A 56745-nucleotide genomic window follows, 5' to 3' on the forward strand; every position below is an offset into this window, starting at 1 on the left:
GACGGGCGCCGTCCATCCGTCCGGCCTCCAGGATGTCCTTCGGTACCTCCTTGAAGAAGGTGTAGAGCATCCAGATGACGATCGGCAGGTTCATCAGCGTGTAGACGACGATCAGCCCCCAGCGGCTGTCGATGGCGCCGAAGTCGCGGAACAGCAGATAGACCGGGATCAGGACGCCGACCGCCGGCATCATCTTGGTCGACAGCATCCAGAGCAGCAGGTCCTTGGTCCGCTTGCCCGGGAAGAAGGCCATGGCATAGGCGGCCGGCACGGCGACCACCAGGGCGAGCAGGGTGGCCCCCAGCGAGATCACGACGCTGTTCGTCGCGAAGTGGACGTAGTCCGCGCGCTCGCGCACGGCCGCGTAGTTCTCCAGCGTCGGCGTGAAGAACAGGGAGGGCGGCGTCTGCACGGCCTCGACCTCGGTCTTGAAGCTGGTCAGGACCATCCAGAAGACCGGGAAGAAGATCAGCCCGGCGGCGATCCAGCCGACGGCGGTGAGGACGAGCCTTTCGCGGATCCCGGGATTCATGGCGGCGCCCCCTCAGTCTGCGATGTTCCTGGCGATGGACCGGACAAGGAAGACCGCCACGATGTTGGCGAGCACCACCGCGATCACGCCGCCGGCCGAGGCGCCGCCGATGTCGTACTCGCGAAGCGCGCGCAGGTAGATCAGGAAGGCGAGATTGGTCGAGGCCAGGCCCGGCCCGCCGGAGGTCGTCACGTAGATCTCGGCGAAGACCGACAGCAGGAAGATCGTCTCGATCATGATGACGACGCTGATCGCCCGGCCGAGATGCGGCAGGATGATGAAGAAGAACATCGAGACCGGCCCCGCGCCGTCCATGCGCGCGGCCTCCTTCTGCTCGTTGTCCAGCGACTGGATCGCGGTCAGCAGGATCAGCAGCGCGAAGGGCAGCCACTGCCAGGCGACGATCACGACGATCGAGGCCAGGGGGAAGCTGCCGAAGAAATCGACCGGCGGCAGGCCCAGCAGCCGCGCGAAGAACGCGAAGAGCCCGTTGACCGGGTGCATCAGCATGTTCTTCCAGATCAGCGCGCTGACGGTCGGCATCACGAAGAAGGGCGCGATCGCCAGCAGCCGCGCGACGCTTCTTCCATAGAAGGGCTGGTCGAACAGGACCGCGAGCAGCGTTCCGAGGCCCACGGTGATCACGAGCACCCAGAAGACCAGGAGCAGCGTGTTCCCCATGGCCGTCCAGAGCGAGGGATCGGTGAGCAGGTAGGTGTAGTTCTCGATGCCGGCGAAGCCGCCCGAGGTCGGGTCCAGCAGGTTGTAGTACTGGAACGAGAACCACAGCGTCATTGCCAACGGCACGATCATCCACAGGAACAGCAGGATGACCGACGGCGCCACCAGCGGAGCCGTGCTGACGTCGCGCCGGCTGCGGCCGCCGGGGGCGTCCTGGACCGCCGGGGCGGCGCTGCTTTCCATGGGGGTGGTGGCCATGGGCGTGCTCGCGGCTGGGGTGGGCCGCCCGCGCGGGCCCGGCCCGGAGGCGGGCCCGCGCGGGGCGTCGAGGCTGCCGGAAGCTCAGGTCACTTCGGGTAGCCCGCCTGCTTCATGGTCCGCGCGGTCGAGCGCTGTGCCGAATCCAGCGCCTGGTCGACGGTCATCTGCCCGGCCAGGGCCGCCGCGATCTGCTGGCCGACCACCGTCCCGATCCCCTGGAACTCGGGAATGGCGACGTACTGGATCCCCACATAGGGGACGGGGTCCTTGGTCGGCTTCGTGATGTCGGCATTCGCGATGGACTCGTGGACGACCTTCGCGAAGGGCGCCGCCTTCACGTATTCGGGGTTCGCATAGGTCGAGCTGCGCGTTCCCGGAGGGGCCGATACCCAACCCACCTCGCTGCCGACGAGCGCGATGTAGTCCTTGGAGGTCGCCCATTTCACGAAGGACTTGGCGGCCTCGGCCTTGGTCGAGGAGCTCGGGATGCCGAGCGCCCAGGCCCAGAACCAGCCGGACCCGTTGGCGGTGACCTGGGTCGGGGCGGCCGCGAAGGCCGTCTTCTCGGCGACCTGGCTCTCCTTGGGATTGAAGATGTAGCCCGCGGCCGAGGTGGCGTCGACCCACATGGCGCAGCGGCCGGTGGCGAAGAGCGCGCGGTTCTCGTTGTGGCCGTTCGCGGTGGCGCCGGGCGGTCCGTAGTCCCTGAGGTTCTTGACGTAATAGGCGATCGCCTTCTTCCAGGGCTCGGAGGTGAGCTGCGGCTCCCACTTCTCGTCGAACCAGCGCCCGCCGAAGGCGTTCACCATGGGCCCGACGAAGGCCATGTTCTCGCCCCAGCCCGGCTTGCCGCGCTGGCAGAAGCCGTAGATCTCCTTGGACTTGTCCGTGAGCTTCGCCGCGAATTCCGCGATCTGGTCGTAGGTCGGGCGCTCGGGCATCCGGAGCCCCGCGGCATCGAACAGGTCCTTGCGGTAATAGGTGAATGAGCTCTCCGCGTAGAAGGGCACGGCGTAGAGCTTGCCGTTGTGGGACAGGCCGTTCTTCACCGTCGGGATCAGGTCGGCGTAGTCGTAGTCCTGGCCGAGCTCGTCGAGGGGAAGGAGCCAGTTCTGGCGGCCCCAGATCGGCGTCTCGTAGGACCCGATGGTGATGATGTCGAACTGGCCGCCCCGGGTGGCGATGTCGGTGGTGGCGCGCTGGCGGAGCACGTTCTCCTCGAGCACGACCCAGTTGAGCTTGTGCCCGGTGGCCTGCTCCCAGCGCGGGGAGAGGCGCTGCATGATGATCATGTCGGCGTTGTTCACCGTCGCGATCGTCAGCGTCTCGGCATGCGCCAGAGCGCCGAAGCCGAGCATGGCCGCCGGCAATGCGCACAGGAAGCGCGTGATGGTCATGGCTGGACATCCCTCCCCAGGGCCGGTTGGTGGCAGGCGGTTCTTCTTCCGCTCTTTGCCCTGAGCGTCCGCCGCCCCAACAATCCTGTCAAGTTCCCGCAAGCCGGTTACATCCACTCCATTCCGAAAGGGTGAATGACAACCCAATTGAATGGAAAGTTATCTTTGGTTTTTATTTGTGATGGAACGATACCTGCCTGATCCTCCACTGTCCGGACGCCTGAAAATGGGTTGCTTCGGGGCCCGGCCTGTCGAATGCTTCGAATCCCGGCCGGGATCGCCCGGCCTTCAGGAGGAGGTTGGTCATGTCCCGGGAGCAAGCCGGCCCCGTTCCGCTCGCCAACGCCAGTCTCCCCCTGATCGCGCCCGGCGTCGCGGTCCCCGCCTACGACCGCGCAGGGCTCCGGCCGGGGATCGTCCATATCGGCGTCGGCGCGTTCCACCGCGCGCACCAGGCGCTCTATCTCGACAAGCTGCTGAACCTCGGCGAGGCGCGGGACTTCGCGATTTGCGGGGTCGGTCTTCTCGAAGGCGATGCCCGCATGCGCGACGCGCTCGTCCCGCAGGACGGGCTCTACGTGCTGGTGGAGCGCGCCTCCTCGGCCGACCACGCGCGCGTCGTCGGCTCCATCGCGGAATACCTGCACGCGCCGAGCGCGCGCGAGGCGGTGATCGAGCGCATGGCCGCGCCCGAATGCCGGATTGTCTCGCTCACCGTGACCGAGGGTGGGTATTGCTTCAACCAGGGCACCGGCGCCTTCGACCCGGACCATCCCGACGTCGTCCACGACCTCCAGCACCCCGAGTCGCCCATCGGGCTCTACGGGTATCTCGCGGCGGCGCTGCGCCGCCGGCGCGAGCGCGGGCTGGCCCCCTTCACCGTGCTGTCCTGCGACAACATCGAGCACAACGGCACCGTGGCGCGCACCATGCTGACCGAGTTCGCGGTGCGCCTGGATCCGCGGCTCGCCGACTGGATCGCCGCCGAGGGCGCCTTTCCCAACTGCATGGTCGACCGCATCACGCCCGCGACGACCGAGGCCGACCGCTCGCTGGTCGCCGGGCGCTTCGGCATCGCGGATGCCTGGCCAGTGGTATGCGAGCCCTTCACCCAGTGGGTGATCGAGGACGATTTCCCGCTCGGCCGCCCGGCCTGGGAGCGGGTCGGCGCGCTCTTCACCCGCGATGTGAAGCCCTACGAGAAGATGAAGCTGAGGCTCCTAAACGCCTCGCATATCGGCATCGGCTATCTCGGCAACCTCGCCGGATACGCCTATGTCCACGAGGTCATGGCCGATCCCGTGTTCGAGCGCTTCATCCGCGCCTTCATGGAGGAGGTGACGCCGCTGGTCGGCACCGTGCCCGGCATCGATCTCGACGAATACAAGGAGACGCTGGTCGAGCGCTTCTCGAACACCGCCGTCAAGGACACCACCGACCGGCTGTGCCAGCACGGCTCGGCCCGGGTGCCGAAATTCGTGGTGCCCTCGGCGGTCGAGCTCGACGCGCGGGGCATGGCTGCCCCCTGCACGGCCCTGGTGGTCGCGGGCTATCTCCGCTACCTCCAGGGCGATGCCGAGCGCGGCGGCGGCACCCTGCCGCTGCTGGATCCGCTGGGTGGGCGCCTGCGCACCCTGGCGCGGCAGGGCGGCGCCGATCCTCGTCTCCTGCTGGAGACCTGCCCCGAGGTCTTCGGGACCGAGCTTCCTCGCGCGTTCGGCTTCGTCGCATCGCTGGCCGACGCGCTGCGCCAGCTCTACGCCGACGGGGCCAGGGCGACCATAGCGCGCCGGCTCGACGCCTGAGCGATCCGCTGAGGGTCAGCCGGCCTTTGGGCCTTGCACGGGGGCGGGCAAGCCAAAGCCGCGCCGCGTTTCGAGGGCCGCACCGCCGACGAGATGGCGCAGGCCCTCCGCGAAGCCATCGACCGCGACCCGCGCATCTGCGCCGAGTTCTGAAGCCGCCTCAGCGCGCCAGCACCTCGGCGGCCTGTTTGGTCTTGGCGACCGCCGCCACGACCTGCTGCACCGATGCGGCGATCTCGCCGGTGCTGGCGGTGATGCTCGCCACGGCCGTCGAGGCGCCCTGCATGCGCTCCGACATCTCTCCGGTGACGGCGCTCTGCTCCTCGACGGCGCCGGCCGTGGTCGCGACCGCCTCGCGCACGGTGCCGATGGCGTCCCGGATGCCCGCCAGCGCTCCCACAACGTCGGAGGAGACCGCCTGCACGCCGTCGATCTCCGTCGAGATCTGGTCGGTGGCGCGGGCTGCCTGGTTGGCGAGATTCTTCACCTCGTTGGCGACCACCGCGAATCCGCGCCCCGCCTCGCCCGCGCGCGCGGCCTCGATGGTGGCGTTCAGCGCCAGCAGGTTGATCTGGCCGGCGATGCTGCGGATCAGTTCCACGATGCCCCCCATCTGACGGGCCGTCTCGACCAGGCGCTGCGTCGCGCGGTCGGCCGCGCCAGCCTGCTCCCGGGCATCGTCCGCGGCCGAGCGCGAGCGCGCCATGCTCGCTGCGATCTCCCGGCTCGATGCGGCCAGCTCCTCGGCGGCGGCAGCCACCGTCTGCACGCTGCCCAAGGTGTCTGCGGCAGCGTGCGCCGCTGCGTCCGCCTGGTCGCTCGAGCGCGCCAGGGCGCCGCCGATCTCGCCGAAGTTCTCGTCGATCAGCCGCTTGAGCTCGGCAAGCATGCGGATCTGGCGCGTGATGTCGGTGGCGTACTTGACGACCTTGAACGGCCGGCCGCTGGCATCGAGGATCGGGTTGTACGAGGCCTCGATCCAGATCTCGCGCCCGCCCTTGCCCAGGCGCCTGAACTGGCCCGCCTGGTATTCGCCCCGGCGCAGGCGTTCCCAGAAGCCCGCATACTCCGCGCTCCGGGCGAAATCGGGCTCCACGAACAGGCTGTGGTGCCTGCCCCGGATCTCATCCAGGGAATAGCCCATCGCCGTCAGGAAGTTGGCGTTGGCGTTCAGGACCGTGCCGTCCAGCGCGAACTCGATCACCGCCTGCGCCTTGCCGATGGATTCGACCTGGCCCCGGAAATCGGCCTCCTCGGCCTTCCGCCGGGTGATGTCGGTGGCGTATTTGACGATCTTGTACGGCCGTCCGCTGGCATCGAGGATCGGGTTGTAGGAAGCCTCGATCCAGATCTCGCGCCCGCCCTTGCCCAGGCGCCTGAACTGCGCCGCCTGGTATTCGCCCCGGCGCAGCCGCTCCCAGAACGCAGCGTATTCGGGGCTGGCCGCCGTGCCGGGCTCCACGAACAGGCTGTGGTGCCTGCCCCGGATCTCGTCCAGGGAATAGCCCATCGCCGCCAGGAAATTGGCGTTGGCGGTCAGGATGGTTCCGTCGAGCGCGAACTCGATCACCGCCTGGGATCTGTTCAGCGCCTCCAGCGTGGCTTCGGTCTCGGACCGGCCCTTGGACAGGATAAAACCGAGCAAGTCGAGATCCTCCGCTTTGACGCCGCTTCGGGCCCGTCCGGAAGACCGAAATGCCCGACAGCCCTCGGGGCTGCGGGACGGCGGACGACCGATACGGCATTGCACGCATTTGATATGTATCGGGCAGACGCCCTGTAAAGGGTTCGGCAGGATGATTTTGTTTCCCCTATACGCGAGAATACTGCTCGCGAACAAAGCGAATATGACCTTAGTTTGAAAAACACGAGGAGATAGATCTGAAGTTGCGTACCCATAACAGTCGGTCGACTTCCGATCGCCGTAGTATCGCAGTCGGGATCTTGGCCGAGGCTGATGGCTGGCAAAACGGATGGCCGCGGACGGAACCGCTTGACCGCAGAGTCGCACCATGTAACGATATTATTGGAAATAACGTACCATTGAGGCGGCGATGTCACTCTCCCTGCCAGTCGCGGTTGTCGGCGCCGGCCCGGTCGGCCTTGCCGCCGCCGCGCACCTTCTGAACCGTGGCATCGAGCCCCTGGTGCTGGAGGCCGGGGCGGAGCCCGCCTCCAACCTGCGGCAATGGGGTCATGTGCGCCTGTTCTCGCCCTGGCGGTACGACATCGACGCCGTGGCGGCGTCGCTTCTGCGCACCGCCGGCTGGGAGGCGCCGCCTGACGACGCGCTGCCGACCGGTGCCGAGCTGGTCGCCCGCTACCTGGCCCCTCTGGCGGCCCTGCCCGCGCTCACGTCCCGCATCCGCCTGCGCCATCGCGTGCAGGCGATCACGCGCCTTGGCTTCGACAAGGTCCTGACGGCGGGGCGCGAGGCCGCTCCCTTCGTGCTGCGGGTCGGGACCCCCGGCGGCGACACCGAGATCCTGGCGCGCGCGGTGATCGACGCCTCCGGCACCTGGGGGCAGCCGAACCCGATCGGGGCCGGCGGCATCCCGGCCCTGGGCGAGGCGGCCCTGGCCGGGACGGCTGCGGCCGCGGCCTCGGGAGAGCGTGGCGGCCCGATCGCCTACGGCATCCCCGACGTACTCGGCGCCGAGCGCGAGACCTATGCCGGACGCGCCACGCTGGTGGTGGGGGCCGGTCACTCGGCGGCCAACGTGCTGCTCGACCTGGCGGCGCTGGCCCGCCAGGCGCCGGGGACGCGGCTGCTCTGGGCCGTGCGCGGGAAGGACCTGTCGCGGGTGATCGGCGGCGGCGCCGCGGACGGGCTGCCGGCACGCGCCGCCCTGGGCGCGTCGCTCGGCGCCCTGCGGGATTCCGGAACGCTGGAGCTGGCGACGGAATTCCGCATCGAAACCGTGAGCACGGATGCCGCGGGCCGGATGAAGGTGCGCGCGGCCGACGGACGGGTGCTGGAGGGGATCGAGCGGATCGTCGGCGCCACCGGCCAGCGACCGGATCTCGCCATCACGCGCGAGCTGCGGCTGCGCCTGGATCCCTGGCTGGAATGCGCCGAGGCGCTGGGTCCGCTGATCGACCCGAACCTGCACAGTTGCGGAACGGTGCGGCCGCATGGCGCGCGCGAGCTGTCCCACCCTGAGGCGGGCTTCTTCACCGCCGGCGTGAAGAGCTACGGGCGGGCGCCCACCTTCCTGCTGGCGACGGGCTACGAGCAGGTGCGCTCCATCGCGGCGCTGCTTGCCGGCGACGTCGCGGCCGCTCGGGAGGTCCGGCTGGAGCTGCCGGAAACCGGCGTGTGCAGCACGGACCGCGCGTCCCCTGCCGCGGCGCCCAAGGCAGGTGGCTGCTGCCCGCCGAGGCCGGAATCCGGAGGGTGCTGCGGGTGAGCACGGCGGATTCGGCCGCGCCGGGTGCGGAAAATCGCCCAGGTCCGCTGGCGCGCGAGGGGATCTTCATCGGCGGGCTCGGAATTGGGCAGATCATCTCCTGGGGATCGCTGTACTACAGCTTTCCCCTGATCGCGGAGCCCATGGGCCACGAGCTCGGCTTCGACAAGTCCGAGGCCTATGGGGCCGTCACCTTCGGCCTGCTCGCGGCAAGCCTGGCGGCCTATCCTGTCGGCGCTGCCATCGATGCCGGCCGCGGGCGGCTGGTGATGGCGCTGGGCTCGACACTGGCTGGCCTGTTCCTGCTGGGCTGGTCGCAGGTGAACGGGCTGGCGGCGCTCTATCTCGTCTTCGCGGGTATCGGGCTCGTCCAGGCCATGACCCTCTACGACCCCGTCTTCGCGGTGATCGCCAGGCGGTTCGGGGTCGAGGCGCGGCGCGGCATCACCGCGGTGACGCTGTGGGGCGGCTTCGCCAGCACCGTCTTCGTGCCGCTGATCCAGGCCATGCTCGACCCCTTCGGCTGGCGCGGCACGCTGGCGGCCATGGCCGCCATGAACCTCCTGGCCTGCACGGGTCTGCACCTGGGGCTGATCCGCGGGCGCGAGCACCCCGCGGCGATGGCAGGCACGCGTACGGCAGCCCCCGGCCCGCCGCCCCGCGCGGTGCGCCGCGCCCTGGCCATGCCGGCCTTCTGGGCGCTGGCCCTGTCGCTGACGCTCTACGCGCTGGTCACCACGGCGGTCGGCTTCCACGTCTACCCGTTGCTGCTGGAGCGCGGCTACGCGACGGCCACGGTGGTTGGGGCGATCGCGATCATCGGCCCGGCACAAGTCGCGGGGCGTGTCGCGATCTGGGTGCTCGCCCGTGGCCGGTCGGTCCGCGCCATCGGCATCGCCACCACGCTTGCCATGCCGGTCTCGCTGGCGCTGCTGATCCTGCTGCCGCCGAGCTTCGCCTCGCTCGCGGCCTTCGCCGTGGTCTACGGCGGCGCCAACGGGATCATGACCATCGTGAGGGGACTGGCGGTGCCCGAGATGATCGGGCGCGAGGCCTATGGCGCCGTCAACGGGGCGCTCGGCGTTCCGATCACCGCCGCCAAGGCCGCGGCCCCGGCCGCGGCCGCCGTGCTGTGGTCCGCCGCGGGCTCCTACGACGCCGTCCTGCTTGCCCTGCTGGCCGGGGCGGCGCTGATGGCGGCGGCATTCGCTGCTGCGGCCGCGATCAGCCTGAGGGCCGAGGGACGCGCGTCGGCGCCCCTCGCTGCCCCGCCGGGCTGAGGCCCTCCGTCAGGTCCCAGCCTTCAGGTCCCGCAGAAGGTTCGCAGGACGCGCTGATCGGGCTCCGGCGGATCTGCATAGGCCGCGAAGGCCGGCTGGTCGTCATAGGGCGCGGAGAGCACGGCCAGGAGCTCCTCGAAGGGGACGTAGTCCTGCCGGTCCACGGCCGCCCGGATGACCGCCTCGACCCGGTGGTTGCGCGGGATGAAGGCGGGGTTCACGCGGCGCATGGCTTCGCGCCGGGTTGCGGCATCCTGCGACTCGCCCGCGAGCCTCTGTCGCCACCGTGCCGCCCAGTCGTCATAGGCGGCGGGATCCTCGAACAGGGCCCGCACCGCGCCATCTCCCTCCGGACCGTCCACCCCGGGGCCCGCCGCGTCGGCGAGACGCCGGAAGGTCAGCGTGAAGTCCGCCTTGCCCGCCGCCATGCGGTCGAGCAGGTCCTGGATCAGGTCGGGATCGTCCTCCCGCGCCTCGAAGAGGCCGATCTTGCGCCGCAGGCCGGCCAGGAAGGCCGCGTTGAAGCGCTCGCCGAAGCCCGCCAGCGCCTCGCGCGCGATGGCGACGGCCGCCTCCTCCTCGCCGGCCAGCAGCGGCAGCAGGCATTCCGCGAGCCGCGTCAGGTTCCACCGGGCGATGGCCGGCTGGTTCGCGTAGGCATACCGCCCCTGGGCGTCGATCGAGCTGAAGACCGTAGCGGCGTCGTAAGCGTCCATGAAGGCGCAGGGACCGTAGTCGATGGTCTCGCCCGAGACCGACATGTTGTCCGTGTTCATGACGCCGTGGATGAAGCCGACCAGCATCCACCGGGCGACGAGATCCGCCTGGCGGGCGATCACGCCTTCCAGGAAGGCGCGGTAGGGCTCGGCCGCGGCCGCAGCCTCGGGATCGTGCCGCGCCATGGCGTGGTCGGCGAGGGCGCGCACCGCGTCCACGTCGCCGCGCGCCGCGAAGTACTGGAAGGTGCCGATCCGGATGTGGCTGGACGCTATTCGCGTCAGGACGGCGCCGGGCAGCGGCGTCTCGCGCAGCACCTCCTCGCCGGTGGTCACCGCCGCGAGGGCCCGCGTGGTCGGGATGCCAAGCGCGGCCATGGCCTCGCTGACGACGTATTCGCGCAGCACCGGGCCCAGCGCGGCGCGGCCGTCGCCACGGCGCGAGAACGGCGTCGGGCCCGAGCCCTTGAGCTGGATGTCCCGGCGCCGGCCGTCCAGGCCGACGACCTCGCCCAGCAGGATGGCCCGGCCGTCGCCGAGCTGCGGGACGAAGCCGCCGAACTGGTGCCCGGCATAGGCCATGGCGATGGGCTCCGCGCCCTCGGGCACGCGCCGGCCGGCAAGGAACTCGACCCCCTCGGGCGTGGACAGCGCATCGGGGTCGAGCCCCAGCTCCGTCGCCAGGGCGCGGTTCAGCTTGATCAGCGCCGGCGCGGCCACGGGCGTGGGCAGCACCCGCGCGTAGAAGGCCTCGGGCAGCCGGGCATAGGAATTGTCGAAGCGGAACTGCGCCGTCATAGGCCGCGCTCTCCTCGGGACGGAGTGGTCTGGACGGGCGCGGGACGCCGCGGAGCGACGGCTCCGCTTCCCATCCAGGCCCCACCATATGGCGGCGCAAGGGGTCCGGTTCCAGCCGGCGCGAAAGGCTGCCGCAAGGGAATGTTCGAATGGTCAGGCGGCGCGCGGTCAGGCGGCGCTGAGGCCCTTGGCGTCGGCGCAGCATTCCTTGGCAAGGAAGCCCAATGTCTGGTCCATCACCGCGTAGTCGGCCCGGCAGATCAGCGTGGTCGCTCGCCGCTCCTGCGTCACGAGGCCGGTCAGCACGAGCTTGCGCAGGTGGTGGGACAGGGTCGACAAGGGGATGCCCAGCCGCTCCTGGATGTCGCCCACGGCCATGCCCTCCCCGCCCGCGCGCACCAGCAGGCGGTAGACGGCGAGGCGTGTCGCATGACCCAGCGCCTCGAGGCGCGCAGCGGCTTGGTCGAGATCCATGGCGGGGACTATGCCACGACGGGACGGCTTCGCCAAAGGATGCACTTGGTCAGGCCTCCGCGCAGCGCCATAGCCCGCCGCGGTCAGCCTGGCGCCACCAGCCCGGCGCCATCAGCCCGGCGCCATCACCGACGCGACGGCGCCGTCCTCGGGCCGGGGCGGCGCCTCGCCGGCTTCGGCCGCCTGCTGCTGCTGATGCCACATCGCGGCGTAGCGGCCACCCATCGCCAGCAGCTCGCCGTGGCTGCCGCGCTCGGCCACCCGGCCCTGCTCCAGCACCAGGATCTCGTCCGCGTCGATCACGGTCGAGAGGCGGTGCGCGATCACGAGCGTGGTGCGGCCCCGGCTGACCTCGCGCAGGCTGCTCTGGATCTCGCGCTCGGTGCGGGTGTCGAGGGCCGAGGTGGCCTCGTCGAAGAGCAGGATCGCCGGCGCCTTCAGGATCGCGCGGGCGATCGCCACGCGCTGCTTCTCGCCGCCTGAGAGTTTCAGCCCGCGCTCGCCCACCGTGGTCTGGTAGCCGTCGGGCAGCGCCATCACGAAGTCGTGGATATGGGCGAGGCGCGCGGCCTGCTCGACCTCGGCCGGGCTGGCCGAGGGCCGTCCGTAGGCGATGTTGTAGTAGATCGTATCGTTGAACAGAACGGTGTCCTGCGGGACGATGCCGATGGCCCCGCGCAGGCTCTTCTGCGTGACGTCGCGGATGTCCTGGCCGTCGATCAGGATGCGCCCGCCGCTGACGTCGTAGAAGCGGAACAGCAGCCGGCTGACGGTGGACTTGCCGGCGCCAGAAGGGCCGACGATGGCGACCGTCCTGCCCGCCGGCACGGTGAAGGACACGCCCTTCAGGATCGGCCGGCGCGGATCGTAGCCGAAGGCGACGTCCTCGAAGGCGACCGTGCCGCCCGCCGTCGCCAGGTCGGCGGCGCCCGGCCGGTCCGCGACCTCGCGATCGACGCCCATCAGCTCGAACATCTTCTCCATGTCGATCAGCGCCTGCTTGATCTCGCGGTACACGAAGCCGAAGAAGTTCAGCGGCTGGTAGAGCTGCAGCAGATAGGTGTTCACCAGCACGAAGTCGCCGACCGTCATGGTGCCGTTGGCGATCCCGCGCGCGGCCATCCACATCACGGCGGTCAGGCCGGCCGCGATGATCGCGGCTTGGCCTATGTTCAGCAGCGAGAGTGAGACCTGGCTCTTCACCGCCGCGGTCTCGTAGGACTGCAGGGCGGAGTCGTAGCGCCGGGCCTCGTGCTCCTCGTTGCCGAAATACTTCACGGTCTCGAAGTTCAGCAGGCTGTCGATCGCCTTGGTGTTGGCGCGGTTGTCCTGCTCGTTCATCTCGCGCCGGAACTTCAGGCGCCATTCCGTGATCGCCAGCGTGTAGGCGATGTAGGCCACCACCGTCACGAAGGTCGCCAGGGCGAACCAGACGTCGAAGAGCCCCCAGAGGATCCCGCAGACCAGCAGGATCTCCAGCAGGGTCGGCAGGATGTTGAAGAGCATGAAGCTCAGCAGCGTCTGGATCGCCCGCGTGCCCCGCTCGATCGAGCGCGAGAGGCCGCCGGTCTGCCGCTCCAGGTGGAAGCGCAGCGACAGCGCGTGCAGGTGCCGGAAGACGTTCAGCGCGACCGAGCGGATCGCGCGCTGTGCGACCTTGGCGAAGATCGCGTCGCGCAGCTCCCCGAAGCCCAGCGCCGTGACGCGCGCGAGCCCATAGGCGAGGATCACGCCGAGCGGCACCGCGACGACCAGCCCTGCGCCGCCCGAGAGCGCGTCCACCGCGTGCTTGTACAGGACCGGCACGTAGACGTTGGCGAGCTTGGCGACGACCAGGCAGGCGAGCGCCACCACGACCCGGGAGCGCAACCCCCACTGTCCCGCGGGCCAGAGATAGGGCAGCAGCGCGCGGACTGCCCGCCCCTCGCCGAATTGCGGCAGGGCGTCGGGTCTCGGGGTGCCGGCGGCGGAATCGGCCATGGGAAAGGGTCCGGAGAGGCGGGAAGAACCCCAAGCATGTAGGGTGCGCGGGGACCGGGCGCCAGCCTGCACGGGCCGCCATTCCTGGCCGCCAGCGACCGCCGGGTCACGTCCTGCGCCCGGGCACCGCCCGGCTGGCCAGGCAGGAACCGACGGATTTCCGCCGGTGCGCTGGCCTGTCGGCGAGGGAGCGCACGCGGCGGCCGTGACGGGTCGGGCGCGGCTCGGAGGGGACCGCCTTCCAAGCGGCAGTCCCCTGCTTGATGGTCATGGTGATGGTCAGAGGCGGCCTTCCGCGAGCAGCTCGCGGGTGCGCTTCAACGTGGACAGCAGGGCGGCTTTGTAGCCGCTGTCGCTGTCGAACTGCGCCTGCTCCGCCTGCTCCTCGGCACCGTTCGGCTCTTTGCCGCGAAGACCGAGATAGCAATAGAAGCGGAGTTGGAGCGCGCCGGCCTCATCCTCGTACAGCTCGTTGATGATCGCGCCTTCGCGCGGGCCGGTGGCCTGGAAGAAGGTGACCTTGCTCTCGGGCTCCAAGGTGATGATCTCGCGGAGGCCCGCACCCGCGATCGTGGCCTCGCGCACGAAATGGGTCGCGCTCTCCTCGACGACGTCGCAGCGGGTGCAGAGGCCCGGCGGGAGGAACAGGCGGGCGTCACGGGCCTTGAGCACCAGGCCGGCCCAGGCCTGTGCGCGGGTCAGCTTGGCCTGACCTTCCGGGTTCACGGGAACGGTGGCGGTCGAATAGATCATGATGACGTTCCTTCCTGAGAGGGTTGAGTGTCGCCCGGCCATCAGGCCGAGGTCGCGATCTCGGCGGCGAAGTCGCGGTAGGAGCGCAGGGGGCGCCCCAGGAGCGTGGTGAGACGTTCGACGTCGCCCTCTTCGGGGAGCATGCCCTCGGTGAGGAAGCGCTCGCTCATCAGGCGCATGTCGAAGGCCATCCAGCCCGGCATGAACTGCCGGAGGCTCTGCTCGAACCCGGCGGTGTCGTCGCCCCGATAGGCTATCGGACGGCCCAGGACCTCGGTCCAGATCGCGGCGACGTCCTTGCCGGTCAGCGTGTCCGGCCCGACGAGATTGATCCGGTCGAGCGGAAGCGGCACCGCCGACTGCTCGCGGCGAATGAGCTCGATGGCCGCGACCTCGGCGATGTCGTGCGTGTCGACCATTGCCAGGCCCTTGCTGCCGATCGGCATCGGATAGACGCCGTATCCAGTCACCACGTCCTTGATCGTGCGGTCGTTGCCGATGAAGTAGGCGGGACGCAGGATGGTGGCGTTGAGGCCCATCTGCTCGATCATGCGCTCGACCGCGAATTTGCCCGCGAAGTGCGGCACGTTCACGTAGACGTCGCTGTGGATCACCGACAGGTAGACGATCCGCTTGATGCCGGCCTCGCGGGCAAGATTGAGCGCGATCAGGGCCTGGGTGAATTCGTCAGGCACCACGGCGTTGAGCAGGAAGAGTGAGGAGACGCCCGAAAAGGCGCTTCGCAGCGAGTCGACGTCAAGCAGGTCGCCCTCGGCGACGGCGACGCCCGCCGGGAAGCTGGCCTTGGCGGGATCGCGGACGAGGGCGCGCACGTCGGCGCCGCGCTTCACGAGCTGTTCGACGACGTCGCGGCCAACGGTGCCGGTTGCGCCGGTAACGAGGATGGTCATGGGGATCACTCCGGTTGAGGTCGAAAGACATCCCGAAAATCAGTGATCCACATTCGTGCCGATAGACCTTACATTTGGACATACCGTCTCACCGGTGGAACGGATGGATCTGCTCGCTCTCGCCGATTTCAATCTCGTCGCCCAGCACGGGGGTTTCGGACGAGCCGCACGCGCGACGGGACGCCCGAAGGCAACCCTGTCCCGCCGGGTCGCGGAACTGGAAGCGGCCCTCGACCTGCGCCTGTTTGAGCGCGGCGCGCGCGCGCTGAAGCTTACCGAGGAAGGACGTGCGCTCTTCGAGCGGGCGGGCCGGCTGCTCGCCGAACTCGAAGAAACCGCAGCGACGATCGCCTCGGGCGGTGAAAGGCCGCGAGGCAGGTTGCGGATCAGCGCCCCGCTGCTTTTCTCCCAGACCGCGATGGGGAAGATCGCCGCCGGGTTCGCCTTGAAATATCCGGAGGTGCGGCTTGAGGTCTCGACGGAGGACCGTGCCGTCGACATGATCGAGGAAGGGTTCGACCTGGTGATCCGGGTCAATCCGGATCCCGACGAGAGACTGGTCGGACGAGCCTTCCTGCGCGATCGGCTCGTGGTCGTGGCAAGCCCTGGCCTCGCCCGGCCGGCCGGAGACCTCCCTGCCCCGGCCGTCGTGCGCGCGACGGGCGATCCACTGGCCTGGAACATCAGGACGCCCGCTGGCCGGGCAACGATTGCGATCGAGCCGGTCCTCGCTCTGTCGTCGCTCATCATGGTCCGGGATGCGGTGCGTGCGGGCGTCGGCGCCGGCCGTCTCCCCGTGTCGCTCGTGAGCCACGATCTGGCCGACGGCACGCTGGTGCACTGGGGGGATATCGACAGACCCGACATCGCCTTGTGGACGCTCTATCCATCCAGGCGGCTGCTAAGCGCCCGGGTGTCGGCGTTCCTCGACCATCTGAGAGAGGCCTTTCCCATGGGAACGCCCGACGAGCTGGCCGCCTATATCGGCAAGTGACGCCAAGAAACCGCTCTGGCCAGGCTCGGGTCCCCCCCGCCTGGGCGCTCCATCTGACGGATGGCAGGCGCCAGGCTGCTCGCTGCCTTCCGCCCAAGCGCATCATGCCGACCATCCCGGGCCGCGCTGACCAGCCCAGGATCCCCGACCGGCCGCGAGGCCCATCAGCAGAGGGAGGCGGTCCGAGGCTTGGCAGGGAAGCTGAAGCGGTTCCGGCGCGTTGCCACCCGTCGCGACAAGCTTGCCGCCTGCTGTCCTGCCTTCACCCCACTCGCCTCGGTCATGGCCTGGCGACGCAGCCTTGGCGACCGCGGCCTAGTCCTGCCGCAGCAGCGCCTTCATCGCACGGGCCAGCGCCTCGGCGGTCTCGGGCCTCTCGGCCATGCGCCGCAGCCTGTCGCGCAGCGCCGCCACCTCGCGGGAGCGCAGGGCGGCCTCGCGCGCCGCGTCCTCGACGCTCGTCGGCGCGGGGGCGGCGTTCCGGGAGGAAGCCCGCCGGGAGGGATCGGGCCGGGAGGGAATGGAGGGGCGCTTCACCGCGGAGCCACCGGGGACCTGGATGCCGCCGCAAGCCTGGCCGCGGCGGCACCCACGTCAGTATCACGCCACTGAAGGTCCTGCCAGCCTACCGCCGCACCGAGACCTCGTGCGGTCCCATCGCCTGGTAGACCGCGGTCTCGAAACCGTAGAAGGCAGCCAGCGTCTTCGCGTCCACGAAGGGCAGGACCTGCGTCATGAAGATGCCGCCGATCTCGTTCCTGCGGTCGATCCAGAAGAAGGTGTTGTAGAGGCCCGCCCAGGCGAGGCTGCCGGCAGGGCGGCCGGTCGGGGCCGTCGCCTCGTTGATCATGAAGCCGAGGCTCCAGGTCTTGGGCAGGCCCGGGAAGAACTCGGCATCCTCGGAGCGCGACGGGTTGGTCGTCCCGAGCCTGGACACCCGGATGTTGCCCATCGCGTTGCGGGACATCAGCTCAACCGTCTGGGGCCGCAAGAGCTGGTTGTCGTTGCCCCTGCCGCCGTTCAGGATCATCCGCACGAAGCGGGCGTAGTCCCCGACGGTGGAGTGGAGCCCCCCACCGCCGAGCTCGGGCACCGGCCGCGTCTGGCCGTTCCAGGCGATCTCGGTCAGCCTGCCATCCGGACCGCGCTGGTGGGTGGCCGCGCGCCTCGCCTCCATGTCCGGCGTCAGCCTGTAGCCGGTGCTCTCCATGCCGAGCGGCCAGAAGATGTTCTCCTGCATGTAGGTCCCGAGCGTCTTGCCGCTGGCGGTCTCCACGAGCTTCCCGATCCAGTCGGTGGAGATGCCATACTCCCACCGCTCGCCCGGATCGAACATGAGCGGCGGGTACCAGGCGGCCTCCTGCCCGGAGGCGAGCTCGGGGAACCTCCGCTGCTTCATGAAGCGGTCGAGCTCGGGATCCCAGAGGTTGTACGCAAAGCCCGAGCTGTGGGTCATCAGGTGGCGCAGCGTGATCTCGCGCCGGGCGGGCCGCAGCCTGGGCTCGCCGTTGGCGTCCCAGCCCTCCAGGACCTGGAGCCGCGCAGCGCCGGGGATCCAGCGGGAGATCGGACTGTCCAGATCAAGTCGGCCCTGCTCGACGAGCTGCATCGCGGCCGTGGACGTGACCGGCTTCGTCATGGAGGCGATGTTGAAGACCGTGTCGGGCGTCATGGCGACGCCCTTGCCGAGCGCGCGCTCCCCGAAGGCCCCCACATACCGGATCTGGCTCCGGTCGGTGACCGCGGCCACGACGCCGGGAATGTCGCCCCGCCGGACCGGTGTGCCGAGCGCGCCGTCCAGCGCGTCCCGCAGCAGCCTTCCATTGCCGTCCTGCGCCTGGGCCGTGCGCCCCAAGGTTATGCGCCCCAGGGCCGTTCCGGCGAGCAACCCCAGCCCGGTGATCCTCAGGACATCTCTGCGATCCAAGGTCATGTGAGCACCTCTGTCTTGGATGGACGTTCCGGCAGCGTGCCGCGCATCGGGTCGTGCACGGCGGCCATGGAGCGGCCGGTCCGGCAAGGCCCGGCCCGTGCGGCTCCTTCGCTCCTTCCTCCCGTGGCGTCTTTCGGCGCCGGGACCATGTTCCGGCTGCAAAAGCGCGGGAACAATCCCTATTCGGCGCGAATGGCGGCGCAATGGACAGAGATCAGCCACTTCCGCGTGCGCCATGCGCAGGCGGATTCAATCCGGCCAGCCCCGCCGATTACATAGCCGCCGAACAGGGCCCTGCAGCCAGAGGATCTGGCGTGCGCAACGGATATGAAAGCTTTCCGATATACTTTCCGGACCCAACGAGCTGTCAGCCAAAAAATCCATGTACGCATCCCGACGCTTTTAGTTGCAGCCAGAAACGCGACACTCAGCGATCCTTACAAGGTAGACAGTCAATGATTACGAGAAATCTCCTTGCAGCCGCCTTGACGATCATGATACCCGCCAACGCAATAGCAGAATACTGCTGGATGATCGGGTGCGTTGGGCGCGTCGGCTACGTGTTTCTGCCTTCTACTCAGTTTGTTTCTGACTGGAATACTGAGCGCGCCAGCATCAGCTATACCGACTGCGAGGCTCCGAACCGATGGCACGTATTCGAGGAGCCAGGTTTGCCTCTCGTGAACTCTACAGTCACATTGGCTTGGGACATGACCCCCTTGCTCGGTGCAGATGAAATACCACTCAGCGAGGAACAGCTAAGGCAATCACCGCTCTATCTTGATCCGGTAACGCGGGAATGTCGGGAGCGGGACGTCAGGTTCGAGGGAGCCTATCCCATGCAGAAAGGCGCCAAACTCCGCATCCTCGGCTACACCGCGGTCGGCCCGGACCCCGCGTTGAGCAACGTTTACGCTCTGGTCCAGGTGCTGACGGACGAATGAGGGGCGGAGTGCGAGGCCCCGTTGGCCTTCAGGCGATCCTGGTCCAGGGCGTCTCGGGCAGCTCCTCGCGGAAGGCGAAGCGGCGGAGATGGTCCATCACCACGCCTTCCAGGCGGGTCGCGGTCTCGCCGTCCGGCGCCTCGATCGTCAAGGTCAGGCCGCCGGGATCGGCCGCCATGCTGCAGGCCCGGTCGGGCGCGAAAGGCACGCGCCCGGCCTCGGGCGTGTAGACGACCTCGAACTTGTGGCCCCAGTGCTTGCAGAGCTGCACGAGGTAGCGGCTGCCATTGGCGGTGGGGACATAGGTCTGGGAGCGGATCATCACAATTGGCCCTGCTTTCCTGGAGATGGAACCCTAATGCGCGGCCCCGGTGCCACGTCCTGCGAATCCCGCAACGCAGTCGCGTAGAGCTTCGCTCGGGCTGCGACAAGCTTCGACCTTGAAGCCGCTCGCGCGAAAGCCTATGCAAACGACTCGCATTCTTATCTGGCGAGAGCGAAGGGAACATCGCATGGGCTCGGGCAAAAGCTCCACCGGCATCCAAGGCTTCACCCGCAGCGGGACGGCGCCACGGTCGCCAGCGCGGCGCCCGCGTCTCTTCGCCGCGCTGGCGGCCGCCGCGGCCATGCTCGCCGCGATGCCGGGCCTCCTGCCCTCACCCGCGGCGGCCAAGGACACGGTTTCCGTCCAGCACGCCCAGGGCACCACGGAGATCCCGGCCCGTCCCCAGCGGGTCGTAGTCTTCGACCTGTCGGCGCTGGACACGCTGGATGCCATGGGCGTCAAGGTCGCGGGCGTTCCCGGCGGCATCTTCCCGGAGTATCTCGCGCACTACAAGGACGCGTCCCATCCTAAGGTCGGCAGCCTCTTCGAGCCCGACTTCGAGGCCGTCACCGCCCTCGAGCCCGACCTGATCGTGGTCGGCAGCCGGTCCGCGCCAAAGCTGGGCGAGCTCTCGCGCATCGCCCCGACCATCGACCTGACGACGGACGCGAAGGACCAGCTCGGCAGCGTCCGCCGGAACGTGACCCTGCTTGGGCGGATCTTCGGCAAGGAGCAGGAGGCGGCCGCGCGGCTCGCGAAGCTCGACGAATCCGTCGCCGCCGTCCGGCGCGACGCCGCGGACGCCGGCAAGGCGCTGCTCGTCCTCGTCACCGGCAACAAGATCAGCGCCTACGGGCCGGGCTCGCGCTTCGGCATGCTCCACACGGTTCTGGGCGTGCCCCCGGCTGCGCCTGACCTGAAGATCTCCAACCATGGCGAGGCGATCTCGTCGGAGTTCATCCTGCGCACGAATCCGGACTGGCTGTTCGTGATCGACCGCGACGCCGCGATCGGCACGGGCGCCGCCCGGCAGGTCCTGGAGAACGAGCTGGTGGCCTCGACCAAGGCCGCGAAGAGCGGCCGGATCGTCTATCTGGACTCGGCTAGCTGGTATGTGGTGGGCGGCGGCATCACCTCGATGCAGAACGCCGTGGACCAGGTGGCGAACGTGCTCCGGCGCGCGAACTAGGCCTTGCAGAGCGGCGCCCTGACGACGTCTCCCCCGCCCGCCGTCCGCGCCGGCGGCCTCGCCCTGGCGCTGGCCGTGGGCGTGGTCGCCCTGCTGGCCATCGCAAGCGTGTTGGTCGGCGCGGGGGATCTTACGCCGGGGGCGCTTCTGGCCGGCGACGGCCAGGCGATGCAGCTCCTGCTGGCGAGCCGCATCCCGCGCACGCTTGCGATCGTGCTGGCCGGCACCGCCATGGCGGTCAGCGGCATGATCATGCAGATGCTGCTGCGCAACCGCTTCGTCGAACCCTCGACCGCCGGCACGGCGGAATCCGCGAGCCTGGGCATCCTGACGACGATCCTGGTCGCGCCGGCGATGCCGCTGGTTGGCAAGATGGCCGTCGCGGCAATCTTCGCCCTCGCGGGAACGGCGATCTTCCTTGCGATCCTGCGGCGCCTCCCGCTGCGCTCGGTCCTGATCGTACCGCTGGTCGGGCTGATGCTTGGCGGCGTGGTCGAGGCGACGACGACCTTCCTCGCCTTCCGCTACGATCTGCTGCAGTCGCTGGCGGCCTGGACGACGGGCGATTTTTCGGCGGTGCTGCGCGGCCGCTACGAGATGCTGTGGATCTGCTTCGCCTTGACGCTCGCGGCCTACGCCGCGGCCGACCGGTTCACGGTCGCCGGGCTGGGCCAGAGCTTCAGCACCAATCTGGGCCTGAACCACCGGCGGATCCTGTCGCTGGGGCTGGTGATCGTCTCCACGGTCACGGCGGTGGTGGTGGTGACGGTGGGTACGATTCCCTTCCTGGGCCTGATCGTCCCGAACCTCGTCAGCATGACGATCGGCGACAACGTGCGCCGGGCCGTGCCCTGGGTCGCGGTCAGCGGGGCCGGCCTGCTGCTGGCCTGCGACCTGATCGGCCGGCTGGTCCGCCAGCCCTATGAGATCCCCGTGGGCACGGTGATGGGCGTGGTCGGCAGCGCCGCCTTCCTCGCGCTCCTGCTGAAGCGGGGCACCCGCTTTGGCTAAGGTCGAAGGCAAGACCTCCGAAAGGGCCGCCCCCCTGGGGCAGCGGGCCGTGCTGCTGGCGCTTGTCCTGCTCGCCGCCGCGGCGACCATCGCCTTCATGACGCTGGGCGCGCGCGGGCGCTGGGACCTGGTCCTGGCGTTCCGCGGCCCGAAGCTGGGGGCGCTGATCCTGGTGGGCCTCGCGATCGCGGTCTCGACCGTTCTCTTTCAGACCGTCACCGAGAACCGCATCCTGACGCCCGCGATCATGGGCTTCGACTCGCTCTACGTCCTGATCCAGAGCGCGATCGTCTTCCTGATCGGCACGCAGGGCTTCGCCGCCATCGACCCGCGCTTCATGTTCGCGGCCCAGGCGGCGGTCATGGTGGCCTTCTCCGCCCTGCTCTATGCCGGGCTGTTCGCGACCGGGCGGCGCAACCTGCACCTGCTGGTCCTGGCCGGTGTCGTCATGGGAGGCTTCTTCCGCAGCCTGTCGACCTTTATCCAGCGCGTCATCGATCCCAACGAGTTCTCGTTCCTGCAGAACCGCTTCTTCGCGAGCTTCAACTCCATCGACACCGACCTGCTGGCGGTCGGCGCCGTCGCGGTGATCGCCGCCAGCGCCGTGGCGCTGCGCATGGCCCGTGTCCTGGACGTGCTGGCCCTGGGGCGCGAGCGCGCCATCTGCCTGGGGGTCGACCATCGCCGGGCCGTCTCGCGGATCCTGGTGCTGGTGGCGGTGCTGGTCTCCGTCTCCACGGCCCTGACGGGGCCCGTCACCTTCTTCGGCCTCTTGGTCGCGAACCTCGCCCATGTCGTGACGGGCTCGAGCCGGCATCGCGTCCTGCTGCCGGCGGCATCGCTGCTGGCCATCGTCTTCCTGGTCGGCGGGCAGACCATCGTCGAGCGGGTCTTCGCCTTCGAGACCAACCTGCGCGTGATCGTCGACTTCGTTGGAGGAATCGTGTTCCTGGCGATGCTGTTGCGGGGGAAGACGTGATCGAGGCCCGGAATCTGACGAAGCGCTACCGCGACGAGGTCGTGGTGAACGATGTCAGCCTGCGCCTTCCCGCCGGCGGGATCACCGCGATCATCGGGCCGAACGGGGCCGGCAAGTCGACCTTCCTGTCCATGATCGGCCGGCTGCTGCCGATGTCTGCGGGATCCGCGACGGTCGACGGGCTGGACGTGACGCGCACGGCCAGCGACGTGCTGGCGCGACGCATCGCCGTGCTGCGCCAGGACAACCACCTGTCGTCGCGCCTGACCGTCCGCGACCTCGTGACCTTCGGCCGCTATCCCCATTCCAAAGGCCGCCCGACGGCGGCCGATCTCGCCCATGTCGAGCGGGCCATCGGCTACATGAACCTGGAACGGCAGGCCGACCGCTTCCTGGACGAGCTCTCGGGCGGGCAGCGCCAGCGCGCCTTCGTCGCGATGGTGCTGTGCCAGGACACCGACTACGTGCTGCTGGACGAGCCGCTGAACAACCTCGACATGCCGCATGCGGTCGCGATGATGCGGCAGCTCCGCCGCGCCGCGGACGAGCTCGGGAAAACCATCGTGCTCGTGCTCCACGACGTGAACTTCGCGTCCTGCTACGCCGACCACATCGTCGCCATGCGCGAGGGCGCGGTCGCCTTCCAGGGCAGCCCGGAGCAGGTGATCCGCCCCGAGGTGATGGAGGCCATCTACGGCATCGCCATGGAGGTTCAGATCATCGGCGGCCGGCGGATCGCGATCTACTACGCCTGACGGCGCGCAGAAAGACGCGCCGCGCCCCCCCTGGAAGATCCGAGCTTCAAGGCGAACCTCGGATCTTCCAACTTGTTGAAGCCGGAGCGGATCGCGATCCGCCCCGGGGGCGCGCGGCGCTGGCCCTTACTTGCCCATTTCCTTATGGACGGCGGCCTTCGCCTCCACGAGGTTCAGCTTCTGGTAGGCGGCCTCGCCGGCCTTGCGGAAGGCCGCGAGGTCGACGTCCTCGACCACGGTCATGCCGCGCTGCTTGAGCTGGTCCTTGATGGCCACCGCGGACTCGGCGATCTTCTTCGAGGTCTCCTGGCCGGCCTTGCGGCACTCCTCGACCAGCGCCGTCTGGTACTCCTTGGGCAGCTTGTCGAAGAACTTGGCGCTGACCACCTCGAAGTTGACCAGCAGGATGTGCTTGGTCTCGTTGGCGTACTTCAGCACCTCGTAGAAGCGCCCGCCGGGGATGTTGGCGTAGACCAGCTCGACGCCGTCGATCGCCCGCTGCTGCAGGGCCGGGTACATCTCGCCGAAGGCCATGGCGACCGGCGAGGCGCCGAGCGCACGGATCGACTCCTGCCAGATCGGCGCCGGGGGCGTGCGCACGCGCTGGCCCTTCAGGTCGTCCGGGGTCTTCACGGGCTTGTTGGTGAAGAACTGGCGGAAGCCCTGCACCCAGTCGAAGCAGACGATGCGCAGGCCGTGCTTCTCGGCGAGCTCGCTCTCCCACTTCTTCATGGTCGGCGAGTCGGCGAGCTTGCTGACGTCCTCGAGGGATTCGAGGAAGTAGGGGCCATTGACCACCGCCAGGCCGGGCACGTAGGTGCCCAGGCGCGCGGCGTCGGTGTTCTGGCCGACATTGGCGCCCTGGCGCATCTGCTCGATGATGTCCTCCTCGACGCCGAGCTGGGCGCTGTGGAAGATCTGCAGCTTCAGCCCGCCGTTGGTGCGCTCCTCGACGCGCTTGGCCCAGGCCTGGAAGCCCTCGTGGAACGGCTCCGTCGGGGCGAGCACGTGGTTGAGGCGAAGCGTGAACTTCTCCTGCGCCTGCGCAGCCGTGCTGCCCAGCGCGGCCAAGCCCAGAACGGCGCAGAAGGACGCCAGCGTCTTCTTGAAGGACTTCACTTGATCGGATCCTCGGAGGTGATGGTGGGGTCTGCGATGCGGTAGGGTCGCAGGGTTCGGGGCGAGGTCGCCGATGCCGGCGCCTCGCCTTCTTCTGTGTCCGGCGGCGCCGCGGCCTCAGGCCGAGCGGATCTGCCGGAGCACGGTCTCGATGTCGTGCCGGAGCGTTTCAGCCTGCTGCGAGACCTCCGCCGAGGCGCCGAGCACCTGGGAGGCGGCCGTGCCGGTCCGGGCCGTCGCCGAGGACACCGTCTCCATGCTGGAGAACAGCGCGCTTGTGCCCGCCGCCGCCTGCTCGACGTTGCGGGCGATCTCGCGGGTTCCCGCCTCCTGCTGCTCGACCGCCGCCGCGATGCCGGCGGAGATCTCGTTCAGCGAGGCGATTGTGTTCGCGATCCGGCGGATCGCATTCGCCGCCTCGGTCGTGACGGACTGGATCGAGCCGATCTGCTGGGCGATCTGTTCGGTCGCGCTCGCCGTCTGGTTCGCGAGGTTCTTCACCTCGCTTGCCACCACCGCGAAGCCCTTGCCTGCCTCGCCGGCGCGGGCGGCCTCGATGGTGGCGTTCAGCGCCAGCAGGTTCGTCTGGCTCGCGATGTCCTGGATGAGCTGGACGACCATCCCGATCTCGGTCGCGGCGCTCTGCAGCGTCTGGACGGTCTGGTCGGTGCGCTTCGCCTCCTCGGCGGCCTGGCCGGTGAAGCGCGAGCTGTCCGCCATCTGGCGCCCGATTTCCGCGATCGAGGCCGAGAGCTCCTGCGCGGCGGCCGAGATCGTCTCGACATTCCCGCGGGTTTGGTCGGCCGTGGCCGCGGCGCCAGAGACCTCCGACTGGTTCTGCGCGGCGGACTGGGTCATCTCCCCGGCCATTCCGTGCATCTCCTCCGCGCGGGCCGAGAGCGTTCCGACGACCTGCTTGATGGTGCGCTCCAGGTCGTCGGCGAGCCCCAGCATGCTGGCGCGGCGCTCCTCGGCGGCGCGGGTGCGCTCGGCCTCGGCGCGGGCGTTCGCGCCCTCGACCTCGCGGGCAGTGTCGCGGAACACCACGAGCGCCTGCGCCATGTCGGCGATCTCGTCCCTGCCCCCGGCCTTGATGGGATGGTCGAGGTTGCCGGCGGCGATGACGCGCATGGCCTCGGCCAGCGCGACCAGGCGCGCGACGATGTGCCGGCCGACGACGAGCCAGACGATCAGGGCCGAAGCGATCACGCTGAAGACCGCAAGCCCGGTCAGCAGGGCGCGGCCCTGGCCGACCGCGGCCCCCGCGGCGCTGCCAGCGCGCGTGGCCCGCTCGCCCGCCGTCTGCACCAGCATCGCCGCGGCCTCGCTCAGGCGGGACGCCGACAGGGCGTTGGCCTCCAGCAGCGCGGCGCCGTCACGCGCGGCCTCCAGCACCGCGCGCCGGACCGCGAAGACGCCGGCATCGCCAGCGCCGTACGCCAGGAGCGCCCGCGCGCCCTCGGCAAGCGGGGCGTTGCCGGCGGCGATGGCCTCGACGCGCTTCTCGTATTCCGAACGGCTGGCCTCGAAAGCCTGCTGGAGCCCGTCCACCGCGGCGAGGCTCGAGGCCATTCCGGCTTGGTTGATCTCGCCCGCCAGCAGGTTGCTGAAGGCCGCCAGCTCGAGCAGGGTGCGCAGGGAGGCAAGGTCCCGCGTCACGTCGCCCAGCTTGTCCGAGGCCTCCATCTTCAGATCGACGGTCGAGAGCTTGAAGGCGCCTCGGGTCATGCGCAGGATGCGCTCCGTCGTGCCCTGGAGCGGCTGGTCGAGCTCGACCGCCTTCTGCACGGCATCCGCGATGCGCGCCGACAGCGCGGCCCGTTCCTGCGCGGAGGTGCCGGCCGACAGGGCCTGGCGCTTCCACTCGAACGCGTCGGTCGGCTGCATGCCGAGCTTCATCAGGCTCTCGACCTGGGCGCCGAGCTGCTCCCATTCGCTGTTCGAGAACCGCTTCGCGCCGGCGACCGCCGCGGGGATGCCGCCGCTGAACGCGCCCATCAGCCGGTTGACCGTGTCGACATCGGAGGCCTGGGGCAGGTTGCGGATCGAATCCACCATGGCCCTGAGCGCCAGCCTTGTCTCGTAGACCGCGATGAGATCGGCGCTCGCCTGCGTATCCAGGCGGTCGGCGGTGGTCGTGATCACGCTGTCGAGCTGGCCCGTCGAGTTGCCGAGCGCCGCCGTCTTCTGCTCCACCGCGGGCTCGACCATGGCCCGGAGCTTTTGATGCGCATCGTTCAGCCCGGCCAGGATGCCCGCGCCGCGCGCATCGGCCTCCAGGCCGGCCTGCACCGAGCGGTCCAGGCTCGCGAGGTTCCCGAACATCGCCTGCGCCTCGGACTTGATCCTGTCGAGGACCTGCTGCGGCGCTCCGAGCTGCTCCGCCTTGGCGATCAGCTCGTTGAGGTGGTTCTGGTTGCGCTGCAGGTCGCCCTTCAGCGTCCCGCGCCGCTCCTGCGAATCGGCCGCAGCCAGGGCCGGCGCCACGGCGACGATCCGCGCGCTTTCCGCGGCCAGCCCGTGGGCGGCCGAGAGGCTCGGAATGCTGTCGTCGATGACCTGCGTCAGCGCATCGTCGATGGTGTCGAAGGAGAGCCAGCCCACACCGGCGCCAAGCACCGCGAAGGCCGAGATCGTGCTGACCGAAAGCAGAAGCTTCCGCCCGATGCCGAATGCCGCGCCCGGAATGGCGGGACGGCCGCCGTCGATGGTGGTGCCGCTCATTGCCCCTTTGCCTTCCTTGAAGAACTTCGCCATCGGCGCGACCGCCTCCCCTGAAGACGGAACGACACCGGCATCACCCAGGCGTTGTGCGGCAAGATTTTTAAAAAATTGTCAAAGGTAAAAATGAACAGATTTACGCTCTATTATCCAATACCGAGAGCATAGCATTCGAAGATCGATTGCTTCCTTTGCGAACAGGATAGCGATCGGTGACGGCCGTGGCCCGCAGCCGCCCGTCGAGTTGGCCGAACCTTCGGCGGGCCATCCAAGGCCGAGCGTGTCGATGCACTGCGCCGCAGGGTTTGCGACGGCAGGATCGTTCCTTAATCGCAACGACCTGCCTTGCCAAACAAAGTGCGGTCGGCTAAGCCGCGGCATTCGAACATTTGGAGAACGCCGATCTTGCTCGACCACCCTGATCTAGCCGCCGGATCTCCGGTTCCGGTCCGGTACACCGAAGCCTTTCCGGCTGCGCTGCCGGACGAAACTGCCGAAATCCCCTCGCTGGTGCGTCCTGACCCGGAGAATGCCTTCGCCGTTCGGGCAAGAGCCGATGGGCCCTGCGGTATACGCGCCGGGGACGTCATCGTGGCCGATCGGTCGCTCTCGGCGAAGCCGGGAGCCCTTGTGGTGACCGATATCGGACATGCGCTCCGCGTCTCGGAGCATCCCGCCGAGGGTGTCCGCATGGGCATCGTGCGCGCGATCTTGAGGCGCAGGGGCTGAGGCTCGGCCCTTCACAGCCGACAGTTGGGGATCGACAAGGAAGCCGTGACGATCATGTGACAGGCGGCAGTGAGCAGGTTGAAGCGATGCAGCGCGCCCCCAAATTCACGTTGTCGGGCGCTGGGCGCCCGGCGTTTAGCCTCCCTGTTCAACTCCGGCCGCGCCAGTGAGGCAGCGGCCTTTTTCTTTGGTCGCTGCCGGGATCGGATCTTCCGAGCCGGACTGCAGCGCCAACCATCCGGGCTGCAAGTGCCTGGTCATTCCGAAGCAGAGGGCATCCGGGGCCGGCCTGCCGGCGACCGCGGCGGCGATCGCCAACGACGTGGCGCAGGGGCTTTCGAGCGGATTGCAGCGCGTCGTTGCAGGCCCGCCGCGCCCGCCCGCTCAGGCGCCGGGGCGCTCGAAGATCACTGAGCGGTCGATCTCCGCCAGGCTGGCCCGTCCGGTCAGGGCCATGGCGACCTCGAACTCGGTCTGCAGGATGGTCAGCATGTGCGCGACGCCCACCGCGCCGCCGACCGCAAGGGCGTGCAGGACCGGCTGCCCGACCAGCACGGCGGCGGCGCCGAGGGCGATCGCCTTGAGGATGTCCGTGCCGCGGCGGATGCCGCCATCCATCACGACGGGCGGGCGTCCGGCGGCCCTTTCGGCGACCAGCGGCAGGACGCCGATCCGGGGCTGCCGGGAAGGGTCGGCACGAAGTCGTCGGGCTCCATGCCCGCCAGGTTGGCCGCCGAGATTCCATCGGGCAGGCGGAAGCCCGCGCGCTGCTCCATGCTGCGGATCCCGTTGACCGGCGCATCGACCGTCAGCACCAGGGCCCTGTAGCCCGGCGCCAGGGCCCAAGCCTCGATCCTGTTCAGCCGGGCCCCCTGCGCGGCGCGGTAGCGAGCGAGAAACGCGGCCGAATACGGCGGTCCGTTGGCCGGGCTCGAACATGTTCAGCGCGGGATCGGCGGCGACGGGATCGCTCTCGTCGATCACCGAGGGATCGATCCAGAACCGCATGAGGCTGCATAGCCTTCCGAATCGAGTGCTTCGCAACGGCTCGAAATGACGGTATCAATTTGATTAGCCAACAAACTACCCCCTCAAGGGGGATAATGTTCCCGGACCAAACAAATGAAGTTGCGGTGTCGACAGGACGGGAGCGGTCGGTCCAGACCTACATAGCCCTCGCGGTGGACGCGATCGGCACCACCCGGTTCGAGGAGGCCTTCATGGCCGCCATCAACCATCTGGTGCTGGTCGACCACTGCACGCTGAACAGCTACAGCGAGGACGAGGGCCTGACCTCCGTCGTGGTGGCCAGCCGCATCGACACCGCGACCGCCCGGTCGGTCACCCGCGCCTATGTCGACGGAGGCTATGAGCTCGACCCGAACTTCCCGGACCTGCGCCGCTATGTCAGGACCCGGCGCGTGATCATTCGAGCGCACGATCCGCGGCGCATCCAGTCCAAGGCCTACCGGGACCGCTTCTACAGCGGCGTCGACGTCGTCGATAAGATCGCCCTGATCTGGTACGCGGACTTCAAGGCCTACAACCTGAATCTGTACCGGACCAGCGCCTCGGGCCCCTATATGCCGGCCGAGAAGGCCATCGTGATCGAATGGGGCGAGGTCATTGCCAGCATCGCACGGCAGCACTGTCAGCACTTCCTGGTCCAGAAGGACCTCTCGACCGGCAACATGCTCGCCTTTCTCGAGCGTCTCGCCACCGCCGCCAAGATTCCCCTGACCCGGCGCGAACTCGACGTCTGCTCCCGGATCGCGCTCGGATACCGCATGGAGGGAATCGCGGCCGATCTCGGCATCGGCTTCGAGAGCGCGGTCAGCTACCGGAAGGCCGCCTACCGCAAGCTCGGCATCTCCTCTCAAGGCGAATTGTTCGGCCTGTGCCTGCGAAACCTCCACCAGTTCGTCCGCAGATGACCGGCGGCTGCGGAGGCTGGCGGAAGCGGGCCTTCGCCTCGTCCGTTCCCCCTTTTCGGGGGAGCGACGCTCGACATCGGGACTGGTAGCCTCACTGATAATTTGCGGGCGAACAATCAGCCCGAGGACGGGAGGAAACTAGATGTCGAAGCCCTTCGCCTCGACGGCCGACACGGTCAAGCCGCGCCTCGAAGCCGTGCGCCTGTCGGACAATGTCTATGCCTTCGTCAGCGGCATCGACCCGACGAACGGGCTCGTGGTCGGGAAGGACTGCTGCGTGGTCGTGGACACCCGCGCGACGCCCAGGCTGGCGCGGGAACTGATCGCGGCGATCCGGGAAATCACCGACAAGCCGATCCGCTACGTGGCGCTGACCCATTACCACGCGGTCCGCACCATGGGCTTCGGCGCCTTCGACCAAGGCTGCGAGGTGATCGCGAGCGCCGGCACGCGCGAGCTGATCATGGAACGCGGCCAGGAAGACTTCGAGAGCGAGGCGCGCCGGTTCCCGCGCCTGTTCGAAGGCGTCGAGGAGATCACCGGGCTGACCTGGCCGCTGATCACCTTTCCGGAGCGCATGAGTCTCTGGCTTGGGAACACCGAGGTTCAGCTGATCAGCGCGGGCCGAGCCCACACGGCCGGCGACACGCTGGTCTGGCTGCCGCGCGAAGGTGTGTTGTGGGGCGGCGACGTGACCGACAACCACACCATCCCCTACATGGGCGACAGCTATCCCGGTTCCTGGCCGACGGTGCTGGACACGGTGCGTGCGATCCGGCCCAAGGTGCTGGTGCCGGGACGGAACGGCGTCGTCAGCGAGCCCCGGGAGATCGGCCGCGTCCTCGACGAGACCCGCTCCTATGTCGAGACGATCACCGACGCAGCCGGCGCCGCGGTGGCGGCGGGCGAGCCGCTCAAGGCCGCCGCTGCACGGATCCGCGCGGCCTTGACGCCAAGCTTCGGCGACTGGCCGCTCTTCGAGCACTGCCTGCCCTTCAACGTGGTCCGGGCCGTCGATTTCGTGTCCGGCATCCAGCATCCGCGAATCTGGACGGCCGAGCGCGATGCGGCGATGTGGAACGAGTTGCAGGGGGATTGAGATGCATTCTCCGGCCGAGCGACTGAAACGCGCCGAGGAGGCATTCTTCCGGCCCTTCGCCTGGGCCTCGGCCGCGCTGGTGCTGCCGCTGGTCGCGATCATCCTCGTCAGCGTCGTGACCTCCGCATTGCGGGTCAACACGCTTGCACGGTGGGAGACTCCGGTCCCGCTCTTCGGAACCGCGATCACGCTGAACAGCCTGATCGACCTCCAATGGTACCTCTTCGCCATCGGGGTCATGCTGGCGGCGGCTCCGGCCTGGTCCCGCGAGCAGCATGTGCGGGTGGACTTCATCTACGAGACGCTGCAGGCGCGGGCGCGGGCCGCGGTCAACCTGGTGGGCCACCTGGTCTTCGCGCTGCCGTTCCTCATCCTGTTGCTGCCGGCGACCTATCGGACGGCCATGACCTCCTACGTCCGCGGCGAGGGTTCCGCCCAGGGCGGGCTGATCCACACTTTCGTCGTCAAGGCCTTCATGCCCTTCGGCTTCTCGCTGCTGCTGGCCTTCGTGGCCGTGGACATCGTGCGGCAGGCGCTGATCGTCTTCACCCCCACGCGCAACGGTGGCGCAGGATCATGAGCGGCGAGTATCTCCTCCCCCTGGCAATGCTCGCCGCCATGCTCGGCGGCATCCTGATCGGCTATCCGGTCGCCCTCGTGCTGGGCGGGTCGGCGGCCGTGTTCCTGCTGTCCTCCGACCTGCCGGCCAGCTTCGTCAACCTCATGGCGTCGCGGATCTACGCCAATGCACTGGGCAACTGGCTGCTGGTCTGCATCCCGATGTTCGTGTTCATGGGCTTGGTCCTGGAACGCACGGGAACGGCCGTGCGCGCCCTGACCACGCTCCAGACCGCCATGGGGCGGATGCCGGGCGGCCTCGCGATCGCCGTGCTGATCGTCGGCACGCTGCTCGCGGCCGCCTCGGGCATCGTCGGGGCTTCGGTCGTGCTGCTCGGCACGCTGGCCGTGCCCCAGATGCGGGCGGCGGGTTATTCTCGGCCGCTCTCCGCAGGCATCGTCTGCGGCGCGGGGACGCTCGCGATCCTGATTCCCCCGTCGATCATGCTGGTCCTCTTTTCGGACCTTCTGAACGTCTCGGTCGGCGACCTGTTCGCGGGCGCGCTCGTGCCCGGGCTGATCCTGGCCGGCAGCTACGCCGTGCTGATCGCCGTATGGGCCTTGCTGGATCCCCGCGCCGCGCCGCGCAGCGCGTTGGGAGGCGTGAGCGCCGTTGCGATGCTCCGCGACACGCTCCCGCTTGCCCTCCTGATCTTCTGCGTGCTCGGCTCGATCCTCCTGGGCTACGCGACACCGACCGAGGCGAGCGCGCTCGGGGCGGTCGGCTCGCTCGTGATCGCGGCCTTCACCCGCACGCTGACGCCCAGGCTCCTCTACGAGACCACGCTGCAGACGGCGTATACGACCGCCATGGTCATGCTGGTCACGGTGGGCGCCACCTGCTTCAGCGCGGTCTTCCGGGGCGTCGGCGGCGAGGACATGATCCTCGATGGGCTGAAGTTCCTGCAGCTCGGCGCCTGGGGGACGTTGATGCTCCTGATGGCCGTCATCTTCGTTCTCGGCTGCTTTCTGGACTGGCTCGAGATTAGCCTGATCACCCTGCCGATCTTCGGCGCCGTCATCGGCAACCTCGACTTCGGCTTCGGCCTGTCGCAGCAGCAGACGCTGCTGTGGTTCGCGGTCCTGGTGGCGATCAATCTCCAGACCAGCTTCCTGTCGCCCCCTTTCGGCTTCTCGCTCTTCTACCTGCGGGCGGTCACGCGCGACGTCCTGTCGAACCGCGACATCTATCTCGGCATCGTCCCCTTCATCGCAATGCAGCTCGTGGTGCTGGGGCTGTTCATGATCTTTCCGGGCCTGATCGTCTGGCCCGTCAAATAGAACACCAAACAGAACAAGGGAAGGAGCACCATGAAGTTCAAACTCATCGCGGCGGCCCTGGCGTTCGCGTTCACCGTGTCGGGTGCCGCGGCGAAGGACTTGAACCTGCAGAGCGTGTTTCCCAACGGCCTGCCGGTGACGCACGACATCATGGACTTCTTCGTGAAGCGCACCGCGGCGGTCAGCGGCGGCACCCTGAACTTCAAGCCCTACGAGGCCGGCAAGCTGTCGCCGCCCTTCGAGGTCCTGGAGAACGTCGGCAACGGCTCGATCGACGCGGGCTGGTCCTATCCCGCCTATTGGGACCGCCAGATCCCGCTGGTCAACCTGCTGACGGGCGTGCCGTTCGGGCCCGGCGCCACCGAGTTCGTGACCTGGATCTACCGAGGTGGCGGGCTCGAGCTCTGGCAGGAGGCCTACGCCAAGTTCAATGTGAAGGTCTTCCCCTGCGGCACCTATGTATCCGAGGCGGGCGGCTGGTTCCGCAAGCCCATCGAGAAGCCCGAGGACTTCCAGGGGCTGAAGTTCCGGATGCCGGGGCTCGGCGGCAAGATCGTCGCCAAGCTCGGCGCGTCGCCGCAGCTGATCCCCGTCGGCGAGGTCTTCCTGGCCCTCGAGACCGGCCGGCTGGACGCGACCGAGATGGGCATTCCGGCGGTCGACACGCGCTTCGGCTTCGAGAAGGTCGCCAAGTACTACTACTTCCCGGGCTGGCACAACCCGGCGACCTTCGCCGAGCTGCTGATCAACAACGAGATCTGGGACAAGATGACGCCGGCCGAGAAGGCCAATGTGGAGACGACCTGCCTGGCCGCGAACCTGTTCGGCATCATGATGGGCGCCACCGTCCAGCACGATCCGATCGAGAAGTTCAAGGCTGCCGGCGTCAACGTCTTGCGCTTCCCCGAGCCCGTCCTCGCCGCGCTCAAGAAAGCCACGGCCGAGGTGATGGAGGAGGAGGCGAAGAAGGACCCGCTCTTCGCCCGCGGAGTGGAATCCCTCAGGAAGTTCCGGGCGGTCTACGGAGAGTACCAGACGCTCTCGACGATTCCCTGACGACGGATGCGGCGGGGCCGAAGCCCCGCCGCACCTGCGCCCTCCATCATCGATCCCGAGGTTTCGGCATGAATGGCTCTGCCATTGTGCGGTGCGACGTGCTGGTCGCAGGGTCCGGTGCCGGCGGCATGGCGGCGGCCGTCGCTGCCAGGCTGCACGGGCTCGACGTGATCGTGGCCGAGAAGGAAGCCCTGTTCGGCGGCACCACGGCCATCTCGGGCGGCGGGCTGTGGCTGCCCAACAGCTCGCTCGCCCGCGGCCTCGGCGCCGAGGACAGCCCCGAGGCGGTGCGGACCTATCTCGAGCACGAGGTCGGCAACCGGCTCGATGCCGACCTTGCCGATGCGTTCATTGCCGCTGCCCCCCGCATGGTCGATTTCTTCCAGTCGCGGACGGCGGTGCAGTTCCTCGCGGCCCCCGGTTTCCCCGACTACCATCCGACCGCGCCCGGCTCGCGGCCCGGCCGCACGCTGCGCGCGGCGCCCTACGATGCGCGCGCCCTGGGCCGCCAGATCGAGCTGCTGCGCCCGCCCCTACCCCAGATGACGGTTCTCGGCATGCTGGCCGTTTCGGGCGAGGAGGTCTTGCACTTCATGCGCGCGACCCGGTCGGCGGCTTCGGCCCTCTACGTGTCGCGCGTGGTCTCCCGCCATCTGCTCGATCTCGCGGTCAGGGGGCGTGGCACGCGCCTGACGAATGGCAACGCCCTGGCGGCCCGGCTGCTGCGGGCGGGGCTCGACGCCGGTGTGTCGCTCTGGAACTCCTCCGCGGTGGACGAGCTGATCACCGACGGCGGACGGGTCGTCGGCGCGGTCGTGCGACGGCCGGGCGGATCGGTCCGGGTCGAATGCCGGCGGGGGGTCGTCCTTGCCTGCGGCGGCTTTCCCGCCAATGACGAGATGCGGACGCGGATCTTTCCCCATCCCAGCGCCCGCGTCCGTCACTGGTGGCCGGGTCCGCCGGGCAACACGGGCGATGGGATCCGGCTCGGCGAGTCCGTCGGCGGGGCCATCCGCAACGATCACACCAACGTCGCGGCCTGGACCCCGTTCTCGCTGGTGCCGGTTGCCGGCGGCGGGGTCGCGCCCTTCCCGCATTTCGTCGACCGCGGCAAGCCCGGCATTATCGCCGTCGGCCCGGACGGACGGCGTTTCGTCAACGAATCCAATTCGTACCATGACGTGGTCGAGGCCCTGCTCGCCAGGTCCGGCGAGGGCTCCGACGTCCATGCCTTCATGATCGCCGACCGGCGGGCCATCCGCCGTTACGGTCTGGGCTTTGCCAAGCCGTTCCCGTTCCCGCTGCAACCCTATCTGCGGTCCGGCTATCTCGTCTCGGGGGCAAGCCTGCGCGAGCTGGCCGGGCGCCTGGGCATCGACGCCGATGCGCTGGAGGAGACGGTCCGACGGTTCAATGGCCATGCCCGGGACGGTGCGGACCCTGAATTCGGACGGGGGCAGAACGTCTACAACCGTTACATGGGCGATCCCTTCCACACGCCGAATCCCTGCCTCGCGCCGCTGGAGACGCCTCCCTTCTACGCGGTCCGGCTGGTTCCCGGGGAGCTCGCGACCTTCCCCGGCCTGGCCGTGGATCGCTTCGCACGGGTGGTCGACGGCCAGCGCAAGCCGATTGGCGGCCTCTATGCCGCGGGCAACGACATGGCGAGCATCATGGGCGGCGGGTATCCAGGGCCGGGGATCACGCTCGGTCCCGCAATGACCTTCGGCTACATCGCGGGCAACCACCTGGCCGGCATCGAGGAGCCGTGACGTCAGCCCGTGGGCCTGCCCGCTCAGGCGCCGGGGCGCTCGAAGATCACCGAGCGGTCGATCTCCGCGAGGTTGGCCCGTCCGGTCAGGGCCATGGCGACCTCGAACTCGGTCTGCAGGATGGTCAGCATGTGCGCGACGCACACCGCGCCGCCGACCGCAAGGGCGTGCAGGACCGGCTGCCCGACCAGCACGGCGGCGGCGCCGAGGGCGATCGCCTTGAGGATGTCCGTGCCGCGGCGGATGCCGCCATCCATCAGGACGGGCAGGCGTCCGGCGGCCCTTTCGGCGACCAGCGGCAGGACGTCGATCGAGGCCGGAAGGGTGTCGAGCGTCCGCCCGCCATGGTTCGAGACGATGATGCCGGCCGCGCCCGCCTCGACCGCGAGGTCGACGTCGTCGGGGTTCATGATGCCCTTGAGCAGAACGGGAAGGCGCGTCTGCGCGCACAGCCAGCGCACCCCGTCCCAGGTCGGGGCGCGGCGGAGCATGCCCTGGAAGACGGGGCTGCCGGGCCGGGCCGGCACGAAGCCGTCGGGCTCCATGCCCGCCAGGTTGACCGCCGAGATGCCGTCGGGCAGGCGGAAGCCGGCGCGCTGCTCCATGTTTCGGATCCCGTTGACCGGCGCATCGACCGTCAGCACCAGCGCCCTGTAGCCCGCCGCCTCGGCCCGGCGGACCATGGCCAGGGTCTCCTCGGGCCGGGGGCGGACATAGAGCTGGAACCACAGCGGGCCGCCGGCCCTCTCGGCGATGGCCTCGAGCGGGACGCTGGCCTGCGTGCTGACGGTCATCCAGGTCCGCGTCAGGGATGCGGCCTCGACCGTCGCCAGCTCGCCCTCCGGGTGGACCAGCCTGTGATAGGCCATGGGCGCCACGATGATCGGATGCTTCAGCGCCTCGCCCAGCAGCTGCGAGGCGGCGCTCGCCCGGGACAGGTCGCGCAGCGCGCGCGGCATCAGGCGCAGGCGGTCGAAGGCCTCGCGGTTGGCGCGCTGGGTGATGCCGTCCGCCCCGGCGCCCGCGATGTAGGCGCGGAGCGCGGGTTCGATCCGGGAGGCGAAGTGGCGCTCGTAGTCCGCCAGCGACACCGTGTCCGGGGGGACGATCACCGGCGGCCTTCCCGGCGCGCCAGCGCCGCGGCCTGCCGGGCCAGGTCCTGCAGCCGCGGGTCCGGATGCTCGGCCAGGGCCGCGGCCATGCTGCGGTAGAAATCCGGGAACCCGCTGTCCAGCCCCCGCCGGAACCAGGCGACGGCCTCGTCCAGCGCGCCGTCGCGGGTCGTGTCCAGGGCCAGCGTCCGGCCGTAGTTGAAGCAGCCCCAGCAGTCGCCCCCCTCGGCCGCGGCCTTGAAGAAGGCGAGCGCCGCCGCGGGATCGGGGGGCACGGCGCGCCCGCATTCGTGGAACAGCCCCAGCATGTTCAGCGCCTTCACATGGCCCCTGCGGGCGGCCGCCGCGTAGAGCCGGTAGGCCGCCTCGTCGTCGGCCGGCACGCCCTCGCCGCGGCAGTAGAGGTCGCCCAGGTTGAACAGGGCCCAGACATCGCCGAGATCGGCGGCCTTCAGGTAATAGGCGGACGCCGTCCGCGGATCGGGCGCGACGCCCCAGCCGCGCTCGTAGCAGCGCCCGATCATGTTGATGGCCCGCGCATCGCCGCTGCGCGCGGCGATGCGGAACCATTCGAGCGCCCGCGCCTGCTCCGGGCCGCCGCGGTCGAGGCAGAGCTGCCCGAGCGCGAGCTGCACGTCGATTATGTCCGGGGTGGCCCCGTCCTGCCCGGCGGAGCGCGGGCCAGGCCTGCCGGCGTCCATCACACCTCCGCCGAGCGGCGAAGAAGGTTGTGATAGTGGTTCACCAGGGAGAGAACGGCCTGGTTTCCGTCCCCGAGCTCCTGGCGCAGCGCGATGATCGCCATGTCCAGCTCGTAGAGCATGGTCCGCAGCCCGTCGTCCCGGACCAGGGACTGCGTGAAGAAGAAGGATGCCCAGCGGCTCCCGCGCGTCACCGGGCTGACCTGGTGCAGGCTGCTGGACGGATAGACCACCGCATGCCCCGCCGGCAGCTTGACCGACTTCGTCCCGTAGCTGTCCGCGACGATCAGCTCGCCGCCGTCGTACTCGTCGGGATCGTTGAGGAAGATCGTGGTGGAGACGTCGGCCCGCATGCGCATGCCGCCCGAGCCGGGGATCGTGCGGATGCTGTTGTCGACGTGGAAGCCATAGATCATGCCCTGGTCGTACCGGTTGAACATCGGCGGCAGCACGCGCAGCGGCAGGGCCGCCGAGTTGAAGGCTGGGCTGCGGGCCAGCGCGCGCAGGATCAGCGTGCCGAGCTCACGGGCGGTGTCGCTTTCCTCGGGGATCTGGAGGTTCAGCTTGGCCCGGGCGGCCTGGTCGCCCGCGGTGACGCGGCCGTCGACCCAGGGAGAGGCCTCCAGCACCGCCCGGCAATGGGCGACCTCGTCGGCGGTGAGAATGTCCGGGATCTGCAGCAGCACGGCACGCGCCCTCGTCGATGGAAACGGCCGGGCCGCCCTGGGGACGGCCCGGCCTGCGGATCAGAACCTGGCCCCCGCCGTCACCAGGAAGGTCCGCCCCGAAGCGGGGACGGCGCGGACGGCATTGAAGGCCGAGCTGTAGTTGCGGTGATCGGTCAAGTTGTAGCCGTTGAGCGCCAGCGAGAAATCCTCGAACTCGTATGACACCACGGCATCCAGCGAGTAGGTGTAGGGCACGCGCCCCGTGTTCGCGCTGTCCGCCCAGTAAGCCGATGCGTACTGGAGGCCGCCGCCGGCCAGCAGCGAGCCGGGAAGACCGGTCTCGAACTCGTAGGTCGTCCAGAGGGTCACGTTGTGGGTCGGCACGCCGGGTGCGTCGTTCCCGATGACCGCCGGGTTGGTCTCGGACTCCCTTACCTCGCCGTCGAGATAGGCGTAGCTGGTGTAGACGCTCCAGGCCTGGGTCAGCTTGCCGCTGACGCCGGCCTCGAAGCCCCGGATGCGGGTGCCCAGGCCGGCCTCGGCAAAGCCTTCGGTGACCGTACCCGTCGCCGGGTCCACGGAGTAGGTGTTGCTCTTGTCGATCTGGAACACGGCGCCGTTGACGCCCAGCCGGCCGTCGAGGAAATCGGCCTTTCCGCCGATCTCGTAGAGGTCGCTCTTCTCGGGCTCGAAACGGCGCGCGGAGTTCGGCGTCTCGGCCGTGCCGTTGGTGACCGCCGCGGCGATGTCGGTGCCGATGGGCTTGTTGGACCGGGAATAGGAGACATAGACCGAGCTCTGCTCGGTCGGCTCGTAGATCAGGCTCAGCGACGGGCTCCAGGTCCGCTCGGTGGCCTTGCCGCTGGCGACCGTGGGGTTGTCGGATTCGAATTTCGTGAGGAAGTAGTCCCAGCGCAGCCCCCCCTTAACCGAGAGCTGGTCCAGCAGCCAGACGCGGTCGGTCGCGAAGAGGCCGGTGTTGAAGACGCTGGCATCGCGCCCGCCCTCGGCGGGATAGGCGATCGAGGCGTTGGCGGGATAGGTGTGGCCGGGATTCACCACGGTCTGGTTGTTGACGCGGTTGATCCAGGTGCCGACCTGCCTCTTGTCCTTCTGGTAGTTGAGGTCGAGCCCGCCATTCGCCTTGTGACGCAGGCCGAACAGCTCGCCCTCGGCCTTGGCGCCGGCGACGTTCTGCACGCCCCATCCGTCCTGCTTGTAGGCCATGCCGCCACCGGCGCCGTAGGACAGCGGCGGGTTGCCGCCATTCAGGAAGAGGTCGGCGGCGGCACCGGTCAGCGCCGCGGGGTTGGTGGCCGCGAAGTCTCGCTCGTAATGGCTCCACCGCGCATCGTCGTAGAAGGACAGGCCGCTGCCCGCCTCGTGCGAGAAGCTCGAGGTCACGACGTGGTTCTCCGTGTCGTCGCGGTCGAGATTGCGGATGTAGGAGGTCGACCGGTCCAGCCCGAACTCCGCCGCGGGACGGAAGATGCCGTCGCGCCCACGGACCATCGGCTGGCCCATGTCGGGATCCTTCTCGCCCTTCAGGAAGGAATAGTTGAGGTGCCAGGTCGTCGGGGTGCCGAGGCCGAGGCCGAGGTCGACGGCCACGCCCTTGCGCTCCGCCTCGGCCTCGTCCCGGTCGGCGATGTCCTGGTCGTGATAGAGGCCGTTCACCCGGACGGCGGCCGAGTCGGTGATCGGCTGATTGATGTCGACCGTGGTCCGGAAGGTGGGCCCGGATCCGACGGACTGCTGAACCTCGTTCCGCGGCTGCAGCCTCGCCTTCTTGGTGCTCTGGTTGATCACGCCGCCGGTGTTTCCGACGCCGAAGCCCTCTCCCGACGGTCCCTTGATGACCTGGACGCTCTCCGTGTTGAAGACGTCATGCGTGTAGACGCCGAAATCCCTCAGACCGTCCGTGTAGATGTCGCCGCGCGCCGACAGGCCGCGGATGCGGAATTGGTCGCCCTGCTGCCCGCCGTTGCCCTCGCCGGTCGAGACGGTGATGCCGGGAACATTCCGCAGGACCTGCTCGAGCGAGGTGGCGCGCTGCTGCTCGATGATCTCTTCCGGCACGACGTTGATGACACGGGGCGTCTCCCGCACCGTCTCGGGCAGGCGGGAGATGCCGGTGGGTGCGGCGTTGACATTGCCGGACTGCTGGGCGCCGTCGACATTGACCCGAAGCTGGTCGAGGACGACCGCCTCGCCGGCCGACGCACCCGGTGCCTGCCCGGTCCCGGGGCCCGCCGTCTGCGCGTCCGCCGGCGTCGGGATCGCGGAGAAGGTCATGGCCAGGCTCGTCGTCGCGGCGGCACCCGTGATGATGGGCTTGAGGCAGGTCGAGGCGTTGGTCTGTGGCATCGAGGTCTCCCGGGAGATGCGCCGCGCCGGCGCGACAATCGGCGTGCGTATCTACCAAGGCGGGGAGACCGCCCATCAACACCGCAAGTTCAGAATAATTCTAAATTGCAGAAAGCGCCGGTTGGTCGCCGGCACCCACGTGGGGCCCGCAAAGAAGCGCGAACGCGCCGACGACCCAATGCCTGGGTACTCGCCAGCGCGGAACGCCCGGATTTCATGTTGCACCTCAACATGTTAGGCGCTGCGTAGCACGTCCTTCCGCGCTGTGCTCCGGGCGCCCCATCGCACCAAATGCCGATAGCGGCCCCTGCTATTGATAATGATTTGCAACCCTGATGCCTGTTTCGCGAATGTGTCGGCGCAGCCGCGTCGCGCGTCGCGCAGCCGGGCCTCAGCGCGAATGCCTGGTCTTCCAGAGCTTCTCGGCCCGGTCCAGTGCCTCGTCGAAGCTCGTCCCGGCGGCGCCCGGCATCGAGAAGAGCGCGAAGGCGGCAGTGCCGATGATGATCCGCTCGGCCCGGGCGTCGCGGATCCCGCCGGTCCAGACGCCCTGCCAGTACTCGATGCTGGTGCCGCGCGGCCGCGGCGTGGCCGGAGGCTCGTCGCTGCGCGCCGGAAGCACGAGATCCTCGGCCTCGCCATCCACGAGGCGGTGGACGGGGCTGGCCCGGAAGGGGGTGAACTGCGCGACGTCGCGGACGCTGCCCAGCACCGCCATGTCCCTCCAGCCCAGGATCCTCGCGGCGTCGCGATGGATCTCCCGGTGCGAGGACTTCGCCACGCCGAGCAGGCTGGTCCGGCCGCCCGCGGGCCTGAGCAGGTGGACCGCCTCGAACACGGCCGAGCGGGTCTGCGTCAGCCGGTGAAGGCCCAGGAGCCGGTAGATCTGCGGCGCCAGGGCGGCCAGGGGAACATAGGCGATGCCGTTCCCGGCCAGTGCCGACGAGACCTCCTCCGCGCTCGTGCAGACGGGAACCCCGAGGGCTCCGGCGATGACTTGGTAGCGCCCCGCGACGGCACCGGTTCCCGTGCTGCCGTGCAGTGCGACCTTGAACCCGGCCTGCGCCACCAGAAGCGCCGCGTGGAAGAACCACGGCGGATTGTGATAGTTCGGCGAGGTGTAGCAGGGCCAGTCCACATCCGCCTGCACCGTCCGGCCGAACCCGGCGGCGACATGGCCCTGCATGGCGCGCACGAAGCCCGCGAGTTCGGGCGCGGTCGCCCCGCGCACGCACATCATGCCGAGCAGCGCCCCGATCTGCACGGGATCCGCCTCGCCCGCCAGGACGAGCGCCATCGCCTCCTCGGCCTCGTCGGCGGTGAGGGGCCGCCCGTGCCCTCCCCCGGCGATCCCGAGCACGCCGATGTGGCGGGCCAGCCTCTCCTGCGCCTGCGCGCCCCTGCCGATCCGGTCCAGCTTCGCGGCCAGCTCCTGTGGCGAAGGCTCCCCTTCCAGCAGCCCGGACGGGCGGAAGGCCAGCGGCGGAGCGGCGATGCCGCTCGGCACGTTCCACCGCGGGTCGAACGGCGATTCCTGGGCAGAGCCGAGCACATGGGGCTCGAACAGCGCGTCGATCTCGGCGGCGAGGGCCTGGATCCTGGGGCGCACCGCCTCGGCGAAGGGGGTCGGGACAAGGCCGCGCCCGGACCGGATGAACAGCGGGTCCCCGAGCTCCTCCCGCAGCTGGCCGAGGAGCCGGCTGAGCGCCGGGGTCTGGAGACCGAGCTGCCTGGCGGCCAGGGTGACGTTCCGCTTCGCGAGCAGCGCGTCGAAGGCGATGACCAGGCGTCCCCGCGTCAGCTTGTCGCTCATCCTCCGCGATTCCCGCGCAGCCGCGCCTGCCAAGGCGTCGAGGCCTGCCATACTGCCCATGATACATCCCCGGCTGGATAGCGGTCGCGGAGGGTGATCCTGCATCGTTATCGACAGTGAGATGCAATCGCAACACCCGCGGGCAACCAGGGGCTTGGCCGCGGCTCGCGCGCGGGTTCCCGCTGCCCGGAAGGATCCGCAAGGGAAAATTGCTGGTATCCCCCGCTGTCCATACGGCTGATTGACAGTGCGCAAAGCCGATCGCCCATAATGAACGCAAGACGGCCGGGGTTGGCCACGAAGACTTGGGCAGGAGAACCCCGACGCCGAGAACCCGGAAACGAAAGAACCGGGATGCAAGGCGGTGGGCGGGAACGCGGCGCCGTCGCAAGGGGGGGATTCCATGGATCGCCGCAGGATCGGGACCACCCCGGTCGAGGTGACGGAGTTCGGTTTCGGCGGGGCCGCGATCGGCGGGCTGTACCGGCCGGCTTCCCGCGATGCCGCCATGGCTGCGCTGGATGCCGCCTGGGAGGCCGGCCTGCGCTGCTTCGACACTGCGCCCTTCTACGGGTTTGGCCTGTCCGAGCGGCGGATGGGCGACTTCCTGCGCGGCAAGCCGCGCGGTTCCTTCGTGCTGTCCACCAAGGTCGGCCGCCTGCTGCGCCCGGTGCCCGAGGACCAGGTGCCCGACCACGGCTACGCGGACCCGCTGCCTTTCGCGGTGGACTACGACTACGGCCATGACGGGGTGATGCGCTCTGTGGAGTTCAGCTTGGCGCGGCTCGGGCTCAACCGGGTCGACATCCTGCTGGTCCATGACATCGGTGCCTACACCCATGGCGAGGAGGCGCACCGGCGGCACTTCCGCGACCTCATGGACGGCGGGCTCAGGGCGCTCGAGCGGCTGAAGGCCGAAGGCACCATCGCGGCCTACGGCCTCGGCGTGAACGAGGTGCAGGTCTGCCTGGAGGTGCTGGCCCGGGCTCCGCTGGACTGCATCCTGCTGGCCGGGCGCTGCACGCTTCTCGATCGCTCGGCCGAGGCCGAGCTGATCCCCTTCTGCGAGGCCCGCGGGACGTCGCTGCTGATCGGGGGCGCGCTCAACTCCGGCATTCTCGCGACCGGCGCGGTGCCGGGCGCGCGCTTCGACTACCGCCCCGCGCCCGAGGCGGTGATGGAACGCGTGCGCGGCCTGGATGCGGCCGCCGCGCGCCACGGCATCCCCCTGGCCGCGGCGGCCCTGCGCTTCCCGCTGCGCCACCGGGCGGTCGCGAGCGTCCTGCTGGGCGCCGCCGACAAGGCCGAGCTGCGCCGAAGCCTCGACCTGCTGCACGTACCGGTGCCGGATGCGGCCTGGCCCGACTTCCACCGCCACGCGATCCGCTGAGGAGCCCCGGCCATGCTGCGCGGCGTTCATCCCCTACTCGGCCCGGACCTCCTGCACGCCCTGCGCAGCATGGGACATGGGGATGAGATCGTGATCGCCGACGGCAACTTCCCCGCGGCATTCCTGGGCCCGCGTGTCGTGCGGGCGGACGGGCTGACGGCGACCGCGGTGGCGGAGGCAATCCTGACCCACATGCCGCTGGACACCTTCGCGCCCGAGGCGGCCCTGCGCATGGAGGTGGTCGGCGACCCCGGCAGCGTCCCCGAGGTGTGCCGCGCTTTCGAGACGCTGATCGCCCGGCTGGCGGGGCCGTTCCCGCTGGCCGCACTGGAACGCTTCGCCTTCTACGAGCGCGCGCGCCGGGCCGCCGTGATCGTCGCGACCGGCGAGCCGCGGATCTACGCGAACCTGATCCTGAAGAAGGGCGTGCTGGAGGCCGGCGCGGCGCCGGCCCTGACGGAGGGGTGATGCCGCCCCACCCGCATCGCCATGCCGCAAGACGCGGCAATGGACATCGGAAGTGGACAGCGGAAGTGGACAGCAGAAGTGGACAAGGGCCGGGCGACCGCCGCCGCCGCCTCGCCCCGTCCGACGAGGACGGCTCAAAGACGGCGCGCATCAGGGAAGGAAGCAGCATGTCGCTCGATCCCCGTTCACCGGTGCTTTCCCCCAGGGTCGGCCCCAATGTCGGCACCAAGGTCCGGCGCCGCGCCCTCGGCGCGCTGGCGGGCCTGCTGGGGCTTGCCGCCGCCGGCTTCGCCCCGCCAGCCGCCGCGGCCGACACGATCCCCATCATCGTGAAGGACACGACGGCCCAGTACTGGCAGATCGTCCTGGCCGGGGCGCGCAAGGCGGCCAAGGACCTCGGCGTCAACGTCCCGGAGATGGGCGCCCAGAGCGAGGCCGACATCGCGGGCCAGATCTCGGCCCTGGAGAATGCGGTCGCATCCCGCCCCACGGCCATCGTGATCTCGCCGACCCAGTTCGCGGCGCTCGGGCCCCCGATCACGGAGGCGGCCAAGTCGGTCAAGATCATCGGCATCGATTCCGCCGCGGATTCCAAGGCCTTCACCTCGTTCCTGACGACCGACAACGTGCAGGGCGGCCGCCTCGCCGCCGACGCCCTGGCCGAGGCGGTGAAGGCGAAGACCGGCAAGGCCGAGGGGCCCGTCGCCCTGATCACCTCGCTCCCGGGCGTCGGGTCGCTGGACCAGCGGGCCAAGGGTTTCAAGGAGACGCTGGCGTCGAAGTATCCCGGGCTGAAGCTGGTGGCCGAGCGGGTCGCCGACGGCCAGCCGACCACGGGGCTGAACATCACCACCGACCTGCTGACGGCCAATCCGAACCTGGTGGGGATCTTCGCCTCGAACCTGACCATGGCGCAGGGGGCCGGGCAGGCCGTCGCGGAGCTGAAGCCCGAGAAGCTGAGCCTGATCGGCTTCGACAGCGATCCCAAGCTCGTGCAGTTCCTGAAGGACGGCGTGATCTCGGCGCTGATCGTGCAGGACCCCTTCCGCATGGGCTACGACGGGGTGAAGACCGCGCTGGCCGCCGCCAAGGGCGAGAAGGTGCCGGCGGACGTCGACACCGGCGTCAACCTGATCACCAAGGCCAATCTGGAGACGCCGCGCGCGCAGGAGCTGCTGAACCCGAAGCTGAACTGACGTGCCGCCGGCGGCGCCCCGCGCGGTGCCGCCGGTCCCTTTTCCGGCAATGCCTTCGCCGGCAGCTCCGCCGCCTCCGCGAGGTCACCCCATGCCCGATACCGCCGGCCCGGCCATGCCGCTGCTCGAGCTGCGCCAGGTCGACAAGCGCTTCACCGGCACCTACGCGCTGAAGCGGATCGACCTGGCCTTCAGGGCCGGCGAGATCCACGCCGTCGTCGGCGAGAACGGCGCCGGCAAGTCGACCATGATCAAGATCCTGACCGGCGCCTACCGGCGCAGCGGCGGGACGATTCTGTGGGAGGGCCGCGAGGTCGCGCTCGACACGCCCAGCGCCGCCCGGGCGCTCGGCATCGACGCCGTCCACCAGGAGGTCGTCCTGTGCCCGCACCTGACCGTCGCGGCCAACATGTTCCTCGGAGACGAGCGATCGGGCTACGGCCTGCTACGCGAGCGCGAGATGACCGCGCGCGCCCAGGCGGTGCTGGACGACATCGGCTTTCCCATCGACGCGGCGGCGGTGCTCGCGGACCTCACGATCGGGCAGCAGCAGCTCGTCGCCGCGGCCCGCGCCGCCATGCGCGGCACCCGCTTCCTGATCTTCGACGAACCCACGGCCTATCTGACGCGCCAGGAGACGCACCAGCTCTTCGCCCTGATCCGGCGCCTGCACGGCGAGGGCGTGACCATCGTCTACATCAGCCACCGGCTGGAGGAGATCTTCGAGCTGGCCCAGCGCGTCTCAGTCCTGCGCGACGGCAGCCTCGTCGCGACGCGCGCCGTCGCCGAGACGGACGAGCGCCAGCTGATCCGCGACATGGTCGCCCGCTCCATCGAGGAGATCCACTACAAGGAGGAGATCCCGAAGGGCCCGGCCCTGCTGGAGGTCGAGGGGCTGTCGGGCCCGGGATTCTCGGACGTCTCGCTCAGCGTGCATGCGGGCGAGGTCGTGGGGCTCTACGGGCTCGTCGGCGCCGGCCGGAGCGAGTTCGTACAGGCCGTCTTCGGCCGCCGGCGCAGGACGGCCGGGCGCATCCGCTTCAAGGGGCGGGAGGTGGAGATCCGCCGCGAGCGCGACGCCATCGACCTCGGCATCGCGCTGGTGCCCGAGAGCCGCCGCGACCAGGGCCTGTGCCTGAACCTGGAGGTCGGCCACAACCTGAACCTGCCGATCTTCCACCGGCTGGCGCCGCGCGGTCTCGTCGACGGCCGCGCCGAGGCGGAGGCAGCCCAGCGGCAGATCGACGACATGCGCATCGTGACGCAGTCGCACCGCGCCGAGGCGGCGACGCTGTCCGGCGGTAACCAGCAGAAGATCGTGATCGGCAAGTGGCTCAGCCACGGGGCCGAGCTCTTCATCTTCGACGAGCCGACGGTGGGCGTGGACGTCGGCACCAAGGTGGAGATCTACCGGACCTTCGCGAAGCTCCTGCGCGCGGGCGCGGGCATCATCCTGATCTCGTCCTACCTGCCCGAAGTGCACGATCTCTCGGACGAGCTCCACGTCTTCCACCGCGGGCGCGTGGTGGCGCGCCACCGCTCGCGCGAGGTCGACGCGGAAACCATCCTCAAGGAGGCCATCGGTGTCTGAGATCGCGAACAACGCGGGCGCCAACAGCGCGGGTCTGGCGGCCCCGGTGCGTCGGCGCCGGGGCTTCCGCTTCGGCCTGCTGCTGAACCTGACGCTGCTCGGCCTGCTCCTGCTGCTCTGGCTGCTGCTCGCCCTTTCCACGGACAATTTCGCGACCTACAGCAACATCAGCAACCTCGCGCGGCAGGCCTCGCTCTTCGCGATCATCGCGGTGGGCCAGACCTTCGTGATCATCACAGCGGGCATCGACCTGTCGGTGGGCGCGGTCGTCGGGCTCGCCTCGACGGTCGTGGCGATGCTGCTGGTCGGCGGGGTGCCGGTCTGGGCGGCGGTGGCGGTGACGCTCCTGATGGGCGTCGGGATCGGGCTGTTCCACGGCTTCGCCATCGTGCGGCTGCGCCTGCCGCCCTTCATCGTGACGCTGGCGACGCTGACGGCGCTACGCGGCATCGGCCTGCTGATGACCGGGGGGCAGACCATCGCCGGCATGCCGGCCGCCTTCGGCTCCTTCTCCAGGGAGTCCTTCCTGGGCGTGCCGAACCTGTTCTGGGTGGTGATCGCGGTCGCGATCCCCTGTTACGTGGTTCTGCACCACAGCCGCTGGGGCCGTCACCTCTACGCGGTTGGCAGCAACCAGGAGGCGGCGCGCCTGTCCGGCGTCAATGTCGGGCGGACCATCTACTTCGCCTATGTGGTCTCGGCCACGCTCGCGGCCCTGACCGGCATCCTGACGGCCTCGCGCATCGGCGTCGGGGTCGCGACCACCGGCGACGGTTGGGAGCTGCAGTCCATCGCCTCCTCGGTGATCGGGGGCGCCAGCCTGTTCGGCGCGGTCGGCAGCGTGATCGGCCCGCTGCTCGGCGCGGTCCTGCTGACCACCATCAACAACGGCGCCAACCTGCTGAACGTGAATCCCTTCTGGCAGCGCATCATCACCGGCGCGCTGATCATCGTGATCGTCTATTTCGACCAGCTCCGGCGGCGCCGGCGCTGATCATCCCGGACGGAGGCCGCCCATGCGCATCGACAGCCACCAGCACTACTGGCGCATCGCCCGCGGCGACTACGGCTGGATGACCGAGGCGGTGGCGCCGATCAGGCGCGACCTCATGCCGGCGGACCTGGCACCGCACCTGGACGCGGCGGGGATCGCCGGCACCATCCTCGTCCAGGCGGCGCCGACGCTCGCCGAGACCGAGTTCCTGCTGGACCTCGCCGAGAGCGACGCGCGCATCCTGGGGGTCGTGGGCTGGGTCGACCTTGCCGCCCCCGGCGCCACGCGGGAGCTGGAGCGGCTGGCTCGCCGCCCGAAGTTCCGCGGCATCCGCCCCATGCTGCAGGACATCGCGGACACGTTCTGGATCCTGCGTCCCGAGGCGGTCGCGGCGCTGGAGGCCGCGGCGGCGCTCGGTCTGCGCCTCGATGCCCTGGCGAGGCCGCGCCACCTGCCGGTGGTGTCGGCCCTGGCCGACCGCCTTCCCGCCCTGCCCATCGTGCTGGACCACTGCGCCAAACCCGACATCGCCGCGGGCGCCATGCGCCCCTGGGCGCGCGACATCGAGGCCCTGGCGGAGCGGCCGCAGGTCTTCTGCAAGCTCTCGGGACTCGCGACCGAGGCACCGCCCGACTGGACCGTCGCCGACCTCGCCCCCTATGCCGCGACGGTCCTGCAGGCCTTCGGCGCCGACCGGGTGATGTTCGGAAGCGACTGGCCGGTGCTGGAGCTGGCCGGCACCTATCCGCAATGGCTGGCCGCCGCGGCCGAGCTGGTGGACCGCTTCGCCCCGGATGGCGCCACCGCCGTCTTCGGCGGCACCGCCGCGCGCTTCTATGGGCCCCCTGCGGCCTGATGGCCGTCCGGGCATCTTGCGCGCCGCCGCTGGACACGCCCATCCTCGCGCGATGGAAATCCGCCCGGCCCGCATCGAGGACGCGGCAGCCGCATGCGAGGTGCTGCGGCGCTCCATCCTCGAGCTCTGCGTCGCGGACCATCGCGGCGACCCAGCCATACTGGAGCACTGGCTCGCCAACAAGACGCCCGAGACCGTCGCAGCCTGGATCCGCCGTCCCGAAAACTACGTCCTCGTCGCCACCGAGGGGGATGCGATCCTCGCTGTCGGCGCAGTGACCGGACAGGGCGAGATCACGCTGAACTACGTCTCTCCGGACGTCCGGTTCCGCGGTGTCAGCCGGGCCCTCGTGGCTGGGCTCGAGGACAAGGCCCGCGCATGCGGGAACGACACCTGCACTCTGATCAGTACGGAGACGGCGCGCCGCTTCTATCGCGCTGCGGGCTATGTCGAGCAGGGGCCACCGAAGAGCAGCTTCGGATCCAGCCTCGCCTGGCCGATGGCGAAGCGGATTGCCCCGGAGCCCGTCTTGCGCACACGCGCGTCGCTTCGCGCGGACCTGCAGGCCCTGGGCCTGCGCGCGGGCGACATAGTCATGGTGCATGCGGCGATGAGGCGGGTGGGACGGCTGCTCGGCGGCCCGGACGCGCTGATCGGCGCCCTGCTCGATGCGGTCGGCCCGACGGGGACGGTCCTCGCCTACACCGACTGGGAGGCCGATCACGAGGCGCTGCTGGATGCGGATGGACGCATTCCGCCGGCCTGGCGCGGGCATGTCCCGCCCTTCGATCCGGTGGCATCGCGCGCCGCGCGGGGCAACGGCGTCCTCGCGGAGTTCGTCCGCACCACGCCCGGTGCCCTGCGCAGCGGCAATCCCGGTGCCTCGGTCGCGGCGATCGGCGCGCGCGCAGCCTGGCTCACCGCAGACCATCCGCTGGACTACGGCTATGGCGCCGGATCCCCGCTCGCCAGGCTGGTCCAGGCCGGGGGCCGGGTCCTGATGGCGGGGGCACCGCTCGACACCATGACGCTTCTGCACCACGCCGAGCATCTGGCGCGGATCCCCGGCAAGCGCGTACGCCGCGGCGAGGTGCCGTTCGCCACGCCTGAGGGTGTGCGCTGGCGCATGACCGAGGAGTTCGAGACCGCCATCCCGGTTGTCCCCGGTCTCGACGAAGACTGCTTTGCCGCCATCGTCCGCGACTTCCTGGCAAACGGGCGCGGCGCGCATGGCCACGTGGGCGCCGCGCCGTCGGTGCTCGTCGACGCCGCGCCCATCTGCGCCTTCGCCGTCGCATGGCTGGAGGACCGCGCCGGGGGCTGATCCCCCCGGCGCGTTCGTCTGTGTGCTACAGGCGCGCGAGTTCGAGCCTGCGATCCGCGCCCCAGACCTTCTCCAGCAGCTTCGCGGTCTCGGCCGCGCCGGCCGTGTCGCCGCGGGCCGCCTGCGCCTCGCGCAGGCCGTAGAGCGACCAGGCATTGTGCGGGAAGGTCACGAGCGCCTGCCGGAAGGCCCGCTCGGCCTCCTCGGTCCGGCCCGCCTCCAGAAGGGTCGCACCCAGCGTCTGGCGCACGGGGTAGTACCAGAACGGCGGCTCCATGTAGGGGATGCCGTCCTGCACCGCCGCGGCCTGCTCGAAGGCCGCGATGGCCCGCGGCAGGTCCCCTTCGGCCCGGGCGATCCGCCCGTCGACCAGCAGCCCCGCGATCCGCAGCACGTCGGGCCCTGGCATCCCGGCCTTGGGCAGCGCCTGGATCTCGTCCAGCGCGGCGATGTCGGCCATGGCCTTCGCCTCCGCCCTGGCGCCGTCGGCATCGCCCGCCTGCGCCAGGGCGACGGCCCGCGCGTAGTGCCAGGCGCCGCGCACGAAGGCCAGCCCGTCACCGGGATCCGGCAGCGCCATCACGGTGGCGCGGTCGCTGAACTGGGCATGCGCGTAGTAGGGCGCCGCCTTCACGGCCTGCAGCCAAGCCACCGCTCGGGCGGCCTCGTCGGGCACCAGGGACTGCAGCTTCCCCGCCGCCTCGATCGAGGCCGGCCCGTCGCCGACGAGACGTGCGGATTCGACCAGGAAGTGGACGTTGTGCGGGTAGTAGCCGAACCGGTAGATCGGCCCGACGGCGTCCCCGGCCTCGCCGAAGAAGTACTCGTCGGCCGAGACGGCCGCATGGTTGCTCGCCAGCGCGTCCATGTGCCGGCCGACACGGAAGTAGATGTGGCCCGGCATGTGGATCATGTGCCCGGCCCCCGGCATGGCGGCCCCCAGCCTGTCGGCATAGGGCTCGGCCCGCTCGGGCGTGGTCGAGGCCTCGACGAGATGGATGTAGAGGTGGATGGCGAAGGGATGGTCGGGGTTCCGGGCCAGGACCCGCTCCACGGCCGTGATCGCATCGCCCATGCGCCCCTTCGGCGTCCTGGCGTCGGCCTCCCAGTAGTCCCAGGGCTGGACGTCCATCATCGCCTCGGCGAAGAGGCCCGCGATCTCGGGATCGTCGGGGAAGCGCCGCGCCACCTCGGCCATGGCATCGGCATAGGCGCTGTCCAGCGCCGAGCGGTCGGCCCCTGACTCCGCCGAATAGCGCCGGGCCATGGCGGCGATCAGGGCCTGCTCGCGCTCGGTCGCGTTCGCGGCCAGCGCCTGGGCACGGCCGATCGCGGCCATGGCGGGCGCCACGGCCTCCGGCGGCATGGGGGCGTTAATGTTCGGCCCCAGGACATAGGCTTCGCCCCAGTAGCACATGGCGCAGTCGGGATCGATCCGCTGGGCCTGCCTGAAGGCGCGCAGGGCCTCGGCATGGTTGAACGCGTAGGCGAGACGCAGCCCCTGGTCGAAATAGCGCTGCGCGTCCTGCTGGGCCGTGGTGACGGGATAGGTCAGATCGCCCAGGAAGTTCCAGAGCGGCACCGGCTTTTCGCCGACCACCGCGGTCGCGGCAGGCTGCGTCCCTGCCTGGGCCGCCGCGAGGATGAGCCGGGGTTTGAAGAACGCGCCCGGATTTGCGGCGCCGCCCCCGCAGATGCCGCCGGCAAGGAAGGCGGGATCCAGCAGCAGCGCCGCGTTCTCCGCATCGTCGGCGATGGTTCCGCTCTCCCCGGCATCGACCGTGGGCGACCGGGCGATCGGCGCCGCCAGCGCGACCGAGGCCGCGCCCATCAGCAGTCCTACGGCATAGATCCGTGCGTTCATCGTGGTCCTCCCCTTCCGCTTCGACGGGAACTCGCAGCGGCGCGGCGAGCCCTGGTCTGTTCCTTCCGGGTATTCTTCCTGCCGGCCGGGCGCACGCCCCCGGCCGCGCCGCCATGCGGTACGGTATTCGGATCGGATCCGCGGACGAATATAAAAGAAGTTACAGTCGACATATAAGTCCAAGACGGTCCCTGTCGACCATTTTGGGACCACGCACCAGCGGCGCCGATCTCGAATACTATAGTACCGCGGGCTCCGACTCGGCAATTAATCCAATGATTGCGACCTGACGCCCTTGGAACGGCTCCACGCCTTTATTGCGCGCGAGAAGGTGGAGTGGCGCGTGGCGGGCCGCCGCATGGGACGGCCCGCCCGGACCGGTCAGTTCATGGCCAGCGCGTCGGCGAGGTCCAGCACGGGGCCGTTGCCCTCGTCCCGGATCGACATCAGGCTGGACCCGCGCCCGTCGACCAGAGACACGGCGACGGGCCGGCCGTTGTTGTAGCTCTTCCACATCTCGTGCACGGCCAGCACCGTCATCAGCTTGGCATCGCGCCCGGTGTTGTAGAGCCATTCCTGGGTCGGCGTGACGCGGAGCAGGTTGCCCTCGGCCCGCTCTACCTTGCCGGCGAAGCGATAGCCCAGCTGGCTGCCGATGCCGGCAAGAAGCTGGTCGAAGCCCGGCGAGATCTGGCGGAATCCGGTGTCGGCGACGGGACCCGCCTCGCCGCCCAGCGTGCTGGCGGCCGTGCGCCGCACGAGGTCGGAATAGACCCACCCCTCCTCGCCGGTGCGCAGCACGCGCACGCCGATCCACGGCCCCTGACTGCGCAGCTCGAGCAGGTCGTCGCCCTGGCTCACGGTGGAGCGGATGTTCGACTGCTCGGACGGCCCCGAGCGCAGGTTCACCTTCTCGCCGCTGACGCGGTAGCTGTCGCCGGGCGCCGCCGCCGCGGGATCCGGCACGGAGAACATAAGAGTGCAGAGCGCGCAGGCGGAAAGGAGTACGAGACGCTTCTTCATGGAACGCCTCCTTGATTTGACGCCGCAGGATGTCCGGCAGTTCTCATGTCGCGATAACATGAGCAAGGGGCCCGCCGTTCCGGTTGCACCGCCGGGGCATGCCCTTGTACGGCGCCCCGACGCGGGTCGACGCCCGCTGCGCGATGATCCATAGTGGCGCGGGGATCCGGTTCTCGGCGCAGGGGGATGGGCAGCATGGTCACCGACGATCTGGCCTCGATGGTCGTGAGCATGCGGCCCTTCGTGCCCGCCAGGGAATTCCAGGCCAGCCTGGGCTTCTACGAAGCCCTCGGCTTCCGGTCCGACCGGCTCGGCGACAGGATCGCCCTGATGCGGCTGGGCGATGGCCGCGGGGCCTTCTCGTTCCTCCTGCAGGATTTCTACGTCAAGGAGTTCGCCGAGAACCTCATGATGCACCTGATGGTCGAGGATCTCGACCGCTGGTGGGATCACATTGCCGCGCTCGGCCTCGATGCGCGGTTCGCGGTGCCCGCGCCGCGCCCGCCCCGGAAGGAAAGCTGGGGCCTGCGCGTCGCCTATGTGTGGGATCCGGCAGGTGTGCTCTGGCACGTCGCATCCGAGAGCTGAGCGGCCGCGGGCCTTCTCTGGGGACTGGCCCGCGGCCGCTCAGATGGCGATGGCGGCGTCCCGGTTCGTGAGGCTGCGCACCACGGCCAGCGCGGTCAGCATCGAGGTCTTCGGGTTGTCGGGGGCGGGGCGCCCCTCCAGCCGGACCGAGATCCGGCCACTCGCCCCCTCGGCCTCGATCTCGTGGACGTTGCCGGGCGCCAGGGGATCGGCGACCAGCTCCACCTGCGTTGCCTCGAAGCCGAGCCCGGCCAGGGCGACGGTCGCGGCGACGTTGGCGTTCCTGGGATAGGACAGCGCCGCCTCGCGCGCGCTGCCGCGGTAGAAGACGGCCGGGGCGGATAGGCCGTCCAGGTCCACCGCGCGCTCGGCGGGGGTGCCCTTCCAGGCCCCGGGCGGCTTGCGCGAGCGGTAGGTCACGCGCTCCAGCCCCGAGACGCGCATGGCCGCGATGGCGTCGATCCCGCCCACCGCGCCCGGCGTCAGCAGCACCTGCCGCCCCGCCCTGCCCGCGGCCTCGGCCAGCAGGCCGTGCAGGGCCGGGTCCGCCAGCGCGCCGATGGAGACCACCAGCAGGTCGGCCCCGCCCTCCAGCACCGCGGCGCCGTAGGCGCCTACGGCGCCCTGCCCTGCTGTTTCGGCAACCAAAGCGGGCCCGCGCGCGAGCAGCGCATCCAGGCTCTCGACCGCGGGCACGCCCTCGTCCAGCAGCGCCCGGGCGCGGCCGGGCCGCACGAGCACCCCGGCCACCGCCCCGCCCAGCCCGGCCTCGCGCATCAGCCCGTGCACCGTGCGCCCGATGCTGCCGTATCCGATCAGGCCGATGGCCCGCATGCCGATCCCCTTTTCAAAGCCCCATGGTGCCGAGCACGGCGCGGGCAAGAGCGCCGTCGCGGCGGCAGAGCTCGAAGACGATGTCGAAATGGTTCGTGCCCGGCGCAGGCACGAACCGGGCATCGCAGCCCGCGGCGGCGCAGGCCGCAAGATAGGCCTCGCTCTGGCGCCTGAACTCCTCGGTGTCGCTGGGGGCGTAGGTCACGATCACCGGGATCGGAGGCCGCGGCGGCGCGTGGATCGGGCTGTTGCGCCGCGCCGCCGCCTCGTCCAGGCGCAGCCATTCGTTGGGCTGCGCGAGGCGCACCGGCGTCAGGTCGTAAAGCCCGCTCATCAGCGTCAGCCCCTTGACCGCATCCGCGGGGAGCCCCGCCGCATCCTGCCAGCCCGGCGCCGCCATCATGGTGGCGAGATGCGCCCCTGCCGAGCTGCCGGCAAGGTGGATCCGGCCGGGATCGCCGCCGTGGCGCGCGATGTTGGCATGCACCCAGGCCAGCGCCGCCCGGCACTGGCGCACGATCTCGTCCAGCGCGGCCTCGGGCGCCAATGCGTAGTTCACCGCCACCACGCAGGCGCCCGCGCGCGTCAGCATGGGCGCCATGAAGCCGCTGTCGGCGGCGTCCAGCATGCGCCAGTAGCCGCCATGCACGAAGACGAAAACCGGCGCAGGGCCGGCGCTCGCGGCAGGATAGACGTCCAGGCGCTCGGGCCCGGTCGGGCCGTAGGGGATGTCCAGCGCGCAGGGAAGACTTTCCCGCGCGGCGCGGGTGCGCGCGGCGTATTCCGCCATGATCGGGCCGATGTCCGCCACCGTCCCGCGGGCGCTGCACTGGCGCTCCAGCTCGGCGCGGCCGTAGTAGCGGAACAGCTGCTCCTCGCCCATGGCTCCGCTCCTCAGAGGCCGATCAGGCGGCGCACGGTGTCGGCGTCGCGGTCGAGGTCCCCGCCGCTGCCGGACCAGACCGTGCGGCCCTTCTCCAGGATGTAGTGGCGGTCGGCGAGGCGCCGGAGCACGCCCAGGTTCTTGTCGATCAGCAGGATCGACTGGCCCTCGGCCTTCAGCGCCTCGATCACCTGCCAGATCTCGGCCCGGATCACGGGCGCCAGCCCCTCGGTCGCCTCGTCCAGCACCAGGAGGGTCGGGTTCGTCATCAGCGCCCTGCCGATGGCGAGCATCTGCTGCTCGCCGCCCGACAGCGTCGCCGCACGCTGCCAGTGCCGCTCCTCCAGGCGCGGGAACAGCGCGAAGACGCGCTCCAGCGTCCAGGGGCGCGCCCGCCGCTCGCGGTCCGCCGCGGTCGCCACCAGGTTCTCGCGCACGGTCAGGGTCGGGAAGACCTGGCGCCCCTCGGGGACGAGGCCGATGCCCCGGCGCGCGATGCGCTCGGGCGCGAGGCCCGAGACCGTGCCCCCGCGAAAGCGCACGGTGCCGGCGCGCGGGCGGTTCAGCCCCATGATCGCGCGCACCGTCGTGGTCTTGCCCATGCCGTTGCGGCCCAGCAGCGTGACCACCTGCCCCTCGCCGACCGCGAGGTCGACACCGAACAGGACTTGGCTTCGGCCGTAGGCGGCCTCGAGCCCCTGGACCTCCAGCATCAGGCATCGCCCTCCGTCAGATAGGCCGCCCGCACCTCCGGATCGGCGCGGATCTCCTCCGGAAGGCCCGTGGCGATGGCGCGGCCGTAGACCAGCACGGTGACGCGGTCGGCCAGCGCGAAGACGGCGTCCATGTCGTGCTCCACCAGCAGCATGGCGACCTGCCCCTTGAGGCCCTGGAGGATCGCGGTCATCTGCCGGCTCTCGGTGGCGCCCAGGCCGGCCATGGGCTCGTCCAGCAGCAGCATGCGCGGGCCCAGCGCCAGCGCGACCGCGAGTTCGAGCTGCTTGTGCTCGCCATGGGAGAGGTCGGCGACCCGCGTCTCGGCCCGGTCGGCCAGCGCGGCCCGCTCCAGCGCCGCCATGGCCGGGCCGCGCAGCCCGGCATCGCGCCGCGCATCGGCCCAGAAGCGGAAGCTGTGCCCCTGCCGGGCCTGGATCGCCAGCGCCACGTTGTCGAGCGCCGTGTCGTCCTCCAGCAGGCGCGGCACCTGGAAGGTGCGGCCGAGCCCGAGCCGGGCGCGCGCCGCGCCGGACAGCCCCGCGAGGTCCCGCCCCTCGAACAGGATGCGGCCGGAATCGGACGGCAGCTCGCCGGCGATCTGGGCGATGGCCGTGCTCTTGCCGGCGCCGTTCGGGCCGATCAGGGCGTGGATCTCGCCGGGGCCGACATCCAGCGACAGCTCGTTGGTCGCGAGCAGCCCGCCGAAGCGCTTCACGAGCCCCTCGATGCGCAGGACCGGCTCAGCCATCGCTGCCGCCCACGCCCGCACGGCGCCCCAGCAGGCCGCTGAGCCCGCCGCGCGCGAACAGCACGACCAGGACCAGCAGCGGACCCAGGTAGAACTGCCAGTCCTCGGTCAGCCCGGCGAGCACGTATTCCAGCCCGATCAGGCACGCGGC

At 69.8% G+C, this 56745-nt stretch carries 52 protein-coding genes and 1 pseudogene (2 of these 53 only partly in view); 25 read left to right on the plus strand and 28 right to left on the minus strand.

Annotated features, from left to right (window positions below):
- From JUB13_RS24820 to JUB13_RS24830, 3 genes are all read right to left on the minus strand, one after another.
- Window positions 1–532, minus strand: partial view of a carbohydrate ABC transporter permease gene (locus JUB13_RS24820; protein ID WP_207483857.1) — the 5' portion only. The gene continues 290 nt to the left of window position 1, outside the view; the window shows 532 of its 822 coding nt (coding positions 1–532); the start codon lies at window positions 530–532; the stop codon falls past the left edge of the window.
- Between the two features lie 12 nt (window positions 533–544).
- Window positions 545–1471 carry a carbohydrate ABC transporter permease gene (locus tag JUB13_RS24825; RefSeq protein WP_236025193.1) on the minus strand — a complete coding sequence of 309 codons (927 nt, stop codon included), beginning with the start codon at window positions 1469–1471 and terminating at the stop codon, window positions 545–547.
- Between the two features lie 89 nt (window positions 1472–1560).
- A complete protein-coding gene (locus JUB13_RS24830; RefSeq protein ID WP_207483859.1) occupies window positions 1561–2871 on the minus strand; it encodes an ABC transporter substrate-binding protein in 1311 nt (436 codons plus the stop codon).
- A 305-nt stretch (window positions 2872–3176) separates the two neighbouring features.
- Between JUB13_RS24830 and JUB13_RS24835 the strand changes: the two genes are divergently transcribed.
- Entirely contained in the window at window positions 3177–4676 is a 1500-nt protein-coding gene (locus JUB13_RS24835) for a mannitol dehydrogenase family protein (RefSeq protein WP_207483861.1), read from the plus strand.
- Window positions 4677–4836: 160 nt separating this feature from the next.
- On the opposite strand, the gene JUB13_RS24840 is transcribed toward JUB13_RS24835, so the two are convergent.
- The gene (locus JUB13_RS24840; protein WP_236025194.1) at window positions 4837–6321 is read right to left on the minus strand and encodes a methyl-accepting chemotaxis protein; all 1485 of its coding nucleotides are present in this window, start codon (window positions 6319–6321) and stop codon (window positions 4837–4839) included.
- Window positions 6322–6730: 409 nt separating this feature from the next.
- Here JUB13_RS24840 and JUB13_RS24845 point away from each other — a divergent pair, with 409 nt between their 5' ends.
- Together JUB13_RS24845 and JUB13_RS24850 are read left to right on the plus strand one after the other, a co-directional pair.
- Complete coding sequence (locus JUB13_RS24845; RefSeq protein WP_207483865.1) at window positions 6731–8086, plus strand: NAD(P)-binding protein; 1356 nt, start codon at window positions 6731–6733, stop codon at window positions 8084–8086.
- Window positions 8083–9366 carry an MFS transporter gene (locus JUB13_RS24850; RefSeq protein WP_207483867.1) on the plus strand — a complete coding sequence of 428 codons (1284 nt, stop codon included), beginning with the start codon at window positions 8083–8085 and terminating at the stop codon, window positions 9364–9366. Before JUB13_RS24845 ends, JUB13_RS24850 begins: the two co-directional genes overlap by 4 nt.
- A 23-nt stretch (window positions 9367–9389) precedes the next feature.
- On the opposite strand, the gene JUB13_RS24855 is transcribed toward JUB13_RS24850, so the two are convergent.
- The 5 genes from JUB13_RS24855 to JUB13_RS24875 form a co-directional block, all read right to left on the minus strand.
- Complete coding sequence (locus JUB13_RS24855) at window positions 9390–10880, minus strand: protein adenylyltransferase SelO (protein WP_207483869.1); 1491 nt, start codon at window positions 10878–10880, stop codon at window positions 9390–9392.
- A 168-nt stretch (window positions 10881–11048) separates the two neighbouring features.
- Window positions 11049–11354, minus strand: a complete 306-nt coding sequence (locus JUB13_RS24860; RefSeq protein ID WP_207483871.1) for an ArsR/SmtB family transcription factor — start codon at window positions 11352–11354, stop codon at window positions 11049–11051.
- A gap of 111 nt (window positions 11355–11465) precedes the next feature.
- Complete coding sequence (locus JUB13_RS24865) at window positions 11466–13334, minus strand: ABCB family ABC transporter ATP-binding protein/permease (protein WP_207483872.1); 1869 nt, start codon at window positions 13332–13334, stop codon at window positions 11466–11468.
- A 279-nt stretch (window positions 13335–13613) separates the two neighbouring features.
- Window positions 13614–14087: an SRPBCC family protein gene (locus tag JUB13_RS24870; RefSeq protein ID WP_207483874.1), complete on the minus strand. Its 474-nt coding sequence runs from the start codon at window positions 14085–14087 to the stop codon at window positions 13614–13616.
- A gap of 41 nt (window positions 14088–14128) precedes the next feature.
- Window positions 14129–14998, minus strand: a complete 870-nt coding sequence (locus tag JUB13_RS24875; RefSeq protein WP_207483877.1) for an SDR family oxidoreductase — start codon at window positions 14996–14998, stop codon at window positions 14129–14131.
- Window positions 14999–15101: 103 nt separating this feature from the next.
- Between JUB13_RS24875 and JUB13_RS24880 the strand changes: the two genes are divergently transcribed.
- A complete protein-coding gene (locus JUB13_RS24880; RefSeq protein ID WP_207483879.1) occupies window positions 15102–15992 on the plus strand; it encodes a LysR family transcriptional regulator in 891 nt (296 codons plus the stop codon).
- A gap of 315 nt (window positions 15993–16307) precedes the next feature.
- Here JUB13_RS24880 and JUB13_RS24885 read toward each other — a convergent pair whose 3' ends face one another.
- A complete protein-coding gene (locus tag JUB13_RS24885; RefSeq protein WP_207483881.1) occupies window positions 16308–16529 on the minus strand; it encodes a hypothetical protein in 222 nt (73 codons plus the stop codon).
- 88 nt (window positions 16530–16617) lie between these two features.
- Entirely contained in the window at window positions 16618–17925 is a 1308-nt protein-coding gene (locus JUB13_RS24890) for a serine hydrolase domain-containing protein (RefSeq protein WP_207483883.1), read from the minus strand.
- Between the two features lie 485 nt (window positions 17926–18410).
- Between JUB13_RS24890 and JUB13_RS24895 the strand changes: the two genes are divergently transcribed.
- On the plus strand, window positions 18411–18869 hold the full coding sequence (locus JUB13_RS24895) for a hypothetical protein (RefSeq protein WP_207483885.1): 459 nt from the start codon (window positions 18411–18413) through the stop codon (window positions 18867–18869).
- Window positions 18870–18897: 28 nt separating this feature from the next.
- Here JUB13_RS24895 and JUB13_RS24900 read toward each other — a convergent pair whose 3' ends face one another.
- Window positions 18898–19191, minus strand: coding sequence for a DUF2218 domain-containing protein (locus tag JUB13_RS24900; protein ID WP_207483887.1), 294 nt, complete (start codon window positions 19189–19191; stop codon window positions 18898–18900).
- Window positions 19192–19381: 190 nt separating this feature from the next.
- Here JUB13_RS24900 and JUB13_RS24905 point away from each other — a divergent pair, with 190 nt between their 5' ends.
- Genes JUB13_RS24905 through JUB13_RS24920 form a run of 4 tightly spaced genes read left to right on the plus strand, consistent with a single transcriptional unit; the run spans window position 19382 to window position 23128 of the window.
- Window positions 19382–20383 carry a siderophore ABC transporter substrate-binding protein gene (locus JUB13_RS24905; protein ID WP_207483889.1) on the plus strand — a complete coding sequence of 334 codons (1002 nt, stop codon included), beginning with the start codon at window positions 19382–19384 and terminating at the stop codon, window positions 20381–20383.
- A gap of 3 nt (window positions 20384–20386) precedes the next feature.
- Complete coding sequence (locus JUB13_RS24910) at window positions 20387–21394, plus strand: ABC transporter permease (protein WP_236025195.1); 1008 nt, start codon at window positions 20387–20389, stop codon at window positions 21392–21394.
- Window positions 21387–22373 carry an iron chelate uptake ABC transporter family permease subunit gene (locus tag JUB13_RS24915; RefSeq protein ID WP_236025196.1) on the plus strand — a complete coding sequence of 329 codons (987 nt, stop codon included), beginning with the start codon at window positions 21387–21389 and terminating at the stop codon, window positions 22371–22373. Before JUB13_RS24910 ends, JUB13_RS24915 begins: the two co-directional genes overlap by 8 nt.
- Complete coding sequence (locus tag JUB13_RS24920) at window positions 22370–23128, plus strand: iron ABC transporter ATP-binding protein (RefSeq protein WP_207483891.1); 759 nt, start codon at window positions 22370–22372, stop codon at window positions 23126–23128. Before JUB13_RS24915 ends, JUB13_RS24920 begins: the two co-directional genes overlap by 4 nt.
- 126 nt (window positions 23129–23254) lie before the next feature.
- On the opposite strand, the gene JUB13_RS24925 is transcribed toward JUB13_RS24920, so the two are convergent.
- On the minus strand, window positions 23255–24247 hold the full coding sequence (locus JUB13_RS24925; protein WP_328703007.1) for a C4-dicarboxylate TRAP transporter substrate-binding protein: 993 nt from the start codon (window positions 24245–24247) through the stop codon (window positions 23255–23257).
- 117 nt (window positions 24248–24364) lie between these two features.
- Complete coding sequence (locus JUB13_RS24930; RefSeq protein WP_207483893.1) at window positions 24365–27004, minus strand: HAMP domain-containing methyl-accepting chemotaxis protein; 2640 nt, start codon at window positions 27002–27004, stop codon at window positions 24365–24367.
- A 555-nt stretch (window positions 27005–27559) separates the two neighbouring features.
- Between JUB13_RS24930 and JUB13_RS24935 the strand changes: the two genes are divergently transcribed.
- Window positions 27560–27697: a hypothetical protein gene (locus JUB13_RS24935; protein WP_207483895.1), complete on the plus strand. Its 138-nt coding sequence runs from the start codon at window positions 27560–27562 to the stop codon at window positions 27695–27697.
- Between the two features lie 384 nt (window positions 27698–28081).
- Here JUB13_RS24935 and JUB13_RS24940 read toward each other — a convergent pair whose 3' ends face one another.
- Together JUB13_RS24940 and JUB13_RS31580 are read right to left on the minus strand one after the other, a co-directional pair.
- The gene (locus tag JUB13_RS24940; protein WP_328703011.1) at window positions 28082–28369 is read right to left on the minus strand and encodes an alpha-hydroxy-acid oxidizing protein; all 288 of its coding nucleotides are present in this window, start codon (window positions 28367–28369) and stop codon (window positions 28082–28084) included.
- The gene (locus JUB13_RS31580; RefSeq protein WP_328703012.1) at window positions 28315–28512 is read right to left on the minus strand and encodes a hypothetical protein; all 198 of its coding nucleotides are present in this window, start codon (window positions 28510–28512) and stop codon (window positions 28315–28317) included. The genes JUB13_RS24940 and JUB13_RS31580 overlap by 55 nt, the downstream gene beginning before the upstream one ends.
- Window positions 28513–28830: 318 nt before the next feature.
- Between JUB13_RS31580 and JUB13_RS32130 the strand changes: the two genes are divergently transcribed.
- The 6 genes from JUB13_RS32130 (at window position 28831) to JUB13_RS24970 (ending at window position 35457) form a co-directional block, all read left to right on the plus strand.
- Window positions 28831–29631, plus strand: coding sequence for a helix-turn-helix transcriptional regulator (locus JUB13_RS32130; protein WP_207483897.1), 801 nt, complete (start codon window positions 28831–28833; stop codon window positions 29629–29631).
- Between the two features lie 142 nt (window positions 29632–29773).
- Window positions 29774–30730, plus strand: a complete 957-nt coding sequence (locus JUB13_RS24950; RefSeq protein WP_207483899.1) for an MBL fold metallo-hydrolase — start codon at window positions 29774–29776, stop codon at window positions 30728–30730.
- A gap of 1 nt (window position 30731) precedes the next feature.
- Window positions 30732–31310 (plus strand): TRAP transporter small permease subunit, encoded by a 579-nt coding sequence (locus JUB13_RS24955; RefSeq protein ID WP_207483901.1) that lies wholly within the window; start codon window positions 30732–30734, stop codon window positions 31308–31310.
- Window positions 31307–32629, plus strand: coding sequence for a TRAP transporter large permease (locus JUB13_RS24960; protein ID WP_207483903.1), 1323 nt, complete (start codon window positions 31307–31309; stop codon window positions 32627–32629). Before JUB13_RS24955 ends, JUB13_RS24960 begins: the two co-directional genes overlap by 4 nt.
- Window positions 32630–32659: 30 nt before the next feature.
- Window positions 32660–33685 carry a TRAP transporter substrate-binding protein gene (locus JUB13_RS24965; RefSeq protein WP_207483905.1) on the plus strand — a complete coding sequence of 342 codons (1026 nt, stop codon included), beginning with the start codon at window positions 32660–32662 and terminating at the stop codon, window positions 33683–33685.
- Window positions 33686–33753: 68 nt separating this feature from the next.
- Window positions 33754–35457, plus strand: coding sequence for an FAD-dependent oxidoreductase (locus JUB13_RS24970; RefSeq protein ID WP_207483907.1), 1704 nt, complete (start codon window positions 33754–33756; stop codon window positions 35455–35457).
- 23 nt (window positions 35458–35480) lie between these two features.
- Here the strand turns inward: JUB13_RS24970 and JUB13_RS24975 are convergent, their stop codons facing one another.
- From JUB13_RS24975 to JUB13_RS24990, 5 genes are all read right to left on the minus strand, one after another.
- Window positions 35481–36569 (minus strand): alpha-hydroxy acid oxidase, encoded by a 1089-nt coding sequence (locus JUB13_RS24975; RefSeq protein ID WP_328703008.1) that lies wholly within the window; start codon window positions 36567–36569, stop codon window positions 35481–35483.
- A complete protein-coding gene (locus JUB13_RS31590; RefSeq protein ID WP_236025197.1) occupies window positions 36566–37270 on the minus strand; it encodes a tetratricopeptide repeat protein in 705 nt (234 codons plus the stop codon). The genes JUB13_RS24975 and JUB13_RS31590 overlap by 4 nt, the downstream gene beginning before the upstream one ends.
- On the minus strand, window positions 37270–37956 hold the full coding sequence (locus JUB13_RS24980; RefSeq protein ID WP_207483911.1) for a Fe2+-dependent dioxygenase: 687 nt from the start codon (window positions 37954–37956) through the stop codon (window positions 37270–37272). Before JUB13_RS24980 ends, JUB13_RS31590 begins: the two co-directional genes overlap by 1 nt.
- 60 nt (window positions 37957–38016) lie before the next feature.
- Complete coding sequence (locus tag JUB13_RS24985; protein WP_207483913.1) at window positions 38017–40305, minus strand: TonB-dependent receptor; 2289 nt, start codon at window positions 40303–40305, stop codon at window positions 38017–38019.
- 391 nt (window positions 40306–40696) lie between these two features.
- The gene (locus JUB13_RS24990; RefSeq protein WP_236025198.1) at window positions 40697–42118 is read right to left on the minus strand and encodes a glycosyl transferase family protein; all 1422 of its coding nucleotides are present in this window, start codon (window positions 42116–42118) and stop codon (window positions 40697–40699) included.
- Window positions 42119–42521: 403 nt separating this feature from the next.
- On the opposite strand from JUB13_RS24990, the gene JUB13_RS24995 reads away from it, so the two are divergent.
- The 8 genes and pseudogenes from JUB13_RS24995 to aac(3) all read left to right on the plus strand — a co-directional run bounded on the left by JUB13_RS24995 (window position 42522) and on the right by aac(3) (window position 49937).
- Entirely contained in the window at window positions 42522–43508 is a 987-nt protein-coding gene (locus JUB13_RS24995; protein WP_207483917.1) for an aldo/keto reductase, read from the plus strand.
- Between the two features lie 12 nt (window positions 43509–43520).
- Entirely contained in the window at window positions 43521–43976 is a 456-nt protein-coding gene (locus JUB13_RS25000) for an RbsD/FucU family protein (RefSeq protein ID WP_207483919.1), read from the plus strand.
- Window positions 43977–44143: 167 nt separating this feature from the next.
- Window positions 44144–45172, plus strand: coding sequence for an ABC transporter substrate-binding protein (locus JUB13_RS25005; RefSeq protein ID WP_207483921.1), 1029 nt, complete (start codon window positions 44144–44146; stop codon window positions 45170–45172).
- 91 nt (window positions 45173–45263) lie between these two features.
- Entirely contained in the window at window positions 45264–46763 is a 1500-nt protein-coding gene (locus JUB13_RS25010; RefSeq protein WP_207483923.1) for a sugar ABC transporter ATP-binding protein, read from the plus strand.
- Window positions 46756–47757, plus strand: coding sequence for an ABC transporter permease (locus JUB13_RS25015; protein WP_207483925.1), 1002 nt, complete (start codon window positions 46756–46758; stop codon window positions 47755–47757). Before JUB13_RS25010 ends, JUB13_RS25015 begins: the two co-directional genes overlap by 8 nt.
- A gap of 22 nt (window positions 47758–47779) precedes the next feature.
- A complete protein-coding gene (locus JUB13_RS25020; protein ID WP_207483927.1) occupies window positions 47780–48613 on the plus strand; it encodes an amidohydrolase family protein in 834 nt (277 codons plus the stop codon).
- 52 nt (window positions 48614–48665) lie between these two features.
- Window positions 48666–49109, plus strand: a pseudogene (locus JUB13_RS32260) (GNAT family N-acetyltransferase); the annotation flags it as partial.
- A gap of 3 nt (window positions 49110–49112) precedes the next feature.
- Window positions 49113–49937: an aminoglycoside 3-N-acetyltransferase gene (aac(3), locus tag JUB13_RS32265; protein WP_407928172.1), complete on the plus strand. Its 825-nt coding sequence runs from the start codon at window positions 49113–49115 to the stop codon at window positions 49935–49937.
- 25 nt (window positions 49938–49962) lie between these two features.
- Here the strand turns inward: aac(3) and JUB13_RS25030 are convergent, their stop codons facing one another.
- Together JUB13_RS25030 and JUB13_RS25035 are read right to left on the minus strand one after the other, a co-directional pair.
- Window positions 49963–51801 (minus strand): tetratricopeptide repeat protein, encoded by a 1839-nt coding sequence (locus tag JUB13_RS25030; protein ID WP_207483931.1) that lies wholly within the window; start codon window positions 51799–51801, stop codon window positions 49963–49965.
- 381 nt (window positions 51802–52182) lie between these two features.
- On the minus strand, window positions 52183–52824 hold the full coding sequence (locus JUB13_RS25035) for an SH3 domain-containing protein (protein WP_207483933.1): 642 nt from the start codon (window positions 52822–52824) through the stop codon (window positions 52183–52185).
- Window positions 52825–53019: 195 nt separating this feature from the next.
- Between JUB13_RS25035 and JUB13_RS25040 the strand changes: the two genes are divergently transcribed.
- A complete protein-coding gene (locus JUB13_RS25040; RefSeq protein WP_207483935.1) occupies window positions 53020–53412 on the plus strand; it encodes a VOC family protein in 393 nt (130 codons plus the stop codon).
- Window positions 53413–53451: 39 nt separating this feature from the next.
- On the opposite strand, the gene JUB13_RS25045 is transcribed toward JUB13_RS25040, so the two are convergent.
- The 5 genes in view from JUB13_RS25045 to JUB13_RS25065 are tightly spaced (at most 13 nt apart) and all read right to left on the minus strand, a layout consistent with a single transcriptional unit that may run on beyond the window.
- Window positions 53452–54246 carry an aspartate dehydrogenase gene (locus JUB13_RS25045; RefSeq protein ID WP_207483937.1) on the minus strand — a complete coding sequence of 265 codons (795 nt, stop codon included), beginning with the start codon at window positions 54244–54246 and terminating at the stop codon, window positions 53452–53454.
- 13 nt (window positions 54247–54259) lie between these two features.
- Window positions 54260–55129 (minus strand): alpha/beta hydrolase, encoded by an 870-nt coding sequence (locus JUB13_RS25050; RefSeq protein WP_207483939.1) that lies wholly within the window; start codon window positions 55127–55129, stop codon window positions 54260–54262.
- Between the two features lie 11 nt (window positions 55130–55140).
- The gene (locus JUB13_RS25055) at window positions 55141–55842 is read right to left on the minus strand and encodes an ABC transporter ATP-binding protein (protein ID WP_207483941.1); all 702 of its coding nucleotides are present in this window, start codon (window positions 55840–55842) and stop codon (window positions 55141–55143) included.
- Window positions 55842–56594, minus strand: coding sequence for an ABC transporter ATP-binding protein (locus JUB13_RS25060; RefSeq protein WP_207483943.1), 753 nt, complete (start codon window positions 56592–56594; stop codon window positions 55842–55844). Before JUB13_RS25060 ends, JUB13_RS25055 begins: the two co-directional genes overlap by 1 nt.
- Window positions 56587–56745: the 3' portion of a branched-chain amino acid ABC transporter permease gene (locus tag JUB13_RS25065; RefSeq protein ID WP_236025199.1), read on the minus strand. The gene runs 870 nt beyond the window's last position; only the last 159 of its 1029 coding nucleotides appear in the window; its start codon lies beyond the right edge, outside the window; its stop codon occupies window positions 56587–56589. Before JUB13_RS25065 ends, JUB13_RS25060 begins: the two co-directional genes overlap by 8 nt.

It is taken from the genome of Arenibaculum pallidiluteum (genome assembly GCF_017355985.1).
In the GTDB taxonomy this organism is placed as follows: domain Bacteria; phylum Pseudomonadota; class Alphaproteobacteria; order Azospirillales; family Azospirillaceae; genus Arenibaculum; species Arenibaculum pallidiluteum.

Bases quoted from the DNA above. Each gene is read 5' to 3' on its own strand.
- JUB13_RS24905 (WP_207483889.1), top strand. From the start codon at position 19,382: ATGGGCTCGGGCAAAAGCTCCACCGGCATCCAAGGCTTCACCCGCAGC.
- JUB13_RS24950 (WP_207483899.1), top strand. From the start codon at position 29,774: ATGTCGAAGCCCTTCGCCTCGACGGCCGACACGGTCAAGCCGCGCCTC.
- JUB13_RS24990 (WP_236025198.1), bottom strand. From the start codon at position 42,118: ATGAGCGACAAGCTGACGCGGGGACGCCTGGTCATCGCCTTCGACGCG.
- JUB13_RS24855 (WP_207483869.1), bottom strand. From the start codon at position 10,880: ATGACGGCGCAGTTCCGCTTCGACAATTCCTATGCCCGGCTGCCCGAG.
- JUB13_RS25030 (WP_207483931.1), bottom strand. From the start codon at position 51,801: ATGAACGCACGGATCTATGCCGTAGGACTGCTGATGGGCGCGGCCTCG.
- JUB13_RS25045 (WP_207483937.1), bottom strand. From the start codon at position 54,246: ATGCGGGCCATCGGCCTGATCGGATACGGCAGCATCGGGCGCACGGTG.
- JUB13_RS24995 (WP_207483917.1), top strand. From the start codon at position 42,522: ATGGATCGCCGCAGGATCGGGACCACCCCGGTCGAGGTGACGGAGTTC.
- JUB13_RS24965 (WP_207483905.1), top strand. From the start codon at position 32,660: ATGAAGTTCAAACTCATCGCGGCGGCCCTGGCGTTCGCGTTCACCGTG.
- JUB13_RS24970 (WP_207483907.1), top strand. From the start codon at position 33,754: ATGAATGGCTCTGCCATTGTGCGGTGCGACGTGCTGGTCGCAGGGTCC.
- JUB13_RS24845 (WP_207483865.1), top strand. From the start codon at position 6,731: ATGTCACTCTCCCTGCCAGTCGCGGTTGTCGGCGCCGGCCCGGTCGGC.
- JUB13_RS25010 (WP_207483923.1), top strand. From the start codon at position 45,264: ATGCCCGATACCGCCGGCCCGGCCATGCCGCTGCTCGAGCTGCGCCAG.
- JUB13_RS25050 (WP_207483939.1), bottom strand. From the start codon at position 55,129: ATGGGCGAGGAGCAGCTGTTCCGCTACTACGGCCGCGCCGAGCTGGAG.
- JUB13_RS24875 (WP_207483877.1), bottom strand. From the start codon at position 14,998: ATGACCATCCTCGTTACCGGCGCAACCGGCACCGTTGGCCGCGACGTC.
- JUB13_RS24960 (WP_207483903.1), top strand. From the start codon at position 31,307: ATGAGCGGCGAGTATCTCCTCCCCCTGGCAATGCTCGCCGCCATGCTC.
- JUB13_RS25005 (WP_207483921.1), top strand. From the start codon at position 44,144: ATGTCGCTCGATCCCCGTTCACCGGTGCTTTCCCCCAGGGTCGGCCCC.
- JUB13_RS24955 (WP_207483901.1), top strand. From the start codon at position 30,732: ATGCATTCTCCGGCCGAGCGACTGAAACGCGCCGAGGAGGCATTCTTC.
- JUB13_RS24880 (WP_207483879.1), top strand. From the start codon at position 15,102: ATGGATCTGCTCGCTCTCGCCGATTTCAATCTCGTCGCCCAGCACGGG.
- JUB13_RS24870 (WP_207483874.1), bottom strand. From the start codon at position 14,087: ATGATCTATTCGACCGCCACCGTTCCCGTGAACCCGGAAGGTCAGGCC.
- JUB13_RS24825 (WP_236025193.1), bottom strand. From the start codon at position 1,471: ATGGCCACCACCCCCATGGAAAGCAGCGCCGCCCCGGCGGTCCAGGAC.
- JUB13_RS24865 (WP_207483872.1), bottom strand. From the start codon at position 13,334: ATGGCCGATTCCGCCGCCGGCACCCCGAGACCCGACGCCCTGCCGCAA.
- JUB13_RS25020 (WP_207483927.1), top strand. From the start codon at position 47,780: ATGCGCATCGACAGCCACCAGCACTACTGGCGCATCGCCCGCGGCGAC.
- JUB13_RS25040 (WP_207483935.1), top strand. From the start codon at position 53,020: ATGGTCACCGACGATCTGGCCTCGATGGTCGTGAGCATGCGGCCCTTC.
- JUB13_RS24930 (WP_207483893.1), bottom strand. From the start codon at position 27,004: ATGGCGAAGTTCTTCAAGGAAGGCAAAGGGGCAATGAGCGGCACCACC.
- JUB13_RS24900 (WP_207483887.1), bottom strand. From the start codon at position 19,191: ATGATCCGCTCCCAGACCTATGTCCCCACCGCCAATGGCAGCCGCTAC.
- JUB13_RS25060 (WP_207483943.1), bottom strand. From the start codon at position 56,594: ATGGCTGAGCCGGTCCTGCGCATCGAGGGGCTCGTGAAGCGCTTCGGC.
- JUB13_RS24830 (WP_207483859.1), bottom strand. From the start codon at position 2,871: ATGACCATCACGCGCTTCCTGTGCGCATTGCCGGCGGCCATGCTCGGC.
- JUB13_RS25055 (WP_207483941.1), bottom strand. From the start codon at position 55,842: ATGCTGGAGGTCCAGGGGCTCGAGGCCGCCTACGGCCGAAGCCAAGTC.
- JUB13_RS24835 (WP_207483861.1), top strand. From the start codon at position 3,177: ATGTCCCGGGAGCAAGCCGGCCCCGTTCCGCTCGCCAACGCCAGTCTC.
- JUB13_RS24860 (WP_207483871.1), bottom strand. From the start codon at position 11,354: ATGGATCTCGACCAAGCCGCTGCGCGCCTCGAGGCGCTGGGTCATGCG.
- JUB13_RS25000 (WP_207483919.1), top strand. From the start codon at position 43,521: ATGCTGCGCGGCGTTCATCCCCTACTCGGCCCGGACCTCCTGCACGCC.
- JUB13_RS24890 (WP_207483883.1), bottom strand. From the start codon at position 17,925: ATGACCTTGGATCGCAGAGATGTCCTGAGGATCACCGGGCTGGGGTTG.
- JUB13_RS31590 (WP_236025197.1), bottom strand. From the start codon at position 37,270: ATGGACGCCGGCAGGCCTGGCCCGCGCTCCGCCGGGCAGGACGGGGCC.
- JUB13_RS25035 (WP_207483933.1), bottom strand. From the start codon at position 52,824: ATGAAGAAGCGTCTCGTACTCCTTTCCGCCTGCGCGCTCTGCACTCTT.
- JUB13_RS24985 (WP_207483913.1), bottom strand. From the start codon at position 40,305: ATGCCACAGACCAACGCCTCGACCTGCCTCAAGCCCATCATCACGGGT.